The 56,418-nt window shown below is 65.4% G+C and carries 52 protein-coding genes (1 of these 52 cut by a window edge); 23 read left to right on the forward strand and 29 right to left on the reverse strand.

The features are described 5' to 3' along the window. Positions 1-171: 171 nt before the first annotated feature. From HGK27_RS14285 to coxB, 10 genes are all read right to left on the reverse strand, one after another. Positions 172-1,068: a class I SAM-dependent methyltransferase gene (locus HGK27_RS14285; RefSeq protein ID WP_206241380.1), complete on the reverse strand. Its 897-nt coding sequence runs from the start codon at positions 1,066-1,068 to the stop codon at positions 172-174. Continuing rightward, positions 1,068-2,468, reverse strand: coding sequence for a threonine synthase (gene thrC / locus HGK27_RS14290; RefSeq protein ID WP_206241381.1), 1,401 nt, complete (start codon positions 2,466-2,468; stop codon positions 1,068-1,070). The genes HGK27_RS14285 and thrC overlap by 1 nt, the downstream gene beginning before the upstream one ends. Before the next feature lie 306 nt (positions 2,469-2,774). Further along, entirely contained in the window at positions 2,775-3,350 is a 576-nt protein-coding gene (locus HGK27_RS14295) for an SURF1 family protein (RefSeq protein WP_206241383.1), read from the reverse strand. Beyond that, positions 3,347-3,703 carry a DUF983 domain-containing protein gene (locus HGK27_RS14300; protein ID WP_206241385.1) on the reverse strand — a complete coding sequence of 119 codons (357 nt, stop codon included), beginning with the start codon at positions 3,701-3,703 and terminating at the stop codon, positions 3,347-3,349. Before HGK27_RS14300 ends, HGK27_RS14295 begins: the two co-directional genes overlap by 4 nt. Then, positions 3,703-4,524 (reverse strand): cytochrome c oxidase subunit 3, encoded by an 822-nt coding sequence (locus HGK27_RS14305; RefSeq protein ID WP_206241387.1) that lies wholly within the window; start codon positions 4,522-4,524, stop codon positions 3,703-3,705. The genes HGK27_RS14300 and HGK27_RS14305 overlap by 1 nt, the downstream gene beginning before the upstream one ends. 125 nt (positions 4,525-4,649) lie before the next feature. Then, on the reverse strand, positions 4,650-5,210 hold the full coding sequence (locus tag HGK27_RS14310; protein ID WP_206241389.1) for a cytochrome c oxidase assembly protein: 561 nt from the start codon (positions 5,208-5,210) through the stop codon (positions 4,650-4,652). A gap of 4 nt (positions 5,211-5,214) precedes the next feature. Continuing rightward, a complete protein-coding gene (locus HGK27_RS14315; protein ID WP_206241390.1) occupies positions 5,215-5,355 on the reverse strand; it encodes a hypothetical protein in 141 nt (46 codons plus the stop codon). Beyond that, positions 5,352-6,278: a heme o synthase gene (locus tag HGK27_RS14320; protein WP_206241392.1), complete on the reverse strand. Its 927-nt coding sequence runs from the start codon at positions 6,276-6,278 to the stop codon at positions 5,352-5,354. The genes HGK27_RS14315 and HGK27_RS14320 overlap by 4 nt, the downstream gene beginning before the upstream one ends. Before the next feature lie 150 nt (positions 6,279-6,428). Beyond that, a complete protein-coding gene (ctaD, locus tag HGK27_RS14325; protein WP_206241393.1) occupies positions 6,429-8,117 on the reverse strand; it encodes a cytochrome c oxidase subunit I in 1,689 nt (562 codons plus the stop codon). Between the two features lie 22 nt (positions 8,118-8,139). Further along, entirely contained in the window at positions 8,140-9,096 is a 957-nt protein-coding gene (coxB, locus tag HGK27_RS14330) for a cytochrome c oxidase subunit II (protein WP_407674639.1), read from the reverse strand. Positions 9,097-9,363: 267 nt separating this feature from the next. On the opposite strand from coxB, the gene pyrE reads away from it, so the two are divergent. The 7 genes from pyrE to ruvX are packed head-to-tail and all read left to right on the forward strand — an operon-like array spanning position 9,364 to position 14,994. After that, the gene (pyrE, locus tag HGK27_RS14335; protein ID WP_206241397.1) at positions 9,364-9,948 is read left to right on the forward strand and encodes an orotate phosphoribosyltransferase; all 585 of its coding nucleotides are present in this window, start codon (positions 9,364-9,366) and stop codon (positions 9,946-9,948) included. Between the two features lie 31 nt (positions 9,949-9,979). Continuing rightward, complete coding sequence (locus tag HGK27_RS14340; RefSeq protein ID WP_068092509.1) at positions 9,980-10,735, forward strand: pyridoxine 5'-phosphate synthase; 756 nt, start codon at positions 9,980-9,982, stop codon at positions 10,733-10,735. A 22-nt stretch (positions 10,736-10,757) separates the two neighbouring features. Beyond that, on the forward strand, positions 10,758-11,198 hold the full coding sequence (gene acpS / locus HGK27_RS14345; RefSeq protein ID WP_206241398.1) for a holo-ACP synthase: 441 nt from the start codon (positions 10,758-10,760) through the stop codon (positions 11,196-11,198). 32 nt (positions 11,199-11,230) lie between these two features. After that, positions 11,231-12,169 carry a signal peptidase I gene (gene lepB, locus HGK27_RS14350; RefSeq protein ID WP_206241400.1) on the forward strand — a complete coding sequence of 313 codons (939 nt, stop codon included), beginning with the start codon at positions 11,231-11,233 and terminating at the stop codon, positions 12,167-12,169. A gap of 54 nt (positions 12,170-12,223) precedes the next feature. Continuing rightward, positions 12,224-13,357, forward strand: coding sequence for an AI-2E family transporter (locus HGK27_RS14355; protein WP_241127175.1), 1,134 nt, complete (start codon positions 12,224-12,226; stop codon positions 13,355-13,357). Positions 13,358-13,378: 21 nt separating this feature from the next. Further along, positions 13,379-14,518, forward strand: coding sequence for a DUF3089 domain-containing protein (locus HGK27_RS14360; protein WP_241127177.1), 1,140 nt, complete (start codon positions 13,379-13,381; stop codon positions 14,516-14,518). Then, positions 14,515-14,994 (forward strand): Holliday junction resolvase RuvX, encoded by a 480-nt coding sequence (ruvX, locus tag HGK27_RS14365; RefSeq protein ID WP_206241401.1) that lies wholly within the window; start codon positions 14,515-14,517, stop codon positions 14,992-14,994. Before HGK27_RS14360 ends, ruvX begins: the two co-directional genes overlap by 4 nt. A 266-nt stretch (positions 14,995-15,260) precedes the next feature. Here the strand turns inward: ruvX and HGK27_RS14370 are convergent, their stop codons facing one another. From HGK27_RS14370 to argH, 4 genes are all read right to left on the reverse strand, one after another. Then, complete coding sequence (locus HGK27_RS14370) at positions 15,261-16,043, reverse strand: precorrin-2 dehydrogenase/sirohydrochlorin ferrochelatase family protein (RefSeq protein ID WP_206241404.1); 783 nt, start codon at positions 16,041-16,043, stop codon at positions 15,261-15,263. Positions 16,044-16,296: 253 nt separating this feature from the next. Further along, positions 16,297-17,556: a diaminopimelate decarboxylase gene (lysA, locus tag HGK27_RS14375; RefSeq protein WP_206241406.1), complete on the reverse strand. Its 1,260-nt coding sequence runs from the start codon at positions 17,554-17,556 to the stop codon at positions 16,297-16,299. A 59-nt stretch (positions 17,557-17,615) separates the two neighbouring features. Beyond that, positions 17,616-17,885, reverse strand: a complete 270-nt coding sequence (locus HGK27_RS14380) for a hypothetical protein (protein ID WP_206241408.1) — start codon at positions 17,883-17,885, stop codon at positions 17,616-17,618. Between the two features lie 27 nt (positions 17,886-17,912). Beyond that, complete coding sequence (argH, locus tag HGK27_RS14385; RefSeq protein ID WP_206241410.1) at positions 17,913-19,283, reverse strand: argininosuccinate lyase; 1,371 nt, start codon at positions 19,281-19,283, stop codon at positions 17,913-17,915. A 58-nt stretch (positions 19,284-19,341) separates the two neighbouring features. Here argH and HGK27_RS14390 point away from each other — a divergent pair, with 58 nt between their 5' ends. From HGK27_RS14390 to HGK27_RS14410, 5 genes are all read left to right on the forward strand, one after another. Continuing rightward, positions 19,342-19,914: a TlpA family protein disulfide reductase gene (locus HGK27_RS14390; RefSeq protein WP_241127179.1), complete on the forward strand. Its 573-nt coding sequence runs from the start codon at positions 19,342-19,344 to the stop codon at positions 19,912-19,914. Positions 19,915-20,069: 155 nt separating this feature from the next. Next, on the forward strand, positions 20,070-21,500 hold the full coding sequence (locus HGK27_RS14395) for an RAD55 family ATPase (protein WP_206241414.1): 1,431 nt from the start codon (positions 20,070-20,072) through the stop codon (positions 21,498-21,500). 32 nt (positions 21,501-21,532) lie between these two features. Then, a complete protein-coding gene (locus HGK27_RS14400; RefSeq protein WP_206241416.1) occupies positions 21,533-21,898 on the forward strand; it encodes a response regulator in 366 nt (121 codons plus the stop codon). 203 nt (positions 21,899-22,101) lie between these two features. After that, positions 22,102-24,015 carry a CocE/NonD family hydrolase gene (locus HGK27_RS14405; protein WP_206241418.1) on the forward strand — a complete coding sequence of 638 codons (1,914 nt, stop codon included), beginning with the start codon at positions 22,102-22,104 and terminating at the stop codon, positions 24,013-24,015. Between the two features lie 148 nt (positions 24,016-24,163). Beyond that, the gene (locus HGK27_RS14410) at positions 24,164-24,340 is read left to right on the forward strand and encodes a hypothetical protein (protein ID WP_206241420.1); all 177 of its coding nucleotides are present in this window, start codon (positions 24,164-24,166) and stop codon (positions 24,338-24,340) included. A gap of 42 nt (positions 24,341-24,382) precedes the next feature. Here HGK27_RS14410 and HGK27_RS14415 read toward each other — a convergent pair whose 3' ends face one another. The 3 genes from HGK27_RS14415 to HGK27_RS14425 form a co-directional block, all read right to left on the reverse strand. Continuing rightward, positions 24,383-25,723 (reverse strand): methyl-accepting chemotaxis protein, encoded by a 1,341-nt coding sequence (locus HGK27_RS14415; RefSeq protein WP_206241421.1) that lies wholly within the window; start codon positions 25,721-25,723, stop codon positions 24,383-24,385. A gap of 121 nt (positions 25,724-25,844) precedes the next feature. After that, on the reverse strand, positions 25,845-26,240 hold the full coding sequence (locus HGK27_RS14420) for a Spy/CpxP family protein refolding chaperone (protein WP_206241423.1): 396 nt from the start codon (positions 26,238-26,240) through the stop codon (positions 25,845-25,847). 7 nt (positions 26,241-26,247) lie between these two features. Continuing rightward, positions 26,248-26,742: a hypothetical protein gene (locus HGK27_RS14425; protein WP_206241425.1), complete on the reverse strand. Its 495-nt coding sequence runs from the start codon at positions 26,740-26,742 to the stop codon at positions 26,248-26,250. A 614-nt stretch (positions 26,743-27,356) separates the two neighbouring features. Between HGK27_RS14425 and HGK27_RS14430 the strand changes: the two genes are divergently transcribed. The 9 genes from HGK27_RS14430 (at position 27,357) to HGK27_RS14470 (ending at position 38,695) form a co-directional block, all read left to right on the forward strand. Beyond that, a complete protein-coding gene (locus HGK27_RS14430) occupies positions 27,357-29,876 on the forward strand; it encodes a TonB-dependent receptor plug domain-containing protein (RefSeq protein ID WP_206241427.1) in 2,520 nt (839 codons plus the stop codon). 212 nt (positions 29,877-30,088) lie between these two features. Continuing rightward, positions 30,089-31,120 carry an MsnO8 family LLM class oxidoreductase gene (locus HGK27_RS14435; RefSeq protein ID WP_206241429.1) on the forward strand — a complete coding sequence of 344 codons (1,032 nt, stop codon included), beginning with the start codon at positions 30,089-30,091 and terminating at the stop codon, positions 31,118-31,120. Between the two features lie 35 nt (positions 31,121-31,155). After that, a complete protein-coding gene (locus HGK27_RS14440; RefSeq protein ID WP_206241430.1) occupies positions 31,156-32,499 on the forward strand; it encodes an LLM class flavin-dependent oxidoreductase in 1,344 nt (447 codons plus the stop codon). Next, the gene (locus tag HGK27_RS14445) at positions 32,496-33,683 is read left to right on the forward strand and encodes a M20 aminoacylase family protein (protein WP_206241431.1); all 1,188 of its coding nucleotides are present in this window, start codon (positions 32,496-32,498) and stop codon (positions 33,681-33,683) included. Before HGK27_RS14440 ends, HGK27_RS14445 begins: the two co-directional genes overlap by 4 nt. A 37-nt stretch (positions 33,684-33,720) precedes the next feature. Further along, positions 33,721-34,278: a GNAT family N-acetyltransferase gene (locus HGK27_RS14450; RefSeq protein ID WP_206241432.1), complete on the forward strand. Its 558-nt coding sequence runs from the start codon at positions 33,721-33,723 to the stop codon at positions 34,276-34,278. Then, on the forward strand, positions 34,275-36,047 hold the full coding sequence (locus HGK27_RS31515; protein WP_322099038.1) for an amino acid ABC transporter permease/ATP-binding protein: 1,773 nt from the start codon (positions 34,275-34,277) through the stop codon (positions 36,045-36,047). The genes HGK27_RS14450 and HGK27_RS31515 overlap by 4 nt, the downstream gene beginning before the upstream one ends. After that, positions 36,048-36,959 (forward strand): ABC transporter substrate-binding protein, encoded by a 912-nt coding sequence (locus HGK27_RS14460; RefSeq protein WP_206241433.1) that lies wholly within the window; start codon positions 36,048-36,050, stop codon positions 36,957-36,959. 66 nt (positions 36,960-37,025) lie between these two features. After that, positions 37,026-37,463: a MarR family winged helix-turn-helix transcriptional regulator gene (locus HGK27_RS14465; protein ID WP_206241434.1), complete on the forward strand. Its 438-nt coding sequence runs from the start codon at positions 37,026-37,028 to the stop codon at positions 37,461-37,463. Beyond that, entirely contained in the window at positions 37,460-38,695 is a 1,236-nt protein-coding gene (locus HGK27_RS14470; protein ID WP_241127181.1) for an MFS transporter, read from the forward strand. The genes HGK27_RS14465 and HGK27_RS14470 overlap by 4 nt, the downstream gene beginning before the upstream one ends. A gap of 54 nt (positions 38,696-38,749) precedes the next feature. On the opposite strand, the gene HGK27_RS14475 is transcribed toward HGK27_RS14470, so the two are convergent. The 4 genes from HGK27_RS14475 to HGK27_RS14490 form a co-directional block, all read right to left on the reverse strand. Continuing rightward, positions 38,750-40,210 (reverse strand): UdgX family uracil-DNA binding protein, encoded by a 1,461-nt coding sequence (locus HGK27_RS14475; RefSeq protein WP_206241436.1) that lies wholly within the window; start codon positions 40,208-40,210, stop codon positions 38,750-38,752. After that, positions 40,210-41,460 (reverse strand): putative DNA modification/repair radical SAM protein, encoded by a 1,251-nt coding sequence (locus HGK27_RS14480; RefSeq protein ID WP_206241438.1) that lies wholly within the window; start codon positions 41,458-41,460, stop codon positions 40,210-40,212. The genes HGK27_RS14475 and HGK27_RS14480 overlap by 1 nt, the downstream gene beginning before the upstream one ends. Before the next feature lie 176 nt (positions 41,461-41,636). Then, positions 41,637-41,912, reverse strand: coding sequence for an HU family DNA-binding protein (locus HGK27_RS14485; RefSeq protein ID WP_068091080.1), 276 nt, complete (start codon positions 41,910-41,912; stop codon positions 41,637-41,639). Between the two features lie 193 nt (positions 41,913-42,105). Next, positions 42,106-44,892 carry a putative bifunctional diguanylate cyclase/phosphodiesterase gene (locus HGK27_RS14490; protein WP_206241440.1) on the reverse strand — a complete coding sequence of 929 codons (2,787 nt, stop codon included), beginning with the start codon at positions 44,890-44,892 and terminating at the stop codon, positions 42,106-42,108. A 420-nt stretch (positions 44,893-45,312) separates the two neighbouring features. On the opposite strand from HGK27_RS14490, the gene HGK27_RS14495 reads away from it, so the two are divergent. Then, a complete protein-coding gene (locus HGK27_RS14495) occupies positions 45,313-45,612 on the forward strand; it encodes a hypothetical protein (RefSeq protein ID WP_206241442.1) in 300 nt (99 codons plus the stop codon). 2 nt (positions 45,613-45,614) lie between these two features. On the opposite strand, the gene HGK27_RS14500 is transcribed toward HGK27_RS14495, so the two are convergent. The 4 genes from HGK27_RS14500 to HGK27_RS14515 form a co-directional block, all read right to left on the reverse strand. After that, positions 45,615-46,238, reverse strand: a complete 624-nt coding sequence (locus tag HGK27_RS14500) for a hypothetical protein (protein WP_206241444.1) — start codon at positions 46,236-46,238, stop codon at positions 45,615-45,617. Positions 46,239-46,357: 119 nt separating this feature from the next. Continuing rightward, the gene (locus HGK27_RS14505; RefSeq protein WP_206243380.1) at positions 46,358-46,540 is read right to left on the reverse strand and encodes a hypothetical protein; all 183 of its coding nucleotides are present in this window, start codon (positions 46,538-46,540) and stop codon (positions 46,358-46,360) included. A 78-nt stretch (positions 46,541-46,618) separates the two neighbouring features. Continuing rightward, positions 46,619-47,896 (reverse strand): aminotransferase class V-fold PLP-dependent enzyme, encoded by a 1,278-nt coding sequence (locus tag HGK27_RS14510; RefSeq protein ID WP_206241446.1) that lies wholly within the window; start codon positions 47,894-47,896, stop codon positions 46,619-46,621. Between the two features lie 129 nt (positions 47,897-48,025). Then, a complete protein-coding gene (locus HGK27_RS14515; protein WP_206241447.1) occupies positions 48,026-48,577 on the reverse strand; it encodes a GNAT family N-acetyltransferase in 552 nt (183 codons plus the stop codon). 194 nt (positions 48,578-48,771) lie between these two features. On the opposite strand from HGK27_RS14515, the gene HGK27_RS14520 reads away from it, so the two are divergent. Then, positions 48,772-49,416: a LuxR C-terminal-related transcriptional regulator gene (locus HGK27_RS14520; RefSeq protein ID WP_206241448.1), complete on the forward strand. Its 645-nt coding sequence runs from the start codon at positions 48,772-48,774 to the stop codon at positions 49,414-49,416. A 59-nt stretch (positions 49,417-49,475) separates the two neighbouring features. Here HGK27_RS14520 and HGK27_RS14525 read toward each other — a convergent pair whose 3' ends face one another. The 4 genes from HGK27_RS14525 to HGK27_RS14540 all read right to left on the reverse strand — a co-directional run. Then, complete coding sequence (locus HGK27_RS14525; RefSeq protein ID WP_206241451.1) at positions 49,476-52,883, reverse strand: hybrid sensor histidine kinase/response regulator; 3,408 nt, start codon at positions 52,881-52,883, stop codon at positions 49,476-49,478. Positions 52,884-52,976: 93 nt separating this feature from the next. Beyond that, a complete protein-coding gene (locus tag HGK27_RS14530; RefSeq protein ID WP_206243229.1) occupies positions 52,977-54,050 on the reverse strand; it encodes a glycosyltransferase family 4 protein in 1,074 nt (357 codons plus the stop codon). A 68-nt stretch (positions 54,051-54,118) separates the two neighbouring features. Continuing rightward, positions 54,119-55,054, reverse strand: a complete 936-nt coding sequence (locus HGK27_RS14535) for a UDP-2,3-diacylglucosamine diphosphatase (RefSeq protein WP_206241453.1) — start codon at positions 55,052-55,054, stop codon at positions 54,119-54,121. A 109-nt stretch (positions 55,055-55,163) separates the two neighbouring features. Then, on the reverse strand, positions 55,164-56,418 hold the 3' portion of the coding sequence (locus tag HGK27_RS14540) for a Ppx/GppA family phosphatase (protein WP_206241455.1). It continues 314 nt past the right edge of the window; 1,255 of the gene's 1,569 nt are visible here — the last part of the coding sequence; its start codon lies off the right edge, out of view; the stop codon is at positions 55,164-55,166.

The raw sequence follows: 56,418 nt of genomic DNA on the forward strand, positions 1-56,418 counted from the left end.
AACCTCTCCACCTGCACCACCAAAGGCGCCGCAGGCCTGAAATCCGATAGCGCAGCCTTGGAAAAATTGCCTGCGGCGCAGCGACGTTGCTCTAAGGCCGAACCCGAAGCGCGACGTAGACATTAAAGGGAGCGCGAGGGCGATGGCCCTCGCATTCACCTTCTTAACCCCTTAATCCCGCCGCCACCGCGCAAAGATCGCCGTGGGCAACACCCGCCCGGCGTTATCCTCACGCACTGCCAGATCGCCATGCTCCACGAAGCCGGGGAGTTCAGCGAAAACCTCATCCAGCAGCCCGGCCAAAGCCAGCGACGACATGCGCACGGCATAGACCGTCAGGAACAGGAAACGGCTGTCGGCATCCAGCAGAGCGCGGGCATCCTTCACCAGACCGGGGAGATGCTCTTCAAGCCGCCAGACCTCGCCATCGGGGCCGCGACCGAATTTGGGCGGGTCCATGATGATGCCGTCATAGCGCTTGCCGCGACGGACCTCGCGCGCGGTGAACTTGGCGGCGTCATCGATGATCCAGCGAACGGGGCGCCCGTCCATGCCCGAAAGTGCCGCATTGGCACGCGCCTGCGCCACGGACTTCTTGCTGGCATCGACATGGGTGACCGAACCGAAACGGCTCAAAGCCAGCGAACCGACGCCGGTGTAGCCGAAGAGGTTCAGACAGGAGGCATCGGCCTTCCCATCCAGCATGCTGCCCATCCAGTCCCACACGGGGGCCATGTCGGGGAAGAAACCGAGATGGCGAAAGGGCGTGCATTGCGCGGTGAAGCGCACCTTTTCGTCACCGTTGGGCCAGCTCAGGGGCCAACCGTCGCTGGGCACGGATTTGGTGTAGGACCAGCGGCCGCCGCCATCCTCATCCGCGCCGGGCACGAATTCGCCATGGGCGTCCCAGTCTTCGGCGCGCGGCTGCCACAGGGCCTGCGGTTCGGGGCGGATGAAGCGCTGGGCACCATAGCGCTCCAGCTTGCGTCCGTTGCCCGAATCGACAAGGCCATAGTCGCCCCAGCCCTCGCCGAGGAGGAGCTGGGGTTGGAGGATCAGCTCAGCCATTATGCCTTGGGCGTGGCGTGCTGAGCCACATAGGCGGCCACGGCGTCATAGTCGCCGGGCAGGTCGGTGAGGCGCTCCTCGCGCTCGAACAGGTCACCCACGCGGGCGGGCAGACCGGGGCGGCGGCCCGTGGCGCGCTCCACGGCGTCGGGGAACTTGGCGGGGTGAGCGGTGGCCAGCGTCACCACCGGCACGTCCGCCGCAATGCCCGAGGTGCGGGCAGCATGCAGCGCGATGGCGGTGTGCGGATCGACCAGTTCGCCGGTCGCTTCCCAGCCCCAGCGGATGGCTTCGGCCATCTGGTCGGGGTCGACGCGGGCGCTGGTGAACAGGTCGGCGGCGCCTTCGCGCTGGGCGTTGGTGAGCTGCATTGCCTTGGTCGATTCGAAACCGGCCATCTGCTCGGACAGGGCGAGGCCATCGCGGCCACCCAGATCGAACAGCAGACGCTCGAAGTTGGAGGACACCTGAATGTCCATCGAGGGGGCGGCGGTCGGCGTCACTGTGCCAGCGGAATAGTCGCCGGTGGAGAGCGCGCGATGCAGAATGTCGTTCACATTGGTGGCGACGATCAGCTTTTCGATCGGCAGACCCATCTTGGCAGCGACGTAACCGGCGAAAACGTCACCGAAATTGCCGGTCGGCACGCTGAAGGCCACCTTGCGGTGCGGGGCGCCCAACTGAAGCGCGGCGGCGAAGTAATAGACCACCTGCGCCATCAGCCGCGCCCAGTTGATCGAGTTCACCGCGCCGATGTTGAACTGGCCGGTCACGTCCTTGTCGTTGAACATGCGCTTCACCATGGCCTGCGCATCGTCAAAGCTGCCGGTGATGGCGATGTTATGAACGTTGGGCGCCAGCACCGTGGTCATCTGGCGGCGCTGCACATCGGACACGCGGCCCTTGGGGTGCAGCATGAAGATGTCGACCTTGGCGCGGCCCGCCACGGCGTCGATCGCCGCGCTGCCGGTGTCGCCGCTGGTGGCGCCCACGATGGTGAGGTTCTGAGGCGTGCGGCCCAGGAATTCCTCGAAGAGCAGACCGAGAAGCTGCAGCGCCACATCCTTGAAGGCCAGCGTGGGGCCGTGGAACAGCTCCAGCAGCCACTGCTGCTCGTCAAACTGCTTGAGCGGCGTGACGGCCTTGTGTGCGAAGCGACCATAGGCGGCGGTAGTCAGTTCCAGCAGGCGTTCGGGGCTAAGGCAGTCGCCCACGAAGAGCTGCATAATGCGCTGAGCCAGCTGCGCATAGGGCAGGCCCGCCATCGCGGCGATCTCGGCCTTGCTGAATTCCGGCCATACGCGCGGCACATAAAGCCCGCCGTCGCTCGCCAGACCCGCCAGCGTGGCGCCCATGAAATCCAGCGCCGGAGCGCGACCGCGAGTGGAAATATAGTCCATAGCTTTACAGATTCCTGCCCTCTTGCGGGTGGGCGGTTAGCCGTGGTGGGCTCTGGAAGCAAGGAAGAAGGGGTTTGGAGGGGTAGAAGAGAAATAATGCGAGGGTGGAGTCTTTGGTTGGTCGCATGTCTCAAGAGACATGCTCCGGGCCCTCGCGCACGCTCACCCGCGCGACCTTGCGCAAGGTTGCAGCGCCGCAGGCATAAACTTTATCGACACAAATGGTGAGGCTGAGCGCTTGGGTTGGGTGCCACTGCCCTTTCGCCGGGAGACGTAAAGGGGGTGCAGGGGGCGATGGCCCCCTGCTTATTCCTTCTTCCCCCTCTTCCAAACCGCAATCCCGTAAATCACGAGCGCTGTCGCAGCGAAAAGGAACCACTGCATGGCGTAGGAGAAGTGATTGTTTGGCAGATCGCGCGGATCGGGCGTGGCGTTGGCCTCCAGCCGCCCGAGCGGTGGATCGGCGACGATACGCAGATCCTCGCCGTTTTCGCCGCCCAGCGCATGGCCAGTAACGATCGCGGGCGCCAAAGCGCGCGGCGCCAGATCGCGCGACCAGCCTGCCACCACCGTCACGCTGCCGCTCGGCGCCGAGCAGGTGGCCCAATGCGCCCAGCCTGACTGGCCCTGCGCATTGCGACCACCAACAAGATGCTCGCCATCGAAGCGGGTGCAGGTGAGGCTTACACGGCGGTAGTCGCCTTTCGCGCCGAGGGGCACGCCGTCGTGCCAGTCCAGCACGGGTTGATTCATCGCCGCCTGATAGCGGGCGATCAGACCTTCCTTCCAGCTCAGGCGGTGGAGTTGCCAGATGCCAAGGCCGATCATCAGCGCCACCGCCGCCAGCACCACCAGCGTGGCCACGATAGGGATGCGCTTCATGGCTCGATCCTGTGTTCGGCGGCTTTCCGGCGAAATTCGGCGCAGAGCAGCGCCGCCTTGCCCGCGCGCAGGCCCCAAAGGATCAGCGCCAGCGTGGCAGGGCCGAGCGTCACCACATAGACCCACCATGGCGGGTCGACAGTCAGCGCCATCCAGCCCGCGATCACGCAGGCCAGCGTGCCGATCAGCAAAGTGAGGAAGGCGGCGGGGCCATCGCCGACGTTGAAGCCGGCGAAATCCAGTTCGCAACTCGAACAGCGCGGAGCGAAGCTGGCCAGGCCGTCAAACAACGTGCGCTTGCCGCAGCGCGGGCACAGGCCCAGCGCCGCGGCTGACAGGAGAGAGGGTTCCATCAATCGACAGGGAAGCCCCAGTTGCCCCACACATAGATGCAAACGAAGAGGAACAGCCACACCACGTCCACGAAATGCCAGTACCACGCCGCCGCCTCGAAGCCGAAGTGCTGGCGGGGGGTAAAGTCACCATTGTAGGCGCGTTTCAGGCAGACCGCGAGGAAGATGGTGCCCACGATCACATGGAAGCCGTGGAAGCCCGTCGCCATGTAGAAGGCCGAGCCATAGGTGTTCTTGCCGAAGGCGAAGGGCGCGTGGAGATACTCATAGGCCTGCAGGCTGGTGAACAGCATGCCCAGCGCGATGGTGATCCACAGGCCCTTTTTCAGCCCGTCGCGGTCGCCATGGATCAGGCAGTGGTGCGCCCAGGTGACCGTGGTGCCCGAACACAGCAGGATCAGCGTGTTGAGCAGCGGCAGATCGAAGGGGTCCATCACCGCTTCCATCGATTTCAGCGGCCAATGCCCGCCGACAACCTTGGAAATCTCGGACGGGAACAGCGAGAAATCGAAGAAGGCCCAGAACCAGCCGACGAAGAACATCACCTCAGAGGCGATGAACAGGATCATGCCATAGCGCTGGTGAAGCTGCACGACCGGCGTGTGATCGCCCGCCTTGGCCTCATTCACGATCTTGGAAAACCAGGCGAACATCGAGGCCAGCAGGAGCGCCATGCCGGCCCAGGGCACGAATTTTCCGCCGGGCATCTCGTGCATGAACAGCACCATGCCGCTGGTGAAGGTGAAGGCACCGATTGTCGCAGCCAGCGGCACGATATCGGGCGGCAGGATATGATAGTCGTGCGTCTTGCCACTGGCCATGATGCATCCCACTCCTTGGGGCGGCGAGGCGTCTTTGGCCCCTTCCCGCTTGATTTATGTGAACTCTATCGCGCGTTTGTGTTGTGTTCAACGGCAATCGTGGCCGCCGGTTTCATGCTTTGGTGTCAGGCCGGCGGCGCAACGTGGAAGGTGTAGCTCAGCGTGATCTGGCGCACATCTTTCACATCCTTGTCGCCAAGGATCTTGGGATCGACGAAGAACACCACCGGCATGCGCACCTTTTCATGCGGACGCAGCGTCTGGCGGGTGAAGCAGAAACACTGCACCTTGTTGAAATAGCTGGCCGTTTCATCCGGAGAGATGTTGTAGCTGGCCGCCCCGGTGATGGTTTTGTCGGTGAGGTTCTCAGCCTCGAAAAAGGCCATGCTCCGCTCGCCGATGGTGACGGTCTGCGTGGTCTTTTCCGGGCTGAAGCGCCATTTCATGTTCGGATCGACATTGGCGTCGAAACGGATCGACATCATCTGCCCGGCCATCGCCTTCATGCCGCTGGCTTCCAGCTCACTGGCGCGGCGCGGTGTGCCGCCATAGCCGGTGGCCTGACAGAACATGCGGTAGAGCGGCACGGCGGCATAGCCCAGCATCAGCATGCCCGCCGCAAAAGCCAGCGCTGCCAGCCCCGTTTTCAACTTGCCATTCGCGGCGGAAGCGGGGGCAGTGCTCATCCGATCAGAGCTTCATCTTGACCATGGTGATGGCGAAAAACAGCACCACACAGGCCAGCAGGGTCAGCCCCAGCGCCTTGTTGCGCCCGGCGATGATGCGGCGGCGCTCGGCAGCGGGATCGAAAGGCTCAGGCTTATCCGTCAATGCAGAACTCCCGGCATCACCAGCCAGCGGTCGGCCACCAAGGCGCCGAACAGCGCGAAAAGATAGAAGACCGAAAAGGCGAACATCTGCTTTTCGGGGACCATGCGGTCCTCCTCGCCCTGCCGCTCACGCAGCCAGACGCGAATCGCGAAGATCAGGAAGGCGCCCGAAAGCAGCGCAGCAGCGATGCCATACAGCGCGCCCGTATCGCCCACCCACCAGGGCAGCAGAGTGATCGGCAGCAGCAGGATCGAGTAGACCAGCATCTGCCGCCGGGTCGAGCGCTCACCCGCCACCACCGGCATCATGGGGATGCCGACCTTGGCGTAATCGGTCTTCACGAAGAGGGCCAGCGCCCAGAAATGCGGCGGCGTCCACATGAAGATGATGGTGAAGAGCAGCACCGGCATCAGGCTGACATGGCCCGTCGCTGCGACCCAGCCGATCAACGGCGGAAAGGCACCCGCGCCACCGCCGATCACGATGTTCTGAGGCGTGCGCGGTTTCAGCCACACGGTGTAAACCACGGAATAATAAAAGATCGAGCCGAGCAGAATGGCGGCGCACAGCCAGCTCACCCCCAGCCCCATCACCATCACCGAGGCGGCGGACAGCATCACGCCGAAGTCCCGCGCGCTCTCCCGCTCCATCCGGCCCGAAGGCAAGGGGCGGTTGCGGGTGCGCTTCATCCCCGCATCGATGTCGGCTTCCCACCACTGGTTCAGAGCAGCGGCGCCCCCGGCGCCCACCGCAATGCACAGAATGGCGACAAAGCCGACGACCGGATTGATTCGCACCGGCGCCGCCAGCAATCCGCACAGGCCGGTGAAGATCACCAGAGTCATGACGCGCGGCTTGGTCAGCGCGAAAAAATCGCGCCAGCTGGCAGGCAAAGGCACAGCGTGAGATTGGGGGGTGCTCATGCCGAGCCCCATTCCTCCAAGCGCGCCAGCTTGTAAAGCACCAGTAGAGGGGGAGCCTAGGGCAAATTGACCCATGGGGGCACGCCTTCCCGTCAAAAATTGGCTCTGCGGCAGGAGCCCCACGCCCGAAGCGCGGGGCTCGCCTCACCATCAATGGTGATGATCGTCCTCGATCCGGGGCAGAGTTTCGAACTGGTGGAAGGGCGGCGGGCTGGAGAGGGTCCACTCCAGCGTCGTGGCGCCCTCACCCCAGTAGTTCCCGGCAGCCTTCTTCCCCGCGATGAAGGCATAGGCGATGTTGATCAGGAAGATCACGATCGACACGCTCATCACCATATAGCCCACGGTGGAGAGGTGATTCCACTTCTCAAAGGCCGGGGCATAGTCAGGGTAGCGGCGCGGCATGCCCTGCATCCCCAGAAAATGCATGGGGAAGAACACCATGTTCACGCCCGCAAAGAAGATCCAGAAGTGCAGATGCGCCAGGAACTCCGAATGCCAGCGCCCGCTCATCTTGGGGAACCAGTAGTAGAAACCGGCGAAGAGCGAGGTCACCGCGCCCAGCGACAGCACATAGTGGAAGTGGCCCACCACGTAATAGGTGTCCTGCAGATTGTCGTCGATGCCGCCATTGGCCAGCACCACGCCGGTGACGCCGCCCACGGTGAAGAGGAAGATGAAGCCCATCGCCCAGACCATGGGCGACTTGAAGCTGATCGACCCGCCCCACATGGTGGCGATCCACGAGAAGATCTTGATGCCGGTGGGCACCGCGATCACCATGGTGGCCGTGGTGAAGTACATCTTCACGTCTTCGGAGAGACCGGTGGTGTACATATGATGCGCCCAGACCACGAAGCCCACCACGCCGATCGCCACCATGGCATAGGCCATGCCCAGATAGCCGAAGACCGGCTTCTTGGAGAAGGTGGAGATGATCTGGCTGATCATGCCGAAGCCGGGCAGGATCATGATGTAGACCTCGGGGTGGCCGAAGAACCAGAACAGGTGCTGGAACAGGATCGGGTCACCGCCGCCGGCGGGGTCGAAGAAGGTGGTGTGGAAGTTGCGGTCGGTGATCAGCATGGTGATGGCGGCGGCCAGCACCGGCAGCGCCAGCAGCAGCAGGAAAGCGGTAACCAGCACCGACCATACGAACAGCGGCATCTTGTGCAGCGTCATGCCCGGCGCGCGCATATTGAAGATGGTGGTGATGAAGTTGATCGCCCCCATGATCGAGCCCGCGCCCGCCAGATGCAGCGAGAAGATCGCGAAATCGACCGCCGGGCCCTGCGAGCCGGTGGTGGAGAGCGGCGCATAGGCCGTCCAGCCGATGCCCGCGCCATTGCCCGTGCCGCCCGGCACGAAAGGCGAGATCATCAGCGAGCAGAAGCCCGCCACCGTCAGCCAGAAGCTGATGTTGTTCATGCGCGGAAAGGCCATGTCCGGCGCACCGATCATCAGCGGCACGAACCAGTTGCCAAAGCCGCCGATCATCGCGGGCATCACCATAAAGAACACCATGATCAGGCCATGCGCCGTGATCAGCACGTTCCAGAGATGCAACGTCTGGTCGAAGCTGGGGTTGCTCTCCCCAAAGATATGCGTCGCGAACCAGCCGAGATACTGGATGCCCGGATGCGCCAGCTCTGCGCGCATCATGCCGGAAATGGCGCCGCCGATGATCCCCGCGCAAACCGCGAAGATCAGATAGAGCGTGCCGATGTCCTTGTGGTTGGTCGACATGAACCAGCGGGCGAAAAAGCCCGGCTTGTGGTCATGATGCGCGTGATCCTCATGCTCGTGCGCGAGAAAATCATCGTGAGGGATCGTGGCCATACTGATCGATCCTTGAATAAAATCAGGCAGCAGAGCCCGAGGAAGAGGCGGCGTCGGCGGCCGAATCGGCAGCCGGAGCACTGGCGGCAGCGGGCGTCACGTCAGCGGCGGCAGGGGCCGCTTCAGGCGCGCCATCCACCTTGGCGCCCGCATGGGTCATCACCCAGGCGTTGTAATGCGGGCGGTCCAGCGCTTCCACCACGATGGGCATATAACCATGGCGCGCGCCGCACAGTTCGGAACACTGGCCGTAATAGACGCCCGGCTCCTTCACGAAGAGCACCTTTTCGTTGATGCGCCCCGGCACCGCGTCCAGCTTGAACCACAGCGAGGGCACCGCGAAAGAGTGGATCACATCCGCGCCGATGGTCTGCAGATGGATCGGCTCGCCGGCGGGCACGACCATGCGGTTGTCGGCGGCCAGCTGAGGCGGCTCGCCACGCTTCCTGGCTTCCTCGTCGGGCAGCATGTTGCTGATGACCTCGAAGCCGCCATTGTCGGGATAGGAATAGGACCAGTACCACTGGTTGCCCGTGGCCTTGATCGTCAGCGCATTGGCGGGCGGCGCCTTGTACTGACGGGCCAGCAGCTTCATCGAGGGCACGAAGACCACCAGCAGGATCAGGATCGGCAGGCCGGTCCACACCACTTCAAGCATGGTGTTGTGGCTGGTTTTGGAGGGCACCGGGTTCGCACGGCGGTCGTAGCGCACCACCACCCAGGCCAGCAGGCCCAGCACGAAGAGGCTGACGGCGATCACGATCGGCAGCAGAAAGGTGTCATGCATCCACAGCGCGTAATCGCCATTGGGCGAATATTGCTGCTGGAAGGTGATGCCGCCATCGACCGGCATGCCCTTGCCCGGCGTGGGCTTCATCGGCGTGTAGCCCCCGGGCGCAACGGCGAGTCGCCCCGCGCCTTCAGCATGGGCGATTGCGGCAAACGATAAGAGCGTCAGGCCAGATACAGCCCGGCGCATTCCACGCCGTGTGGCGCGGAAGAAGTCTCCCAATGTCATGGCCTCTGGTCTTCCGTTTTTCCGAGTGAGACGAAAAAAACGCCCCCTCTCCACATTCTTACACTGGCCTGGGGCTTTTGCCCCTTGGCCACAGGTCTACACACGCTTGCCCCCGACCTCAAGCACCTCTAGGGGCATTTTTTGATGGGACGTATGTTCCCGGAGTCTGAAAAGGCTCGAAAAGCCCCGCCCACGGGGCTCCTGTTTTGAGAAAAAGGCTTGATCGCGATGACCGAAGACGAAGTGCTGGCAGAATTCAGGGCATGCAACGCCCTGCTGGAAGGGCATTTTCTCCTCTCATCCGGGCGCCACAGCGCCCATTATCTGCAATGCGCCCGCGTGTTGATGGACCCGATGCGCGCCAGCCGTCTGGCCATGGCCATCGCGCAGAAGATCCCGCGCGAACTGCGCAAGGATATCAATTGCGTGGTCAGCCCGGCGATGGGCGGCGTGATCATCGGCCATGAGATGGGCCGTGCGCTGGGCGTCGAGGCGATGTTCGTCGAGCGTCCGACTGGTACTTTCGAACTACGCCGCGGCTTTGCGCTCAATCCGGGCGACAAGGTGCTGATCGTGGAAGATGTGGTCACCACCGGCCTCTCCAGCCGCGAGGCCATCGTGGCCATTGAGGAAGCGGGCGGTCAGGTGATCGCGGGTGCCGCTCTGGTGGACCGCAGCGCGGGTCAGGCGGATCTGGGCGTGCCCTTCTTCCCGCTGATCGAGCTGAATTTCCCCACCTGGGCGCCCGACGAGATTCCGCCCGAGCTGGCGACGATCCCCGCCATCAAGCCGGGCAGCCGCGCCAAGCCGTAATCCCTGCATCCCCCGCCTGAAGGGACATGCCATGAACCAGCCCGCCCATCCCCTTGCTCCTCACCGCCTGCGTCTGGGGGTGAACATCGATCATGTCGCCACCATCCGCAACGCGCGCGGCGGCGAGCATCCCGATCCCGTCCGCGCGGCGCAGATCGTGGCGGCGGTGGGCGGCGATGGCATCACGGCCCATCTGCGTGAGGACCGGCGCCATATCCGCGACGAGGATCTCTCGCGCATTCAGGCGGCCACCAACCTGCCGCTGAACCTCGAAATGGCCGCCACCGACGAGATGCTGGCCATCGCCCTGCGCCACAAGCCGCATGCCGCCTGCATCGTGCCCGAACGCCGCGAGGAACGCACCACCGAGGGCGGTCTGGATGCGGCGGGCCAGCACAACCGTCTGGCGCCCATCGTGGGGCGTCTGCTCGATGCTGGCATCCGCGTCAGCCTGTTCATCGCGCCCGAAGCGCGGCAGATCGAGGCCGCGATGCGTCTGGGCGCCCCGGTGGTGGAACTGCACACCGGCGAATATGCCCATGCCGAGGGTGAGGCCGTCGCGGTGGAGCTGCGCCGCCTGGCCGATATGGCCGCTCTCGCCGCGCGCAACGGCATCGAGCCGCATGCCGGGCACGGCCTGACGTATGACAATGTCCAGCCCATTGCCGCCATCCCGCAGATCGCCGAACTCAACATCGGCCATTATCTGATCGGCGAGGCCATCTTCACCGGGCTCGACCCGGCGGTGCGCCGCATGCGCGAGCTGATGGACGAGGCACGCGGCTAAGGCCGCTTTGGGGGATAGGAAAATGATCGTGGCCATCGGATCGGACCTGTGCAGCATCGAGCGGATCGAGGCCGCGCTGTCGCGCCATGGCGACCGCTTCGAAGCGCGCGTCTTCACCGAGACCGAGCGCGCCCATGCCAACACGCGCCCCTTCACCCGCGCGGGCACGCTGGCCAAGCGCTTCGCCGCCAAGGAGGCCTGCGCCAAGGCATTGGGCACCGGCTTTGCCGAGGGCGTGTTCATGAAGGACATCGGCGTGGTCAATGCCCCCAGCGGCGCCCCCACCCTGCGTCTGGTCGGCGGCGCGGCGGAGCGCCTGGCGGCGATCACGCCCGAAGGCCATGAGCCCTTCATCCATCTGACGCTGACCGACGATGCCCCCTTCGCCCAGGCCTTTGTGGTGATCGAGGCCCGCCCGGTCACATCCGTTTCTACCGCAGCCTCTCACGCCGTTACGGCATGACGGCCTCACCCGAAGAACCATCCGAACACCTTATGTCCACAACCCCAGCCAGTTCCTCCATCGACGCGCCCACCATCACGGAAACGCGACCCGATGCCCCGCAGCAGCCCGAACAGGCGCGCGAAAAATTCAACTGGCTGGCCGAGATTCGCGGGCTCGCCACCATGCTGCTGGCCGTGCTGGCCTTTCACAGCTTCGTGGCCAAGCCTTTCTACATCCCCTCGGGCTCGATGCTGCCGGGGCTGTGGGTGGGTGACCATCTGGTGGTCAACAAATTCGCCTATGGCTGGAACTGGTCCTCGCCCAGCTTCCATGTGCTGCCGCGCGGGCCGTGGCGCATCCTTGGCCGCACGCCCGAATATGGCGATGTGGTGATCGTGGTGCCGCGTGGCCGCACCGAGGATTACATCAAGCGCGTCGTCGCCCTGCCGGGCGACCGCATCGCCATCGTCAATGGCCAGATCGTGCTGAACGGCAAGCCGGTGCCTCAGGCCGTGCAGCCCCCGGTGGAGCTGCCGATCGACGCCATGCGCTCCTCGGAAGACCCCTTCCCCTGCGATGGCTGGGGTCTGGTGCGCAAACCCTCGGGCCAGCAGGTCTGCGAGATCCCTGCCCTGCGTGAGACCATGCCCAATGGCGCCAGCTACACCGTGCTGGATTACACCGACAAGGCCACCGACCATGTCGCGGAAATCAAGGTGCCCGAAGGCCATGTCTTCCTGATGGGCGACAACCGCGACAACTCGGCTGACAGCCGCGTGCCGCTGGAAGAAAACGGCCTTGGCGGCCCGGTACCGCTCTCCGACGTGGGCGGGCGCGCCGAATTCATCACCCATTCCTTCGACGGCACGCAATCGTGGAATCCGCTCAGCTGGATCCGGGGCCTGCGCAAGGGCCGCGCCTGGCACAGCCTGCGCCCTCCGATCGAACCCGCCGCAAGCCCGGCGGTGAACAAAGTGGCCACACGTTGATTCCCATAGTGTGACAGACTTCCCCCGCGCCTGCCCCCAAGGAACCGACGCCCCGTGACTGACCAAGCCCTCAGCGCCGACACTCCGATGGAGGAAGAGGCCCTCGCCGAAGAGGCCAAGACCCGCGATCACGCCCGCAAGCCGGGACCGACCGACATCGCCGACCCGCAGGTCCGCGCCGAGGCCCGCCGCGCCTTCATCTGGCTGGGCATCGCCGCACTGATGGCGCTCAGCGTGGTGCTGGCGCAGCCGCTGATCGTGGTCTTCGGCGGCATCGTCTTTGGCGCCATGATCGATGGCGGCGCGCGCCTGCTGGGCAAGGTGCTGCCGATCCCGCGCATCTGGCGCGTGGTGCTGGTGCTGCTGTTTGCCGTGGCCTTCCTGCTCTCCACCGTGGCCTATGCGGGCAGCCAGATCGCGGCGCAGGCCGCGGCTCTGCCCGCCACGCTGACGGCGCAGACCTTCAAGATCCTGCACTGGGCCGACATGCATGGCCTCTCGATCACCAACCGCATGCGCCAGACCCTGACCGAGCGCGCGCTGGGCGGCATCAACGAGCTGCCCGGGCTTTTGGGGGGCTTTATCGGCGGGGCGACCACGCTCTTCCTGATTCTGGTGCTGGGGATCTATTTCGCGGTCGATCCCGCGCCCTATCAGCGGGGCCTCGCCTGGATGCTGCCGCGTGAGAGCCGCCCGGCCTTCAACGCCATGTTCCAGGCAATGGGCCATACGCTGCGCCGCCTGCTGTTCGGGCGGATCATCGGCATGACGGTGGAAGGCGTGACCATCGGCCTTGCCCTGCAACTGGGCGGCGTGCCCATGGCCACCCTGCTCGGCCTGCTGTCGGGCATGCTGGCCTTCCTGCCCAACATCGGCGCGCCGATTTCGGGTCTGCTGATGGTGCTGGTGGGCTTTTCAGGCGGGCCCTCCATGGGTCTCTACTGCATCGCGGTCTATGTCGTGGTGCAGGGCATCGATGGCAACATCATCGTACCGATGGTCGCCAAGAAGACCGCCGATCTGGCCCCCGCTCTGGTGCTGGGCATGCAGCTGGTGATGGGCGCGCTCTTCGGCATCATCGGGCTGGCACTGGCCGATCCCATGCTGGCCATGATCAAGGTGCTGCTCGAAAAGCTGGCGGCGCGGCGCGAAGCCGGGCAGGATGAGGCGGCAACCGCAGGCGCCTGACCCGGCGCGGTCAGGTCCACCTTGATTCGAAAGTCCATCTATGTCGCGATCTTTGCAGGCCTGCTGGTGATCGCAGGGCTTTTCGGCATGCGCTATTGGGCGCAGGGGCTCTCGCAACTGGCCTTTGTGCCGCCCATGAGCTTCTCGCCCCCCGCCCCGGCCCGCGCGGACGACTATCACAACCCCGCCCGCTGGATTTCCCACGGCGACGGCACGCCCGACGATCCCGCACATTGGCTGCCCTCCGGCGTCGCCACCCCGCCCAACCGTCTGCCGGTGCTCGTCTTCTTCATCCACCCCACCAGCGAGTTCGACAAGCTGCGCTGGAACGCCGCGCTGGACGACACGCTGGCCAACGCCCGCGCCGACCTGTTCACACGCGGCCTCGCCAGCCCCTTCAACAGCGCCGCGCAAATCTGGGTGCCGCGCTATCGGCAGGCCACCTTCGGCGCCTTCCTCACCGACAAGCCCGAGGGCCAGCGCGCGCTCAACGCCGCCTATGGCGATGTGCTGGCCGCCTTCGATTCCTTCCTGATGCAGAGCAACCCGAAGCTGCCCATCGTGCTGGTCGGCCACAGTCAGGGCGCCTTCCACCTGATGCGCCTGATGAAGGAGCGCGTCGCGGGCCGCCCGCTGGCCCGGCGCATCGTGGCGGCCTATGTCGCCGGATGGCCTGTCAGCCTTGAGCATGACCTGCCGCAAATGGGCCTGCCCGCCTGCACCACGCCCGGGCAACCGGGCTGCATCCTGAGCTGGCAGAGCTTCGCCGAGCCCGCCGACACCAGCATGGTTCGCGCCGCCTATGCCCGCTTCCCCGGGCTGGACGGACAGGATCGCACCGGCACGCCCTTCCTCTGCACCAACCCGCTGACCGGGCGCCAAGCGACAGACGCCGCCCCCGCCAGCGCCAACCTCGGCACGCTGGTGCCCGATGCAACGTTGACGGGCGCCCGCCTGATCCCCGGCCTCGTTCCCGCCCGCTGCGGGCCTGACGGCTTCCTGATGATCGGCCCCGCGCCGCAAATGGGGCCCTTCGTGGCGCCCGGCAACAATTACCACGTCTATGACATCCCGCTGTTCTGGGCCAATCTGCGCGCCGATTTCATCGCCCGCACCGCCCAGTGGCACGCCCTCCACCCCAACCCGGAGCCTCGCCCATGAGCGCCCAGATTACCACCGGCGCCCTCGACATGCGCGACTGGCTGCCCGACGGCGGCGGCCTGATCGGCCTTGACCTCGGCACCCAGACCATCGGCACCGCCTTCTGCGATCCCGACTGGCGCATCGCCTCCCCCGGCAAGACCATCGCGCGCGGCAAATTCTCGGTCGACAAGGCGCTGATCACCGCGCTGATCATCGAGCGCGGCATCAAAGGCATCGTCATCGGCCTGCCACTGAACATGGACGGCTCCGAAGGCCCCCGCGCGCAATCGGCCCGCGCCTATGCGCGCAATCTGGCGGCGCTGGAGCTGCCCATCCTCCTATGGGACGAGCGCTGGTCCACCACCAGCGCCGAGCGCGGCCTGATCGAGCAGGACTTCAGCCGCGCCAAGCGCAAGGAGCGCATCGATTCGGCAGCAGCGGCGGTGATTTTGCAGGCGGCGTGTGATGCGCTGGCTGGCGGGATGCGGTGGTAATTTCGGGCTTAAGGTCGAGAAAGTGAAGATGCGAGGGGGTTACCCCCTCGCGCTCCCATTCCGTCTCCCGACATTTAGGTTGGTGGTATCCTGATCGCTGTGCAACCTTTCCACGGACACGAAAAAGGCGCCGCAGGCAGGAATGCCCCGGCGCCTTTTCTCGTTTCAAAGCCTGCGGCGCAGCGACGTTAGCCCTATCGCCGAACCCTTGGCGCCACGTAGACATTCATGGGAGCGCGAGGGTGTAACACCCTCGCATGTCTCCTTTAACGTCTTAAAACCAGCCACAGCCCGACACCGCCCTCAGGCACCGCCCCCGGCGAAACGAGCTGCCTCAACGCATCAGCGCGAGCCCGATCCAGCACCGCGAGCGGAACGCCCGGCTCATGGCAAACCACATCGGCACTGCCCAGCAGCCGCGCCTCACGCAGCGTCAGATCGTCCGGGTCATCCGAGCGCAGGCGGATTTCCACCACACCCGCCGCAACGCCCGAAGCCGGATCACCCAGCCAGCCCGCCACCGCCGAAGCATCCGCGCTCAACGGATCAAGCGGTCCGCCTGCCGAGAGTGCGGCATCCAGCGCCCTCCGCCGCTCGCCGACATCGGGGAACAGGGCGCGCAATCCGGCACGCGCCTCACCCAAAGCCCGCGCCAGAGCGCCCAGCCCCGGCGGCAGGATCTGCTCCAGACGCAGGCGCAGCGCCTTGGCCAGCCCCGCCGAGGCGCCGCCCGTGCCCACCGCCACCAGCACGGGGCTCCGGTCAAGGATCGAGGGCACGGTGAAATCGCAGAGGTCGGGCTGGTCCACCACATTGACCAAAACCCCGGCCTCTCGGAGCGTTTGGGCATCCTGCTCAGCCATTGTGCGGTCTGTGTGGGCGACGAAGGCAAGGCGCGCGCGCTGGTTCAGACCCTCGGCAATGGTGTCATGCACTACGCCGCCCGCGCGTTCGACAAGGCGGCGTTTGGGTTCGGCAGCATCGCCCTCGCCCAGCACGATGATGGGTTGGCCTGCGATGCGGTGGAAAAGGGGGAGGTTTTCGATCATCGGGATCGGAGTTTAAGGGAGGAAAGAAGACAATGCGAGGGCCATCGCCCTCGCGCTCCCTTTAATGTCTACGTAGCGCCAAGAGTTCGGCCAATGAGCAACGCCGCCGCGCCGCATGCAAGATTTCGATGCCTGCGGCGCCATAGGTGGCGCAGGTGGAGAGCCGAGGCGTACCAATTCGGCTCCCCTGCCCTCTCGTCGGAAGACGTTATGGGAGCGCGAGGGGGTAACCCCCTCGCATCTTCCTTTTAACTTACTTCAACCACTCCGGAACATCTTCAGCGGCCAGAATCGTTGCCGGATCGATGCGCTTGGCGACGATCGCCCACTTGTCTCCCTCGACCATCACCTCGGGCACCAGCGCGCGGCTGTTGTAGGTGTTAGCCATGGTGGCACCATAAGCGCCTGCCGTGCGGAACACAGCGAGGTCACCGGCCTGCACGGTGTCAATCTGGCGGCCCATGGCAAAGGTGTCCGAGGATTCGCAGATCGGCCCCACGATGTTGGCGGTAAAGGTGCCGCCATTGGGCTTCACGGCCAGAAAATCGTGCCATGCGCCATAGAGCGCCGGGCGGGCGAGGTCGTTCATGGCAGCGTCCACCACCACGAAGGGTGCGGCGACGCCTTCCTTCACGCGAACCACCCGGGTGATCAGCACGCCGGAATTGCCCGCGATGATGCGGCCCGGCTCGAACATCAGGGTCACGCCCCAATCGGCGGTGACGCGGGCGACCATGGCGCCGTACTGCTGCGGGCTGGGGAAGCTGTCGCCGGGCTTGTAGGGCACGCCAACGCCGCCGCCCAGATCCATATGGGTGATGGTGTCGCCCTGGGCACGGATGGCGCGCATCAGCTCGCCCATCTTGGTGAAGGCGTCTTCCAGCGGTTCGAGGCGCGAAAGCTGGCTGCCGATATGGACGGCAAGGCCGCGCATCTTCAGGCCCGGCAGGGCGGAGAGGCGGCCATAGATCGCGGCGGCGCGATCGTAAGCCACGCCAAACTTGTTCTCGGCCTTGCCGGTGGAGATCTTGGCGTGGGTTCCGGCGTCCACATCCGGGTTCACGCGCAGCGCGGCGCTGGCGGTGAGGCCCAGCGCGGCGGCGATCTGCGCCAGTTCCACGCCCTCTTCCTCGGATTCGAGGTTGAACTGGCCGATGCCGGCCTTGAGCGCGCGGGTCAGCTCGTCCGCCGTCTTGCCGACGCCGGAGAAGACCACATGGTCAGGCGCGATGCCCGCCTTCAGGGCGCGGTCCATCTCGCCGGCGGAGACCACGTCCGCGCCATAGCCCTCGCTGGCCAGCAGGCGCAGCACGGCGAGGTTGGGGTTGGCCTTCACGGCAAAGGCGATATGCACCGAGGGCAGCACCGAAAGCGCCTCGGCAAAAACGCGGGCGTGGCGGCGCAGCGTGGCGCTGGAATAGACGTAGCAGGGTGTGCCCACGGCCTCGGCCACATCGGAAAGGGCGACATCCTCGGCATGGAGAATGCCGGTCTGGTAGGAGAAATGGTCCATCGGTCAGGATTTCCTGAAAATTGGGAATATGGTTCAGCCGTGGCGCGCCGGACGGGCCCTTACTTCTTGCTCGCCTCTTCCTCGGGCGGCAGGTCGAAGGGATCGTCAGGGCGCGGCTGGCTGCGTGTGTACAGCTCGACGGCGCGGTTGGGGCGGTTTTGCGAGGTGTAGCCGAGCAGCTCATTCGCATTGGGCTTGTCGGCGCGGCCATAGGGCGCGACCGGCAGGTGATGCCCCTCGCGAGGTTTAAGCTCTGCCATCTGACCGCAGCCCGACAGGGCGGCAAGGCTTGCCACCAGCAGGATCGGGCGAAGGGCGGTCAGACGCATGGGCATTCCTTTCGCTTTTCGCGTAACTTACAGGCCGAGCGCCGCGCGGGCCTGTGCCACGCGCTTCTCTACCTCAACCGGCGCGGTTCCGCCATGGCTGGCGCGCGAGGCCACCGAAGCCTCGACAGACAGCGCCGGGAAGACGCCTTCATCGATACGCGCGTCGATGGCTTGCAGTTCCTCAAGGCTCAGCTGGTCGAGGGCGACGCCCTTCGTTTCGGCCAGCTTCACGGCGGCGCCGGTGATGTGATGGGCCTCGCGGAAGGGGATGTTGGCCTGACGCACCAGCCAGTCGGCCAGATCGGTGGCGGTGGCGTAGCCGAGTTCAGCGGCCTTGCGCATGCGGTCGGTGCGGAACTTGGTGCTTTCCACCATGCCGGTCATGGCGGCGAGGCACAGGGTGAGCAGGCCGGCGGCCTCGAAGACCGGCGGTTTGTCGTCCTGCATGTCCTTGGAATAGGCCAGCGGCAGGCCCTTCATGGTGATCATCAGGCTGGTGAGGCTGCCGATGATGCGCCCGCTGTGCCCGCGCACCAGCTCGGCGGCATCGGGGTTCTTCTTCTGCGGCATGATGCTGCTGCCGGTGGACAGCGAATCGGGCAGCGTGACGAAGCCAAAGGGCTGGCTGGCCCAGATGATGAACTCCTCGGCCAGACGCGAGAGGTGCAGCGCGGCCTGAGCCGCCGCCATCAGATAATCCAGCGCGAAATCGCGGTCAGACACCGAATCGAGGCTGTTGTCGGTGGGGCTGTCGAAGCCCAGCGCCGAAGCCGTGGCGAAACGGTCGATGGGGAAGCCTGTGCCCGCCAGCGCCGCGCTGCCCAAAGGCGAGCGGTTCATGCGCGCGCGCGCATCGGCAAAGCGCGACACGTCGCGGCTGGCCATCTCGTAATAGGCCATCAGATGGTGGCCCAGCGTGACGGGCTGCGCGGTCTGCAGATGGGTGAAGCCGGGCATGATCGAATGGGCATGCTCGCCGGCACGCGCCACCAGCGCCTTTTGCAGGGCGTTGAGGCCCACCAGAGCGCTGTCACAGGCATCGCGCACCCACAGGCGGAAATCCGTCGCCACCTGATCGTTGCGGCTGCGCGCGGTGTGCAGGCGCCCGGCCACCGGGCCGACCAGCTCGGCCAGGCGGCTTTCGGTGGTCATGTGGATGTCCTCGAGGTCCCAGTTTTCCGGGACGCCATTGGCCGCATATTCCTCGGCAACCTTGTCCAGACCCGCCGAAATCGTGGCGGCATCCTCAGCCGCAACAATGCCCTGCGCGCCCAGCATCGCGACATGCGCCTTGCTGGCGGCAATATCCTGCTTCCACAGGGCCTTGTCGAAAGGGATCGAGGCGTTAATCTCACGCATGATTGCAGCGGGCCCTTCGGCGAAGCGCCCGCCCCACATCTGGTTGGAGCCTGCCTTGCTGTCTTGCCCTTCACTCACGCGCGTCGTCCTCGGATCTATGCTGGCCTTGCCGGTGCTTGGGCCGTTACTTGGCGGCTGCGATAGGCAAAGCGACGCTGCGACGCAACAGGCGGAGTCGGTCTCTTCGGCCAATTCGGCAGAAGCGGCGCCCACTGCGGGCTTTGACCGCAGCCATCGCGGCAGCCCCATCCCCGATCTCACGGTCAGCGGGCTGGACGGCAAGCCGGTGGCGCTGGCCTCGCTCAAGGGCAAGCCGCTGCTGGTGAACCTCTGGGCGACATGGTGCGCGCCCTGCGTGGCCGAGCTGCCCACGCTGGACAAGCTTGCCGGGGCGCAGGCCGCCACCCTGCGCGTGGTGGAAATCTCTCAGGACAGCGGCGAGGACGGTTCCGCCGCCAAGAAGGTGAAAGCCTTCTGGGAAAGCAAGAACCTTGCCCATCTCTCGACGCTGATCGATCCCAAGGGGGAGGCTTCGGCGAAATATGCCGTCACCACCCTGCCCACCACCATCTATTACGATGCGCAGGGCCGCGAAGTGTGGCGCCTTGTCGGTGGTCATGACTGGGCCAGCAAGCAGACCGGGGAATTGCTGGCCGAAACAGCCGGCTGACGACGGCGCGACCATCTCCAGCACCCTGCCGGCCAACCGGCGGGCGGAGTGGCGCCACGCAATTGCTCTTTACGTCACCCGCCGCTGCTGTAGGACGGGCGGAGGATGATGGCCGTCAGGCGCCCCGCAGGCGCCTCTGTTAAGAAAGACCTCCGATGCACGATATGTCTCGCCTGACGACCGGGATCAGCGGGCTGGATCAGATTCTGGCGGGCGGCTTTATCGCGGGCGCGTCTTACATCATTCAGGGCCAGCCGGGCGCGGGCAAGACGATCCTGTCGAACCAGATCGCCTTCAGCCATCTGCGTGACGGCGGCAAGGTGCTGTATGTCACGCTTCTGGCCGAAAGCCATGAGCGATTGTTCCAGGCGCTCGACGTGCTGGACTTCTTCGACCGTTCCAAGCTGGGCAATGACATCACCTATGTCAGCGTCTTCCAGACCCTGCGTGACGAGGGGCTGGACGCGGTGGTCAAGCTGCTGCGCCGCGAGACCAAGCGGCAGGGCGCGACCTTGCTGGTCTTCGACGGGCTGCTCAACGCGCGTGACCGCGCCGAGACCGATTTCGACGTGAAGACCTTCGTCGCCGAAATTCAGGGCCAGGCCGCTTTCGTGGGGTGCAGCGTGCTGTTCCTCACCAGCTCCAGCGTGAAGGAGATCAGCCCCGAGCATACGATGGTCGATGGCGTGGTCGAACTGACCGATACGCTGGCCGGTGTGCGCTCGGTGCGGCAGATCCAGATCCGCAAGTCGCGTGGCAGCAAGGCGATCGGCGGGCTTCACGAATTCGAGATCAGCGATGGCGGCATCACCGTCTACCCCCGTCTGGAGGCGCTGGCCGATCCTGCCATCGCCGCGCTGGAACCCGCCACGGGCCGCGTCGGCTCGGGCCTTGCCGAGCTGGACGCGCTGCTGGGCGGCGGCATTCCGCGCGGCTCGGTCACGCTGATCGCCGGGCCCACCGGTGGCGGCAAGACCACGCTGGGGCTGCATTTCCTCTCGCAATCCAGCGCGGACGAGCCGGGGCTGCATTTCGGCTTCTTCGAGACCCCGCATCGCCTCTATGCCAAGGCCCGCTCGCTGGGCATCGCCCTGCCCGCCAGCGGCAGCCCGGAGCTGACGCTGCACTGGACCTCGCTGTCGGACAACATCCTCGACAAGCTGGGCGATCAGCTGCTGGGGCAGGTGCAAAAGCTGGGCATCAAGCGCTTGTTTATCGACGGCTTCGGCGGTTTCGAGCGGGCCGCGCATCACCGTCCGCGCCTGATCGAATTTTTCGCCAGCCTGGTGGATCGCTTGCGCGCCCTTAGCGTTACAACATTGGCGACCTGGGAAATCCGCGAGCTCGTGGGAACCGATGTCACCGCCCCGGCACGGGATCTGTCAGCCATTCTGGATAACATGATCCTTCTGCGCCAGGTCGAGGAGGACCATCGCCTTGTCAGGTCGATTTCAGTCCAGAAAGTCCGCGACGGCAACTTCGATTCCGCTGCTCACCTTATCGAGTTCGCGGAAGGGGGGCTGGCGATCGGTGCCTCGCTGCATCATGAGCTGGCTTCGCCCTCCGTTGATCCGATCGATGGCTGAAGCGCCATGAGCGGACCGGAGGTGCCCCTGACATGGCGCTGATCCTTGTCGCCGATGACGAGTATTTCCTCGCGGTCATGCTGGCCGATATGCTCGAGGACGAAGGGCATGAGGTGCAGACCGCGCCCAATGGGCAGGCTGCGCTTGCCCTGATGCGCGAGGCCAGGCCCGCCCTGCTGATCACCGATTTCATGATGCCGATCATGACCGGGCTGGAACTGGCCGAGGCGATGCATGCCGATGCCGCGCTGGCCGATATCCCGATCATTCTGGTGAGCGGCGCGCAGGGCGGCATCGCCCGCGAAAAGCCCGAGCTGTTTCAGGCCGTGTTCGACAAGCCCTATCAGCGCGACGGCCTGCTGGCCGAGGTGGAGCGCATGCTGAACGGCAAGGGTTAAAGGCAAAGTGGCGGAACCGGGCCCTGAACGCGCCGGGACCGGCTTGCGCTGAGGCCCGGAGCTTACAGCAGGGCAGGTTCGGATGATCGTCTGCCCCGGCACCATCAATGATACATTGTTACACGCCATCTTGTCACAAGGCTCAAGGCGTTCCATAGTGGTTCATCGTCCTTTTGCTCCCCCCTTTCAAAGGCGCTTCATTCATGCCGAAAATCACCGCGCGTCTCGCGCTGGCTGCCTGCTCCGTGCTGGCGCTGGGCCTCACTCCTTTTGCGGCGCAAGCCAAGCCCGCCAAGGCTGCCGCAGCCGATCAGGCCAGCGACATTCCCGCCAAATGGGAAGCCCCCCGCCCTGGCTTCGATTACGACCTGCGCGAGGTGATGATCCCCATGCGTGACGGTGTGAAGCTGCACACCATCATCGCCATCCCCAAAGGCGCCAAGGGCCTGCCCATGCTGATGGAGCGCACGCCTTACGACGCCGACAGCTTCCTCAAGCGCAACATCCCCCATCTGCGCGACGCCGTGTGGTCGGCCAATCGCGAATGGGTCGATGACGGTTACATCTTCGTCTATCAGGACATTCGCGGCAAATATGGCTCGCAGGGGCCCTACATCATGACCCGCCCCCCGCGCGGCCCCATGAATGACAGCAAGACCGACGACACCACCGATTCCTACGACACCGTCGACTGGCTGGTGAAGAATCTGCCTGAATCCAATGGCAAGGTCGGGCTGATCGGCTCCTCCTACGATGGCTGGACGGTGACCATGGCGCTGCTGGGGCCCCACCCCGCCGTGAAGGCAGCAGCTCCGGAAAGCCCGATGATCGACGGCTGGATGGGCGACGACTGGTTCCATTACGGCGCCTTCCGCCAGATCAACCTCGACTATTTCACCGAGCAGAGCAGCAAGACCGGCAAGGGCGAAGCCGTGCCGCGCAGCAGCTATGACGATTATCAGGCCTTCCTCGATGCCGGCACGGCGGGCGCCTGGGCCACCACCAACGGCTTCAAGCAGCTGCCCTGGTGGAACCGCCTCTCCAGCCATCCGGCCTATGACAGCTTCTGGCAGGATCAGGCGCTGGACAAGCAGGTGGTCGCCAAGCCCTCCACCGTGCCCACCCTCTGGCTGCAGGGCCTGTGGGATCAGGAGGATATGTATGGCGCCATCCACAGCTATGAGGCGCTGAAGGCGGCGGGCCATGACAACAACCATATCGTGATGGGCCCGTGGTATCACAGCCAGGTCAACCGCAGCGCGGAGAGCCTTGGCGCTCTGAAATGGCCGGGCGACACCGCTGCCGACTTCCGCCGCGACACGCTGATCCCCTTCTTCGACACCTATCTGAAGGACCGTGCGCCCGCCACGCCGCAGCCCTCGGCGATGATCTACAACCCGGCTGAAAAGCATTGGGACAGCTTCGCGCAATGGCCCGGCGTGCCCCAGAGCGGCCTCACGCCCTTCTATCTGCAAGCCAGCAACGGCCTTGCCACGCAGCCATCCTCGGGCGCTGACTCCTATGTCTCCGATCCCGCCAAGCCCGTGCCCTTCGAGCCCCTGCCCGCGCGCTTCGCCGATCATCCCAGCTGGGCGACATGGCTGGTGCAGGACCAGCGCTTCGTCTCGACGCGCCCCGATGTGCTCAGCTACCAGACCCCGGTGCTCGATCATGAAGTGCGGCTGGAGGGCGCGCCCTTCGCCGATCTCTTCGCCCGCACCACCGGCAGCGATGTCGATTTCGTGGTGAAGATCATCGACGTCTACCCGCCCACCTATGCCGAACAGCCCGAGCTGGGCGGCTATCAGCTGCCGATCAGCCTCGACATCTTCCGTGGCCGCTATCGCGGCGGTTTCGACAAGCCGGCGGCAGTGCCTGCGGGTCAGGTGCAGGAGTACAAGTTCCGCCTGCCCACGGTGAACTATACGGTGAAGCCGGGCCACCGGATCATGGTGCAGATCCAGTCCTCGCTGTTCCCGCTCTATGACCGCAACCCGCAGACCTATGTGCCCAACATCTTCTTCGCCAAGCCCGAGGATTTCCAGAAGGCCACCATCACGCTGGAACACGGGCCCGATGGCCAGAGCGCGGTGCTGCTGCCGGTGGTGAAGCCGTGATCCGAAGCAGGCACCCCGTGCGGAAGCTTCGGCGGGGTGCCTGCCGGTGATGGAAACATCATAAGCGCTCAACAGTTTGCTTAAGAGGATAGGGCTCGCACGCTGGCAGCAGCGCGCGAGCCCTATCCTTTTCCACAAGGAGGCAAAGATGCTGCGCAAACTGACTCTGGGCGCCATGCTGCTGGCCATCGGCACGCTGGCGGCCTGTGACGATGATGGCCACCACCCCCGCTGGGACCGCGGCGGCGGCTATGACCATGGCCGCGACCATCGCGGCGATCATGACCACGATCACGATGATGACCATCACTGGGCCCCGCATTGATCACGGGACAGGAACGGGCGCCGGACTTGCGCCCTGACGCGGTCAGGCCACCCGCCTGATCCGCCCGAAGCGCGTGCCGCCCTGTGTGGCGATATCGCCCGCACGGAACCGCGCCAGCTCCTGCATCAGCGCATCGGACTGCGCGGCCAGCCCGCGCGCCGCCGCGCTGGTCTCTTCCGAGGCGGCGGCATTGCTCTGGGTGATCTGATGCATCTCGCTGACGGTGCCATTGGCCTCGCGCAGGCGCCCGGCCTGATCGTTGGTATCGCGGGCGATGCGGTTCATCACCTCGCTGATCTGGGCCACGCCCTCCGCGATGCGCAGCAGGGCCTCGCCGGTCTGGGTCACCAGAGTCACGCCCTGTGACACCTGCGAGGCCGATCCGGCGATCCGCCCCTTGATGTCACGCGCGGCATCGGCGCTGCGCTGGGCCAAAGCGCGCACCTCATTGGCGACCACGGCAAAGCCGCGCCCCGCCTCACCCGCGCGGGCCGCTTCCACGCCTGCGTTCAAGGCCAGCAAATTGGTCTGGAAGGCGATGCCGTCGATCACGCTGACGATCGCCGCGATCTCGCCCGAGGAATGTTCGATGGCGGCCATGGCCTCCACCGTGCTGGACATCACCGCGCTGGATTCCTCGGCCTGACGGCGGGTTTCGCTCACCAGCGCATTGGCCTGCGTGGCGGCATCGGCGGATTGGGCGATGGCGGTGCCGATCTGGCCCAGTGCCTGCACCGTCGCCTCGGCCTTCACCGATTGAACGGCGGCCCGGCTGGACGCATCCTGCGCCGCCTGCTGGATATCCTCGGCGCTGCGGGCCACCAGATCGGCGGTCTGCTGCACCTTGCCCATCGAAGCCGCAAAGGCATCGGCGGTGCTGTTGAAGCTCTCGCGCAGGCCCTCGTAATCGGAGCGGAAGGGGCGATCGAGGTGGCAGGTGAGGTTCCCGCGTGACAATTCGCCAAGGCCCTGACGCAGATCATCGATCACGGCAGAGGTTTCGGCCAGATTCTGGATCATCACCAGAATGGATTCCACCCCATCGAGCCATGCCGGGATCAGCGTCACCAGAATCCGCACCGGATTGCCGTGCGGATCGAGGTTGAGCCATTCGAAGCGCGAGAGGCCTTTCTCACGCGCCTCGATCTGCCGTTCGGGAACATGAACAGGGGAAGGACGGCCATCACTCTGGATAGGGGCGGAAAAATCCTCCGGCGCGCGGCCCAGAATCTCTTCGACAGTATAGCCATAGATGCTGGCGCAGGCCTGATTGCAGGCGACAAAGACACCATGCTGGATCAGCAGCAGTCCATCGGGCGACAGATCGAAGAGCGCCCTGGCCAGGCTGGTTTCGAGGGAAGGCTTTTCCTTGCGCCAGAACATGCTCGCGATCACCCGGTTGCAGACGTTGCAGACAGGGCCTGATTCTAGAACAGTCTGGTAAAGGCGAGCGCATGCCACGCCCCGGGAGAATCCATAGGGATTTGGCCAGAGGGCGCCCCGGTCAGGGCGCCTTGGCAGGCTGCGCGGGCGGCAGGGTCTGGGTGTCGAAGACCTTCTGCTGCTCGGGGCTGAGCGTGGTGTAGAAGGTCTTGAGCGCCTGCGCCTGCTTGTGCAGATCGGCCTGCTCCTGCCTCATCTCCGCTTCCATCAGATCCATGCGCTGGGGGGCGGAAATGTTGGGGAACAGGGCCGCCGCGCTGCGCCGGCGCTCCTGCGTGCGGTTGGGCGCGGAGGCCTGAGCGCGATAGGCCTCCCAGCCCAGCTCCTGCTGAGGCGTCAGATGCAGATAGTCATGCAGCTTCTGCTCGGGCGTCAGCCCGACGGTCTGGCTCCAGCCCGGGGCGGCGCTCAGCACAGCCGCCCCCAAAGCCAGAGCGATGGCACCGTTTTTGATCATCAGGCGCTTACTGGCAGGCATTGTTGGTGACCCAGTGATACTGCTTGTCCTCACCCCATTGCCAATAGCCGCAGGCCGTCGAGGGCGGTGTGGCCGGGGCCGCATTGGGTGCATAGCTATCGACCGACCCCTGAGGCACCGGCGGCGCCTGTTCCGGCGCGGGATCGTAATAATAGCCAGGATAGTCGCCATAATAGCCCGGCCAGCCCCAGAGCCAGGGATCGCTGTAGAGGCCCCAGCCCCAACCCCAGCCGGGATAGCCGCCCCAGCCATAGCCGCCGCGATAGACCACGCCGCCACGGTAGAAGCCGCCGCCGTGATAGCCACCGCCACGGTAGCCGCCGCCACCGCGAAAACCGCCACCACCGCCGACATGGCCGCCGCCGCCGAAGTGACCGCCACCGCCATGGCCACCGCCACGCTGCGCCTGAGCCGCGACCGGCGCGCAAACCAGCGCCAGCGCCGCCACCATTCCCGCGACATGACCCGCCAGAATCTTCATGGGTTCTTCCTTTCCTCAGGGCGCTGGCGGCGAGTGTCCTTGCAGAGGGTCGTCGGCGACGCTTGTTCTTTTGAAGTGTGTGTTCGGAGCCTGGGCCAACCGCCCGGTCGAGGAGAATCGACAGCGCGGCAAGAGCCAGCCCTCAGTGTTGCAAACCGAGTGTTAACCTTGGCTGACTCGGGCCCGTAAAGCGATGTAAAATCGTCTCTTCTCGGCCTTTATACGGCCAGTCGCCCACGGTGGCGGGGGGCAGGAAAAGCGGCCATGCTTAATTCCTATTTTATAACTAGGATATAAACAATTTCTACGAAGCGGGAAAGGCGCGAAGGCTCGCATAAGCAGCGCCAATATCGCATTCCCGGAGAGGAAGGCAGGGATGCCTATATGGCGCAGCATAGGGCAGCAGACCAAAAGCCTGCAAAATCCGGACCTATTGCTGAAAAAGATCTTCAAGATAGAAAATCTATCGCGTGATATCGCTGCAACAGAACGCGTGATCCACAGAAAATATCCCGACATCAACTTATGACATTCGATCATTATAAATTATAATCGGTTGGAGATCGGTCATTTCCTCCGCCTTCTCGTGCCGGAAAGCACACATGGAGGGCACGATGACCGCACATATCAGGATCAGCGCAAAACATCTCTCATCCTTGAGCACAACAGCCCTGATGCTGATGGCGCACACCGCCCTCGCAACCCCGGCTCCCGCCCCCTCGGCCCCCGCTGCCGCGCCTGCCGAAAGTGACGACACGGGATCGGCCATCATCGTCACCGGCACCCGCGCGCGCGGCATCACCCAGGCCGAAAGCCCCACCCCGATCAAGGTGCTGGACAGCAGCGCGCTGACAAAGGTCGGCCAGCCCAGCGTCACGCAGGAACTGGCGCAGCTGATCCCCTCCTTCAGCGCGCAGACCTTCGGCGGCGATGCCTCCAATCTGACGCTGAGCGCGCGGTTGCGCGGGCTCAGCCCCAATCACACGCTGGTGCTGGTCAATGGCAAGCGACGCCACGGCACCGCCAATTTCAGCATCAGCGGCGGCGCCTATGCCGGTGGCGCCGCCCCCGATCTCGACCTGATCAGCCCGGAATCGATCGACCATATCGAGGTGCTGGAACAGGGCGCCGCCGCGCAATACGGGTCCGATGCCATCGGCGGCGTGATCAACATCATCCTGAAGAACAAGAGCGAGGGCGGCACGCTGGATGGCACCGGCGGCTCCTATTACAACACCGGCGGGCTGACCGGGGCGGTGGGGCTCAATCTGGGCACCAAACTGGGCGAGAATGGCTTTCTCAACATCACCGCCTTCCACCGCTATCACGATTACAGCGTGACCAGCGGGCTGGACAAGCGCGTGGTCGATGCCAACGGCACTCTGCTCTCCTCGCTCAGCACGGCGCAAAAGGCGCTCTATGGTTCGCTGCCGGGCTATCCCAATGTCAATCCGATCACCGGTGACGCGCGGACCCATCTCACCAATCTGCAGTACAATGCCGGTTACGATCTGGGCGATGTGCAGCTTTACAGCTTCGGCAGCTATTCGCGCAAAGTGGCCAATTCGCAGCAGAATGTGCGCCTGCCCGATCGCATCATCGCCTCCTCCACGCTGGGCGTGGCGGGCACGCTGGGGTCATCCGATGCCCTGCTCTATTCCAGCACCGGCTTTATCCCGCTGATCGGCATCAAGGAGGATGACTTCTCCTTCACCGGCGGCGCCAAGGGCCAGCTTGCAGGCTTCAACTTCGATCTGAGCGGCACCTGGGGCCAGGATCACGACGATGTCTACACCCTCAATTCGGCCAATGCGCAGCTTTTCATCAACACCCACACCACGCCATCGAACTTCCATGACGGTTCGTGGCGCGCGGTGGAATGGACGCTGAATGCCGACTTCAACCGCGACATCGATCTGGGTCTGGCCAAGCCGCTGACCTTCGCTTTCGGCGCGGAGTATCGCAAGAACATCTATGCCATCACCGCGGGCGATCCGGCCTCTTACCAGCTGGGCGGCGCGCAGGCCTATCCCGGCTTCACCCCCACCGATGCGGGCGATCACAACCGCCACAACATCGCGCTCTATGCCGATATCACCGCCCATCCCACCGCGAAGTGGCTGATCGAACCGGCAGTCCGCTGGGAGCATTATTCCGACTTTGGCGACACCACCACCTGGAAGGTCACCAGCCGTTACGATGTCAGCCCGGCCTTCGGCCTGCGCGGCACGGTCAACACCGGCTTCCGCGCGCCGTCGCTGCTTGAGGAATATTACTCGGCCACCAACCTCTCGCCCACCACGGCAACGGTGGTGCTGCCCGCCAATTCGGCGGCGGCCAAATTTCTCGGCTTCCAGAATCTGAAGCCGGAGAAATCGACCAATTACAGCCTTGGGCTGGTGCTGCGCCCCGCCCCGCGCCTGACCTTCACGCTGGACGTCTATCAGATCAAGATCCGCGACCGCATCCTTGGCACCAGCACGCTGTATGGCACGGGCGGCTCGGTGAACTATCCGCTGGTCACGCAGGCGATCGCGCTCAACGGCAATCTGCTCGACCCCACGGTCAGCGTGACCGGCGTCTCCACCTACACCAATGCCGCCGACACGCGCACGCGCGGCGTGGATGTGGTGGCCAGCTACGCCAGCGATTTTCACAGTCTGGGCCATGTGACCTGGACTCTGGCGGGCACCTACAACAAGACCAGAGCGACCAAGATCTACAGCGCCAGTTCGGTGATCCCGGTCAGCAGCACCTTCAGCGCCACCGCGCAGTCGACGCTGGAAAGCAGCACCCCCACGCTCAAGGTGATCACCGGGGCCGACTGGACGCTGGGCAAGCTGGATCTCAACCTGCGCGGCACCTATTATTCGGCCACGCGCACCTATGTGACACCGGGCACCGGCCTCTATCTCCAGCGTGTGCCCAATGCCTATATCGTCGATCTGGACCTGGGCTATCAGCTGTTCAAGGGGCTGCGTCTGGCCATTGGCGCCAACAATCTCTTCAACATCAAGCCGCCCTATTCGGACCCGAACCAGACCGGCGGCAGCATCTGGCGCACGCCGATCACCACCGCGCCCTATGGCATCAACGGCGGCTATTACTACGGCAAGGTGACCGTCAACTTCTGAGCCCGCCTGCCCCAACACCTTCTGCCGATGCCGGGGGGCTTTGGCAGACTTTCGCCGGCCGGATGGCGCTCTGGAAGGCCTCCGGTCGGCGAAAGATTATCTTGAGGGGCCAAGGCCAAATCTAATTTCCTATTTAATTGATAGGAAATTAGGATATACATCACAGCCCCGGTCCCACAGGATCGGCGCTGACCGCAGGAGACAAGCCGGCCATGACCTATCGCCTGAGCATCCTGGACAAGGCCCTGATCCCCGAGGGGCTGAGCGCCCCCGCCTCTCTGGCGCAGACCGTGGAGCTGGCGGTGCTGGCCGAGAGGCTGGGCTTCCACCGCTACTGGTTTGCCGAGCATCACGGCATGGCCAATCTCGCCAGCTCCGCGCCGGAGCTGCTGGCCGCCCATGTGCTGGCCCGCACGCAGCATATCCGCGTCGGCACGGGCGGAGTGATGCTGCAGCATTACGCGCCTTTCAAGGTGGCGGAGAGCTTCAACCTGCTGGCCGCTCTGGCGCCGGGGCGCGTCGATCTGGGCGTCGGCAAGGCGCCGGGCGGGTTGCCGCATGCCACAGGCGCCCTGCGCCCCGAGCAGACCACTCCGGCTGATTTCGATGCCAGGCTGCGTGATCTCGATGGCTTCCTGACCGGCAGCCTGCCCGAGAGCCACCCCTATGCCGGCGCCATCGCCGCCCCTCAGCCGACCGAACCCGCCCGCCGCATCCTGCTGGGCGCCAGCACGCAAAGCGCCGCTCTGGCCGCCGAGCTGGACTGGGATTTCTGCTACGCCGGTCACTTCGACGGCGATCCCCAGCGCATGAAGCAGGCCTTCGACCTCTATCGCGCCGCCACAGGCCGCAGCCCGCTGCTGGCGCTGGTGGCCTTCGCCGCGCCCAGCGAGGAGGAGGCCAAGCGCCTTGTCGGCCTCTATCGCTTCCTGCGCCTGCACCTCTCGACCGGGCAGCGGGTCAATGTGCCCAATGAGGCGGTGGCGGCAGAATTCGCCCGGCAGGCGGGCGTCACCGATTACACCACGCAGGAGATCGAGCCCAACATCCTCACCGGCACCGGCGACCAGCTGCGCGCCGCGCTGGACGATCTGAGCGCGACGCTGGGCGTGGAGGACTTCGTGATCGACGCCCCCGTGGCAGACCATGCCGCGCGCCGCACCTCGCTGCAGGAGCTGGCCCGCGCGATCCTCTCCCCGGCCCAAGGACCGGAGGCACAGAGCAAAACCCTGCAACCGGCCTGACCCCATCCCCAGCTGCCAGAATGAAAGGTACGCGCATGAGCGAGAACCCCATCCCCTTCGGCATCATGCTTCACGGCCCCGGCGGGCATATGCATGCCTGGAAGCACCCCAGCAATCCCGCCGATGCCAGCGTCAACCTGCCCTTCCTCACCGGGCAGGCCCTCAAGGCCGAAGCGAACGGTATCACCTTCGCCTTCGTAGCCGACGGGCTCTACATCAATGACAAGTCGATCCCGCATTTCCTCAACCGCTTCGAGCCGATCACCGTGCTTTCGGCCCTGGCCAGCGTAACAACAAAGATCGGTCTGGCGGGCACCCTCTCCACCTCCTACAGCGATCCCTTCACGGTGGCGCGCCAGTTTGCCTCGCTGGATCTGATCAGCGGCGGGCGCGCGGGCTGGAATGTGGTGACCTCGCCGCTGGAGGGCTCGGGCCGCAATTACGGGCGGGCCCATCCCGAACACGCCCAGCGCTATCAGATCGCCGACGAATATCTCACCGTCACGCAGGGCCTTTGGGACAGCTGGGATGAAGACGCCTTCCCCCGCAACCGCGAGACCGGCGAATTCGTCGACAAGAGCCGCTTCCGCCCGATCAACCACAAGGGGCCGTTCTTTCAGGTGGAAGGGCCGCTCAACATCGGGCGTTCCCCTCAAGGCCAGCCGGTGATCTTTCAGGCGGGGTCCTCCGAAGCCGGGATCGGCCTTGCGGGCAAATTCGCCGATGCGGTCTTCACCGGCCCGGCCACCTTCGAGGAAGCCACGGCATTTCGCGCACAAGTGCGAGCCAGCGCGGTGGTGCAGGGCCGCCCGGCGGACCATGTGAAGATCTTCCCCGGCATCGCCATCGTCACCGGCGCCAGTGATGAAGAGGCCGAGCGCAAATATGACGCCATCGCCAATCTGCTGACCATCGATGATGCGCTGGACTATCTGGGCCGCTTCTTCGACCATCACGATTTCCGCGCCTATCCGCTCGATGGGCCCTTCCCCGAACTGGGGGACATCGGCGCCAACAGCTTCCGCTCCACCACCGACCGGATCAAGCAGGATGCCGCCGAAAACCAGCTGACCTTGCGTGAGGCGGCACTGAAAGCCGCCACCCCCAAGCCGCATTTTCTGGGCAGCGGCGCCAAGGTTGCCGAAGAGCTGATCCGCTGGATCGACGGCGGCGCGGCGGATGGCTTTATCCTTGGTTTCCCGGTGGCCGCACAGGGCCTGGACGACTTTATCGATTTCGTGATCCCCGAACTGGAAAAGCGCGGCCGCTATGATCGTGTGCTGCATGGCGCCACCCTGCGCGATCACCTCGGCCTGCCCTTCAAGGAGAGCCGCCACAAGGCTCCCGCCGCCACGGCCCCGGAAAGGCAATCGGCATGAGCGCCCTGCTGGACCGCCCCCGCCACACGGCGCCCGCCATCGCCGGCATCGAAGCCTTTCTCGATGACGCCATCGCCATCCGCCACGATCTGCATCACCATCCCGAACTCTCGCGGCAGGAGCATCGCACCGCCGCTCTGGTGGCGGACCGCCTGCGCGACTGGGGCTATGCCGTCACCACCGGCATCGGCGGCAATGGCGTGGTCGGCACCCTGCGCCGGGGGGATGGCGAGCGGGCGCTGGGCATCCGCGCCGATATGGACGCCCTGCCCATCACCGAAGCCTCGCAGCTCGATTTTGCCAGCAGCGCGCCCGGCGTGATGCATGCCTGCGGGCATGACGGCCACACCGCCATCCTGCTGGCCGCCGCGCGCTATCTGGCCGAAAAGGTTGATTTTTCAGGCACGCTTCACCTCATCTTCCAGCCCGCCGAGGAAATCGGCCAAGGCGCCAAGGCGATGATCGAGGATGGCCTGTTCGAACGCTTCCCTGTCGATGCGGTTTACGGATTGCACAATTGGCCGGGCCTGCCCACCGGGCGTTTCGGCTTTGTCGATGGGCCCGCCATGGCCTCGGTCGACTGGTTCGGCATCAGCATCAAGGGCAAGGGCGGGCATGGCGCCGCGCCTCAGGAAACCGTCGATCCGGTGCTGGTTGCGGCCCATCTGGTCACCGCCCTGCAGAGCATCGTGGCGCGCAATGTGGCACCGCTCGATTCCGCCGTGGTGACGGTCGGCTCGATCCATGGCGGCGATGCGGCCAATGTCATCCCCGATGCGGTGGAGCTGAAACTCACCGCCCGCTCCTTCCGGCCCGAGGTGCGCGAGGCGCTGCAACAGCGCATCCAGCATCTGGCCCACAGCATCGCCGAAAGCTTCGGCGCCACCGCGCAGGTCGAACTGCGGCGCGGCTTCCCCAGCGTGATCAACCATAAGGCCGAAACCGACTTCGCCCGCGCGGTGGCGCGCGATCTGCTGGGCGAGGAGGGCATCATCGCAGATTTCCAGCCCCGCACCGCCAGCGAGGATTTCTCCTTCATGCTTCAGGAGCGCCCCGGCGCCTTCCTCTTCGTGGGCACCGGCGAAGGCGAGCCACTGCATAGCCCGCGCTATCGCTTCAACGATGATGTCATCGCTCCGGCGGCGGCGCTCTGGGCGCGGCTGGCCGAAAGCTGGCTCGTCTGAACCGCTAACCGCCCTTCCAACCTCAAGGAGACCGGCCATGAACGCTCGCACCGCGATCATTCAGGACAATCAGCCCGATGGCGACCGGATCATCACCTCCAGCCCGCGCGATCCGCTGGCCAAACCGCTGCTGGAGGCTTTGGTGGGCGAATACACCACGCGCTATCACGATGTGATCGGGCGCGAGCCCGATGCGGCCACCCATGAGGTCTATCACCGCTATCCGCCCGAGGCCTTCGAGGCGCCGCATGGCGGCTTTATCCTGCTGCTGCGCAAGGGCGTGCCGGTGGCGGGCGGCGCCTTCATGGCCCATGCCGATCCGCAGACCACCGAGTTCAAGCGCATCTGGACCCATGCCGATCACCGCCGTCAGGGGCTGGCCAGGCGCGTGGTCGAAGCATTGGAGCAGCGCGCCGCCGCTCTGGGTTATGCGCGGGTCTATCTCACCACCGGCTTCCGCCAGCCCGAGGCCGAGGCGCTCTACAAGGGCCTTGGCTACACCGCGCTGTATGATCCGCTGGCCGACCGCGAGGCGCAATTCACCCTGCCCTTCGAAAAAGCCATCGCCGCGCGACGGGAGGCGCAATCCGCATGACCACCCTGCTGGCCGACACCGCCCCGCCCGAACTGCACATCCCGGCGGCGGCGCCGCCCCTGCCCCCTGCCAAAACCGCTCAGACACCGCCCGCGACGCAGGACTGGACCCAGCGCCGCATCATCCCCGCCCGCTATCCGGGGCGCACCGCCGCCACGGTGCTGGGAGCGCTGATCATCGTTGCCGTGGGCGTTTCGGTCTTCGGCAATCCGCGCTGGGGCTGGCCGGTCTTCGCGCAATGGTTCTTCACCGAGCCGGTGCTGGTGGGCCTTGGCCGCACGCTGTTGCTGACGGCGGTCGGCACGCTGCTGGGATCGCTGCTGGGCACGGTGCTGGCGCTGGCGCGTGTTTCGGGATCGAAGCTGCTGGCGGGCGTGTCATGGAGCTACATCTGGCTGTTCCGCTCGGTGCCGCTGATCGTGCTGCTGCTGCTGCTCAACAATCTGGGCTATCTCTATGAGACGATCAGCCTTGGCGTGCCGCTGACCAACATCAGCTTCGCCTCATGGTCCACCACCACGCTGATCGGGCCTTTTGCCGCCGCCGTGATCGGGCTCAGCCTCAATCAGGCGGCCTTTTCCTCCGAGATCATCCGGGGCGGCATCCTCTCGGTCGATCACGGTCAGCGTGAGGCCGCCGCCGCGCTGGGCCTGCCCCGCCGCCGACAGGTCTTCAACATCATCCTGCCGCAAGCGATGCGCAGCATCCTGCCCGCCGCCTTCAACGAGATCATCAACCTCGCGAAGAACACCTCGGTGGTCTATATTCTGGCTCTGCCCGAGCTGTTCTACACCGTGCAGGTGATCTATCGCCGCAATCTGGATGTGGTGCCGCTGCTGATGGTGGCGACCGTCTGGTATCTGATCATTCTGACGGCCCTGTCGGCGGTGCAGCAGCGGGTCGAGCGGCGTTTCGCGCGCGGCGCCGGTGCCGAAGGCAAGAGCCGTTCGCGCAGCATTGTGCAGCATGCCAAGGCCAGCGCCGCGCCCCTGTCATGGCCCTTCGCGCGCGGTGGCGCGGTCGACATCGAGCATGTCTCGAAAAGCTTTGGCGAGGTGCAGGTGCTGCATGATGTCTCGCTCAGCCTGCCCTCGGGCAGTGTGACAGCGATCATCGGCCAGTCGGGCTCGGGCAAGAGCACCTTGCTGCGGCTGATCAACCATCTCGAACGCGTCGATGGTGGCCTCATCACCATCGATGGCGATCTGATCGGCTATCGCGCGCAGGGCGATCTTCTGCATGAGTTAAAGGAACCCGATGTGCTGCGCCGCCGCACCGGCGTGGGCATGGTGTTCCAGAGCTTCAACCTGTTCAAACATCTGACCGTGCTGGAGAACATCGCCGCTGCCCCGGTCTGGGTGCGCGGCATCCCCCGCGCGCAGGCCGAGGCGCAGGCGCGCGAGCTGCTCGCCCGCGTCGGCCTCTCGGACAAGGCCGAGGCCTATCCGCGCCAGCTTTCCGGCGGGCAACAGCAGCGCGTGGCGATTGCCCGCGCTCTGGCCCTGCGGCCCAAGGTGCTGCTCTTCGATGAGCCAACCTCCGCCCTCGATCCCGAACTGGTGGGCGAGGTGCTGGATGTCATCAAGGAGCTGGCGCGTTCGGGGACCACGCTGCTGATCGTCACCCATGAGATGGGCTTTGCCCGCGAGGTGGCCGATACGGTGGTCTTCATGGATCAGGGCCGCATCGTCGAGGCCGGCCCGCCCGAGCAGATCTTCACCCATCCCCGTCAGCCGCGCACGGCCGAATTCCTCTCCAAGGTGCTTTGAATGAAACCTCGCTTTGCCGCGCTGCTGCTATCACTGTCGCTTGCCGCCTGTTCGCCGCCCAAGGAGAAGGCGGGGCCGGAAACCCTGCCCCGCATCCGCACCGAAAAGGTGGAGGCCGCGGCAAAACTGTTGCCCGGGGATCTGCATCTGGCGCAGCCCGGCACGCTCTCCATTGCCATGACGGTGCAGACCCTGCCTCTGGCCGATTACGCCCATGACAATGAACGCGAGGTCGTCGGGCTGGAGCCCAGCATCGCGCAACTGATCGCTGACAGTCTGGGGCTGAAGCTGAAGATCGTGCCCATTGCCTGGGCGGACTGGCCGCTGGGGCTGAGTTCGGGGAAGTATGATGCCGTCATGTCCAATGTGACGGTGACCGAAGAGCGCAAGGCGAAGTATGATTTCTCGACCTATCGCGATGACAAGCTGGGCATCTACACCCGCAGCGAAGGCCCGATCAAAAGCGTGACCAGGCCCGAAGACATCGCCGGGCTGAAGGTGGCGGTGGGGGCCAGCACCAACCAGTCACAGATCCTCGACCGCTGGAATGCGCAGAATGTCAAAGCCGGACGTAAAGCGGCCACCCCGCTCTATTTCGATGATAGCGGGATTTCGCGGCTGGCGGTGCTGTCGGGGCAGGCCGATGTGTCCTTCGGGCCCAACGCCATCTCGGCCTATGAGGCGCGCGACGGCAAGACCCGCAAGGTGGGCGAATTCGCCGGGGGCTGGCCGCTGACGGCCTATATCGCGGTGACCACGCGCAAGGGATCGGGGCTGGCTCAGGCGATCACCAGCGCGCTCAACGCCCAGATCGACAATGGCCATTACGGCGAGCTGCTGGCCCGCTGGAACCTCAGTTCCGAAGCCATCAAGCGGTCTGAAACCAACCCGCCGGGCCTGCCCAGAAGCTGAGCGGAGTCCTTCGAAACTCTTCAGGTAAACTTTACAGTTTACCTGAAGATATGCTATGGCGCGGGCATGAGTTCCGATACGCCCCCCTTTGCCTCCGCTCTGGCCCATGATCTGCGCGCCAATTTTCGCGCGCTGAAACGCCGCTTTCGCGAGCAGGCGCCTGCGGGCGAACTGACCCCGGCGCAGATCGCCGTCGTCAACCGACTCGAAAGCGGCCCCAGCACCGCATCGGCCCTCGCCCGGGCCGAGGGGATGCGCCCGCAATCGATGGGGCCAATCATCGCCGCGCTCGATGCCGCCGGGGTCATTCAGGGCCAGCCCGACCCCGCCGATGGGCGCCAGACCCTGCTTTCGCTGACCCTGACCTATCGCGAACAGCTCAACGCCAGACGCGAGGCAAGGCAGGACTGGCTGGAACGCACCATCGCCACCCGCCTCACCCCCGAAGAGCAGCAGGTGCTGGCCCGGGCCAACGCCCTGCTACGCCGGATCGTCGAGCCATGAGCACGCTGGCGGCCCCGTCAGGCGGACTGTTCCGCTCGCTGCGCAACGGCAATTACCGGCTGTGGACGATGGGCGCCTTTGTCTCGAACATCGGCACATGGGTGCAGCGCACCGCGCAGGACTGGCTGGTGCTGACCATGCTCACGCATCACAGCGCCTCGGCGGTGGGCATTGTGATGGCGCTGCAGTTCGGCCCCCAGATGCTGCTGCTGCCATGGACAGGCGTGGCCGCCGACCGTTTCGACCAGCGCCGCCTGCTGATGGTGACTCAGGCCATCAGCGGCGCGCTGGCGCTGGGCCTTGGCGTGCTGACGCTGACCGGGCTGGTCAGCCTGTGGCAGGTCTATGTCTTTGCTTTCCTGTTCGGCTGCGCCTCGGCCTTTGACGCGCCGGTGCGCCAGACCTTCGTGGGCCAGCTGGTGGGCGATGCGGATCTGCCCAATGCGGTGGCGCTCAACTCCACCAGCTTCAACAGCGCGCGGATGATCGGCCCGGCGGTGGCAGGGCTGATCATCGCGGCGGCGGGCATCGGCTGGTCCTTCGTGATCAACGGCATCTCCTTCTTCGCGGTGATGCTGGCCATGCTGGCGATGAACAGGAAGGAATTGCGCAACCCGCCCCGCTCCAGACGCGGCACGGGCGGCTTTGTGGAAGGGCTGCGCTATGTCCGCGCCCGGCCCGATCTGATCGCGATCCTGGCCATGCTGTTCCTGATCGGCACCTTCGGGCTGAACTTTCCGATCTTCATCTCGACCATGGCCGTCGGCGTGTTCCATGCCGATGCGCGCGCCTATGGCCTGCTCTCCTCGATGATGGCGGTGGGCACGGTGACGGGGGCACTGTTCAACGCGCAGCAGGACAAGCCGCGCTTCAAGATGCTGATCGCCAGCAGCGCGCTGTTCGGTCTGGGCTGCACGCTGGCCGCGCTGGCGCCGAGCTATTGGTGGTTTGGCGCGGCGCTGCTGGTCACGGGCATCGCCTCGCTGACCTTTACCAATGCCACCAACAGCCTGATGCAGATCTCCACAGAGCCTGCGATGCGCGGGCGGGTGATGGCGCTGCGCGTGGGCATCGCGCTGGGCGGCACGCCGCTGGGCGCACCCGTGGTGGGCTTTGTGGCCGACCACGCCGGGCCGCGCTGGGCGCTGGGCGTGGCGGCGGCGGCGGGTGTCGCCTCGGTGCTGGTGGGCTGGCGGGCGCTGAAGTGGATCGCACCGGGCGCACGGGGTTAGCGGCCTGCTCTTTGTTGCGGCACAGGGCTGCAGCATGGCCGCCTTTGGGATCGTTCAGCTCATGCCCTGCAGATGGTCTGTTGCGGCCTCAAGACCCTCCGCAGAATCCTGATCCAACCCGACCAGAGCGCCGCGCAAATCCTCGACATAGCGTTTAAATCCCTGTTCCGCCTCGGCCTGAGAGGGCAGGCGCAGCAGGTGACTGGGGTGGACCGTCAACCGGCAGGGCGTGCCATCGGCCAGCATCAGCCCCTGTCCCGCCTCCTGCCCAATGGAGATGTTTTGGCCGGTCAGGGCGCGCAGGGCCGTCTTGCCCATGGCGAGGACCAGACGGGGGCGCAGAATCGCCCGCTCCTGATCGAGCCACCAGCGACAGGCATCGATCTCACCGACATTGGGCCGGGCATGCAGGCGGTGCTTGCCGCGCTGCTCGAATTTGAAATGCTTGACCGCATTGGTGACATAAAGCCTGTCGCGCGGCACCCCCGCCTGCGCCAGAGCGCGATCGAACAGCGCCCCCGCCGGGCCGATGAAGGGCCGCCCCGCAAGGTCCTCCTGATCGCCCGGCTGTTCGCCCACCACCATGATGGCGGCATCCTCCGGGCCTTCGCCAAAGACGGTCTGGGTGGCCTGGCTGCACAAGCCGCAGCGCTGGCATTCGGCAGCTTCCTCACGCAGCAGGCGCAGCGCCGCCCCGCGATCCTGAGGCGGAGCATGACGCGTCACGCGTGGCACTTGCGGGGCCTGAGCGATCATCGCCAGTTCGCGCCTTCGCGCGTCAGCAATCAGCCCGGGCACCAGCGCGGTTTCGGGCATGTTCTTCCAGTATTTGCGCGGCATTTCCTTCAGCATCGCCCCGGTCATCAGCCGCGCGGGATTGAAGATGGCGCTGTAATAGGTCTGCCATGCCGCCTCGACCGGATCGCCTTTGGGCGCCTCCTCGCGCCGGGCGGGCGGGCCTTCGGTGAGGGTCTCGCCATCCCAGTGCAGCGTGCCTTGCGGGGTCAGGATCGACCAGCGCATGGCGGCGAAACGGTCCACAAAGAAACCGGCGTTGGCGCGCAGGATATGATGCTCCGGCTCATACCAGGCGATGAAGCGGGGCTGGCCGCCCTCCTCCACCTCGCGGAAGCGCAGGAAGGCATGCATCTTGTGGATATCGCGCCGCACGGTGCTAGCCATCGTTTCCACGCGGCGCAGCAGGGGATCGGCGCGGTCGCCCAGCAGCGCGGGGTTGGCCGCCACCTTCAGCAGCAGCGCATAGAGCAGCGCGAAACGCTGCGGATCGCTGTGCAGCAAAGCCTGCTCGGCCAGCGTGACAAAGGGTTTGGGTACGGTGAACGGTCTGCCCCGAGCGGGCGGCAGAGCCTGAGCCTCAACCCCGAACAAATCGCCGGGAGCATCGCCCACCTGCCAGACCACCGCCTCGGGCGGCACGCCCGCCTGCGCCAGTCGCCGCGCCTGCGTGCGCCAGCCCTCAAAATCATCGGGCGCGTCGAGGCAGACGCGATGCATCAGGCGGCGAAGAGTTCAAGCTGAGCGGGCTTGGGCGCCAGCATGCTGCGCAGATCGCTGCGGTCGGTCAGCGCCACGGGCCGCCAGTCCGCGGTGACGATAAAAGGCCGCAGCTTGCGCAGCGAGACCGTCATCCGCGCCACATCCTCCAGCCGCAATTGCCGCAACCGCCGCGCCGAGAGGATGGCGTCCACCGCCCTCACCCCCAGTCCGGGAATGCGCAGCAGCAACTCACGCGGGGCGCGGTTGAGGTCGACCGGGAAGCTCTCGCGGAAGCGCAGCGCCCAAGCCAGCTTGGGATCGATATCCAGCGGCAGCATCCCCGTCGCCGGATCGGCGGCAGCACCCACCTCCTGCGGCGAGAAGCCATAATAACGCAGCAGCCAGTCGGACTGATAAAGCCGATGCTCACGCATCAGCGGCGGGCGGCGCAAGGGCAGCACCGCGCTGGCATCGGGGATCGGGCTGAAGGCGGAATAATAGACGCGGCGCAGATCGAACCGCTCATAAAGCGTGGAGGCGCGTGCCACGATCTCGCGGTCGGTGGCGGCATCAGCGCCCACGATCATCTGCGTCGATTGCCCGGCGGGTGCGAAATCGGGCGCCGAGCGATAGCGCCGCCGCGCATCATGGCCATCGGCGATGGCCCCGCGCATCGCCCCCATCGCGCCCTCGATGCGGTCCTGCGACTTGTCCGGCGCGAGGCGGCGCAGCCCGCTCACCGTGGGCAATTCGACATTGATCGAGACGCGGTCGGCATGGCGCCCCGCCGCCTCGATCAGCGCGGGATCGGCGTCAGGAATGGTTTTGAGGTGAATATAGCCGCGAAAATCATGGTCTTCCCGCAAGGCACGGGCCACCTCGACGATCTGCTCCATCGTGTAATCGGGCGAATGGATGATGCCGGAGGAGAGAAACAGCCCCTCGATGCAATTGCGGCGATAGAAGTCCAGCGTCAGCTTCACCACCTCCGCCGCCGTGAAGCGCGCGCGGCGCACATTGGAGGAGGCGCGGTTGATGCAGTAATGGCAGTCGAAGATGCAGCTGTTGGTCAGCAGCAGCTTGAGCAGGCTGATGCAGCGCCCATCCGGCGCATAGGCGTGGCAGATGCCCATCCCGCCCGAGGTCGATCCCAACCCCTTGCCATCGCGCGAATCCCGCTTCTTGCCGCCTGACGACGCGCAGGAGGCATCATATTTCGCGGCATCGGCCAGAATGGCCAGCTTATCGGTGAGGGAGAGTGAGGACATGAGGCCTGATCCGGGCGCTCAACCAGCGGCGCCGTCAGACTCTAAAATGGCGCGAAGGCCATTCCCTGTCCATCAAAATGTTCTTGATACGTTCTTATTGTGCGTCGCGCTGATTGTTCAGCCCCGTGACGCAAGCATCACGCCCCGCCCCGTGAAGGGCGAGGCGTGAAGAAGGATCAGCCGTTCAGCTTGTCCTTCACGGCCTTGGCAGGCGTGAAGGTCAGCTTCTTGGCAGCCGCGATGGTCATGGCAGCGCCCGTGGCGGGGTTGCGGCCTTCGCGCTCGGCGGTTTCCTTGACCTTGAACTTGCCGAAGCCGTTCAGGCTGATTTCCTCACCGGCAGCGGCAGCGTCGGCAATGGCAGCGAAAACCGAGTCCACCAGCTTGCGGGCGTCGGCCTTGGTCGTGCCGTGGTCGGCGGCCAGCTTGTCGGCGAGATCACTGTTGTTCATGCATCGTCTCCTTGGGACGGTTGAAAAGCGCGACCGGATTAGCGCCCAGAATCAGGCTCGTCATCCCCTGATCGCGCAAAACTCCCCATTTTAGCGTGATTTCATGGCGTCAGATCGCCTTGACAGTGGGTAATTCGCCCTCGCCTGCCTTTTATGAACGGTTTTTAGGGATTTCCCGGGCCCGCATGGCCCGTCAGGCGAATCTATCCTGATGGGTACTTCGCACCGCTTCGGCCCAGTCCGCCGAGGCGCACAGCGTGGCCACGCGGGTCATATCCCAATGGGTCAGCGCCTCCACCACCTGAGGCGCCGCCATGGGCCGCCCCAGCAAAAACCCCTGCCCGATGTCGCAGCCCTTGGCCGCCAGATGGGAGAGCTGTTCGGCGGTTTCGATCCCCTCGGCCACGGTACGGATGCCCAGATTGCGACCCAGATCGATCACCGCGCCGACGATGGCGGCATCCTCGGTTTCCACCATGCCCAGCCGCTCCACGAAGGAGCGGTCGATCTTGAGCGAGTCCACCGGGAACTGCTTCAGATGCGTCAGCGAGGCATAACCCGTCCCGAAATCATCGAGCGCAATCGACACGCCCGCGCGTGACAAGGTGCCCAGCGCCGAACTGACATTCTCCACCAGCTGGCCGAGGAAGACCGTTTCGGTCACCTCCAGCTCGATGCTTGAGGGCGGCAGGCCCGCGCGGCGCAGGCGGCCCAGAATGCGCTCGGCGAAATCGCCGCGCATGAAATCACCCGCCGAGCCGTTCACCGCCACGCTGTGAAAGGCGATGCCTCGGCGCTGCCAGCTGGCCATATCGGCCACCACGCGGTCCAGCATGCGGTCGGTCAGCTGCACCGCAAGGCCCGGATCGTCAAAAGCGGCCTGAATGCCGCCGGGCGATTGCAGCCCCCGCGCATGCCAGCGCAGCAAGGCCTCGAAGCCGACACAGGCGCCGGTGCTCAGGCTGACCTTGGGCTGGTAGAACGGCACGATGCCATCCTCGCGCAGGGTGGTGCGCGCATCGGCCAGCATCTGGCTGCGGCGCGCGGCGGCCTTGCGCAAGGTGCCGCTGAACAGGCGCAGCTGCCCCAGCCCCTCGTTCTTGGCGGCATAGAGGGCCAGATCGGCGCTCTTGTGCAGCTCCTCGGGGGACTCGCCATCATCGAAGGCCACCGCCGAGCCGATGCTCAGGCTCACATCGATCTGCCGCCCCTCATAGACCATCGGCCCGGCCACCCGCGCCGCCAGCCTTTCGGCAATGCGGGTGCGCGCCTCGGGGCTGGGCAGATCGGGCAGGATGATGGCGAATTCATCGCCCCCCAGCCGCGCCACCGTGGCCGAAAAAGGCGCATAGCGCGTCAGCCGCGCCGCCACCTCGCGCAGCAGACCGTCGCCCGCATCATGGCCCAGACTGTCATTCACCGCCTTGAAGCGGTCGACATCCAGCACGATCAGCCCGACATGTCGCCGGTTGAGCCGTGCCTCGGCCAGCGCCCTGTCCAGACTTTCGGCGAAAAGCACGCGGTTGGGCAATTGGGTCAGCGGATCGTGATGGGCGGCCCAGCGCAGCCGGTCCTCATCGCGCTTGCGCGCGGTCACATCCTGAAGCGTGCCGATCAGGCGGATGGCATCGCCCAGCCTGTCACGCACCACATGCCCGCGCGCGATCAGATTGAGATAGGTGCGGTCGGCAGCCTGAAAGCGGAACTCCTGCCGCCAGTGCAACAGCGCTTCCTCACTGGGCACGGGATGCGAGATGCGGCGCAGTCGGGCCAGCACCATCGGGCGGTCATCCGGGTGGATGCGCTTGATCCACCAGCGGCGCGAGGTGCCGCCCACGATCACATCATGGCCGAAGATCGTCGCGGTGGCGCCGCCCCAGTCGATATGGTCGCGGTCGAGCGCGATATCCATGATGATGTCATTGGAGGCCAACGAGGCGAGGCGATAGCGTTCCTCACTGTCCTGCAGGGCCTTTTCGGCCAGCACCTGCTCCTCGATATCGTCAAGGCTGCCGTACCAGCAGAGAATCCTGCCCGAGGAATCATGGCGGGGGAAAGCACGCGCGCGATACCAGCGCCAGCCGCCATCCCATTGGCGCAGGCGATAGCGCACATCGGCGTGGCTGCCGTCACCCGAGGTCAGAGCATGGGTCCACACCTGCTGGACGGCGGGCAGATCCTCGGGATGGAGCGCGCTGGCCCAGCCGATGCCCAGCGCATCCTGAACCGGCATGCCGGTGATCGCCGACCAGCGCGGGCTCAGTTCGGTAAGGCGCCCCTCGGGGTCGGCCAGCCAGGGGATCTGCGGGTTGAGATCGACCGAATGGCGATAATGCTCCTGGCTCTGTTCCAGCGCGACGATCAGCGAGCCCATCTCGGTTCGCGACTGCAGCAGCTCCTTGAAGGCGGAATAGCTGTTCGCCAGCGTCTTGAGCAGGATGCCGGCGGCCAGAATGAAGGTCCAGCCGATGCCCATGGCGTACCAGTCATGCGAGAGCAGCAGGCGGATGGTGATCGGCAAGGCGCCGCACAGCAGCACCAGCCAGCCCGCCAGCGGCAGGGCCTGAAGACAATAGCAGGCGCAGATGGCCCCCACGAAGACGTAGAGCGCAATGGCCGTGCTGCGCACCGCGGGTGCCTCTTGCAGCAGCAGCAGGCCCCAGCCGCCGAAGGCCGCGCTGAGCGCCGCCCCTGCCACGGTGGTGCTATAAAGATAGCGGCGGATCTGCGCCGGGCCGGGCTGCCTGCGCCGACGCGCCAGCCAGACGCCGATGCGCGCCAGAATGACCGTGCAGAGCAGCGCGGGCACGCCAAGGCCGGACAGCTTGGGCACCTCGCCATAGGTGGCCGCCGCCAGAAAGCAGGCATTGACCAGCATCAGCACATACATCAACGGAATCTGGGCGCGCAGATGGGCGTATTGCTCCTTGAGCATCGCATCCGGGCTTCTGGAAATCTGCTGAAACAGGCTGGCAAGCATCGGCAATCATCGCGGCAAGATCCTGCGATGATCCATGGCCGTTCGCGGTTAAGATCGCCTTGCGGGCAACTAGGCGGTTTAAGGGAATTGCGCGAGGGTCATTCTTGATCAAGGTTAACCAAGCCAGAGTTTTTCTCTCAAAAACAACGCCTTTTTATAAAAGGCCAATCATGGAAAAATACAGCGCATCGCCTGTTGTTTTCGTGTTTTTCCGGAAGGCCCCCTGAGCCGGCTCCCAAGGGCAGGCCTATGCCCCTTGCGATGATTCTGGCCCATGCGATCTTGCACAAAGAGCCACTTCGCGCCCATGAGCACGAAATTCAGGCTGAATGGCCGATGGAACGGCAGCGCAATGGCATGCTCTGCCCTATGACACAGATGTTTCCGCGCAGAGCATGCGCCAAGGCTGGAGCCCCCTTGATGACCGACGATCTGAGCGACATTCCCCGCCACTTCATCGAGGAGTTCAAGAAGGTCGGCCCGGAATATATGGCCTGGCAGATGCGCACCGGCGGCGTGACCGGCCCACGCCTGACCTATGCCGGGCGCTGGCTGGCCCATCTGGAAGTGACCGCCAAGCAGGCGCGCAAACGCCATGAAAGCCGGATGTTTGCTCTGGCTGTGGCCACGGCCATTCTGGCGCTGATCGCCGCGCTGGAAGGCGGGGTGCAACTGGCCATGACTCTGGGCGAAACCCCCGCGGCACACGCCCCGCGCTGATCCTATTTCCCCGGCATCGCCTTCATCTGCATCGCCGTCATCTGCATGACCATGGCATCGGCCTGCGCCGCGCCGGCCAGAAAGTCCTTCCGGCTGACCTGCAGAGCATTGCAGCCCGCGAACAATGTGGTGTTGGCCTCATCCTGCGCGGGCTGGCCATGCGCCAGCGCCATCATCGCTCGATCGGTATCGGCAAAGACACCCAGCATCGGCCCCCGCTCGGGATCGAGGAAACGGGCGTATTGTTCGGTCGCCTTGACCGGCACGCGCTCCATCTTCTGTTGCCGGACCAGAGCCAGCGCCTGAGCGCGCGGCAGTTCGATCACCAGCCAGTTGTCCATCAGCGAGATCGTATCGATGCTGGTGCCAAAGACGGTGACCGGATGCTCAAGGCGATAGGTCCACAGGCCCGCCATGCCTTCATGGCCATTGTGCCGCACCAGTGTCGCCCAGAAAGGGGGATGATCGACGAACAGCGCCTCGGCATAGGCGGCGGCATCCTCGGGCGAGGCGCGGCATTCGATCGCCTGCCCCAGCCCTTCCGGCGTGAGCGGTCCGGCCTGCACCGTCGCCAGCAGCGGGCCGCCCGCTCCCAGAGCGCAAGCGGTGATCAAGCCTGCCGTCATCCATCGCGCCAAACGCCGCACCCTGCTTCTCCCGCTGCCGGATCAGAGAGCGACCCTAGGCCTTCGCGCCGCGCCAGGCCACCGGCTTCATCGCGAAATTCGCTTGTTTTCCATAGCTATCAATGGCGCGAGGCGCGCGAGGCCTTCACCAGCGCATAGACACTGCCACCGCCAATCACCGAGGCCAGCGCAAAGCCGATCACCGCCCCCCAGATGGCCCAGACCAGCCCATGCAGGACCCCGCCGATAAACATGCCGATCAAGGGCAGGACGATAAAAAACAGGCAACCGATCGCGAACACGGGACGTCTCCACTTGCCCCCAACGCCCTTTACGCCAATGCCCCGCCGATCGGAATATCCACCTAAGGCCTAGGCGCTTCAGGCGATGCCCTTCATCTTGCGAAAGGCATCGAAACGGTCGAGAAAACGGTCGATATCGGCCTTCTCCAGATAATAGGGCGTGGAGAGGCGAATGCGGCTGGGCGCCCCGCCGCGCACACGGATGCGATGGTTGGCCCACATCCAGTCCATCAGCTCATGCATCTGCACCGGCGCCATATCCACCGTGGCGATGGCACAGCGCATGGCGGGATCGGGCGAGGTCAGATCCTTCGATCCGCGTTTCATCATCTCGCTATGCAGGTAATCGGCGAGGACGCGATGGCGCTTCTCGATGCGCTCGATGCCGATGGAGTTGGCCAGCTTGATGGCGGCGAGCAGCCCCATCATCGCCGGAATGTTCGAGGAGCCGATCTGCGAATAACGGTCCACATCGCGCGCCGGAGCATCCCAGCCGCCGGTCACGGTGGTGGGCCACAACCGCTCCATCACGCCCTTGTCGCGCACGAAGAGAAAGCCCGTGCCCTTGGTGGCGAACAGCCATTTATGCATCGATCCGGTGTAGATATCGCAGCCGATCTCATTGAGATCGACCTTGAGCATCCCCGCCGCATGCGCCCCGTCGAACGCCGAGATGATCCCCTTGGAGCGCGCCAGCGCAGCGATCTCCTTGGCCGGCAGGATCAGCCCGCTGTTGGTGGAGATATGGCTGACGAAGATGATCCGCGTCTTGGGCGTGATGGCGTCATTGATGCGATTGAGAATATCGGCAGGCGTCAGCGCGGGCTTGGGCAGATTGAACTTTTTCACGACGATGCCATAGCGCTTGGCGCGCAGCATCCAGGGCTGCTCGCCGCTGCCATGCTCTTCGTCGGAGATCAGCACCTCATCGCCCGGCTTCATGTCAAAACCGCCTGCCACCACATTGTTCGCCTCTGTGGCATTGCGCAAAACCGCCATCTGATCGACCCGCGCGCCCATCAGTTGCGCGAAGGGGGCGCGGAATTCGGTCCATGGGCCATAGCCCCAGATCGGATAGCCCTCGGGCTCGGGCTGCATCATCTGCTCGGTCAGTTCGTAGGAGTCATAGATCGCCTTCAACACCGGGCGCGGCGAGGATCCCACCGTGCCATTGTTGAGATTGACCACGCCTGCCGGAATCAGGAACTGCTTGCGCAGCGTGGCCCAATAGGCGTCCTCATTGCGGGCATAGAGGTCATCCCCCGGCAGCGGCACCTCGGCCAAGGCGGCGGCGGGCAAAGCCGAGGCAGCCCCGGCAAACAGGCTGTTGGCAAGCATCGAACGGCGATCGAACATGAACACCTCTCTGGCACGGGGAAGGCTGAAGCCACGGCGAGACGCGCCGTGAACCCCAGCGCTGCCCCGGCCCGAGTTGGAACCATCGCGCGCACGCCGTAAATTGGTGAAATGACGAAGGCCGGTCGGTTACCGATAGGTCTTCGCCAGGATCACCAGCGTCGGATCGCCCTCGAAGGGATAGGGGGTGAAGCCCTTCTCGCGCTCCAGCTCGATAGCGGCGCGGTTCTCGCGGCTTTCGATCGAGATCACCCGGCGCACGCCCCGGCGTTGCGCCTCCTGCGCCAGCAGATCGACCAGCGCCCAGCCGATGCCATGCGCCCGGTAATCCTCGCGCACCGAAACGGCGATCTCGGCAGTGTCCAGCGCCCCGTCGCAGGCCAGCAGCGCCGAGGCGATCAGATCGCCATAGGTTGGCTCGAAGACCAGAAAGCTTTCGGTGCGGAAATGGTCGGGATGCAGCAGCAGATCGAGCTGATCACGGCTGACCTGCGAGCAGGCGGCCAGAAAGCGGAAACGGCGATCCTCTTCGCTGACTTGCGCGAAGAATTGCGCCAGCGCCGGGCCGTCATGCTCGGTGGCGGGCACCACCTCCAGCCGCAAGCCGCAGCGCGTGGTGAGAATGCGAGTCGTCTCGCCAGCGAGACGATCAGCAGGGGCGAGGATGGCGGTGTCAGTCATGATGCGGACTCCTTATCGGCAGGCCCGCTATGCGCCGAGTCCCCGCCGAACTCCTTGATCCCGGGCAAATTGGCGCCCCTTCGACCAAAGTCTGTGCGACGTCATCAGGACCACACAGCGCTTGCCCGCCACGGGGGGAAGGTCCATCTTGGCACTCTGGCGAAAGTGCCTGCCCGAAGCCGGAGCAAATTCCTGTGACGATGACGATCCTGATTGCCGACGACCATCCGCTGTTCCGCCAGGCGCTGACGCTGGCGGCCAGCCGCGTGGTGCCCGGCGCGCGCATCGTCGAGGCCGGGACGCTGGCCGCCGCCGCCCGCGCGGCGCAAGAGGCACAGGATCTGAAACTCATCATGCTGGACCTGAAAATGCCCGGCGCGGTGGGCTATTCGGGCATCGCCCTGCTCCATGCCGAAAGGCCCGAGGTGCCGATCCTGGTGATCTCCAGCGCGGAAGGGCAAGCCGCCGCCGATGAGGCGCGGGCCTTTGGCGCCATGGCTTTCCTGTCGAAGCACGCCGATCTCGATCAGATCGAAAGCACCATCACCCGCATTCTGGGCGGCCAGACCGTACCAACCGCCGCGCGTTCCGGCGAAAGTATGCCTGCCGGCGATATCGAGAACATCCGTCGCGAGGTCGCCGGCCTCACCCCCACGCAGCTCAAGGTGCTGCTGGCGGTGCTGGATGGCCAGCTCAATAAGCAGATCGCCTTTCAGCTGGGCATCACCGAAAGCACGGTGAAAGCGCATATGACCGCGATCATGCGCAAGCTGGATGTGCGCAACCGCACGCAGGCGGCGCTGGTGGCGCGTTCGCTAGGGCTCGATCTCGCTCACTGATCGAGCAGCCTGCGAAAAAGTGGGCACCGGTTTTTCGCAAAAACGGTGCGACACCACATTCAGGAATCGAGAGCGGGCAAGGTCCAGACTGCCCCCACCTGCCCCAGAAACTGCTCGATCACCTCGGGCGCGATGGGCTTGGCATGCATTTCCACGCCCATGCCCGCCGCCAGCTCGCTGATCCATGCGCCGCTTTCCGCTGTAATCAGCATGGCGGGCAGATCAGGCTGAATGGCGCGCAGACGCTTGACGACGCTGAGCCCATCCTCGCCATGCTCCAGCCGGTAATCGACCAGCACAGCATCCACCTGCGCGGCATGCGGCAAGGCCTCGGCGCCATTGGCCGCACCGATGGGGCGGTGCCCCATACTCAGCAGCAACGCCACACTAGCCTCCACCGTGCGGGCATCATCATCCACCACCAGCACGCGCAACCGGCGCTGACGCAGATCGGGGGCCACCGCACCCGCCGTCACCGCAACAGGCGCCGCCACCGGAGCCGCGCCATCTCCCGCCGCCAGCCACAGGCTGAAACGACTGCCCCGCCCGGGCCGTGATGACACCTCGATCCGCGCATCCAGCAGACGCGCAATACGCTCGGAAAGCGAGAGCCCCAGCCCCAGCCCCTCGGCCTCGACATCGCCCAGCCGGGTGAATTCACCAAAAATCGAGTCCACCTTGTCAGCCGGAATGCCCACGCCGGTGTCCACCACATCGACGCGCAGCCACGCCCGGCCATCCTCGGCCCGGCGGCGGCGCACGCCGATCACCACCCCGCCCCGCTCGGTGTAACGCACGGCATTGGCGAGGAAATTCTGGAGCAGCGAACGCAGCAGGCCCGGATCGCTCACCACATCGAGGCCCTCTGCCGCCAGCGGGGCCAGCCGCAAGGTCAGCCCCTTGCCCTCGGCCATGGGGCGGAAGCCGTCGACCAGCCCGGCAAGGAAGGGTTGCAGCGCCAAGGGTTCCGGGCTGGGCGTCACCCCGCCCGCATCCAGCTTGCTGATGTCCAGCAGGGCGCGCAGCAGCACCTCCGCCGCCGTGATCGCGGAATCGACCCGCCCTACAAGCAGCTTGGCATGATCATCCACATCGCGCGCCAGGGCCGCCGTGAACAGCCGCGCGGCATGCAAAGGCTGCAACAGATCATGGCTGGCGGCAGCCAGAAAGCGCGTCTTGTCCGCCGTGGCGCGGGCCAGTTGCCGGTTGGCCTGCGAGAGTTCCTCGGTGCGGGCGCTCACCCGGCTTTCCATCTGGGCCAGCGCCTGACGCAATTCGGCTCGCGCATTGGCCTCGCCGGTGATGTCGGTGAAGCTGGTGACATAGCCGCCGCCCGGCATCGGCCCACCCGCGATCTTGAGCACACGCCCGTCGCGACGATAGCGCTCGCCCTCATAGAAGCCGCTCTGCTTCATCTGGGCGATGCGGCGGGCGACCTGCTCCTCCGGATTGCCCGGGCCAAGCTCGCCGCGATTGACGTTGTAGCGGATCAGCTTTTCCACCGGCGTGCCGACCTGCAGCATGCCCGGCGGATAGTTGAAGAAGCTCTCATACCGCGAATTCCACGCGATGAGGTTGAGATCCTCATCGACCACCCGGATACCCGCATCGATGTTCTCGAAGGTGGCGGTCAGCAGCGGACGGGTGAAGCCCAGCGCATGGCCGCGCTCATCGAGCAGATGCGTGACCTCGCCCAAAGTCATCCGCCCACCCGCCAGCGCAGAAGCCACCAGCGAACGCGCCGCCGATGTGCCCACCACCGCGCCGATCAGCTGCCGCGCACGCTGGGCAGAACGGCGGTCGATGGGGTCGCCATGATAGGGCTCGGGGAATTCGCGCAGGGCCTTTTCCTGCCCGACAAAGCTGGCGACCAGATCTTTCAGCTGCCCCAGATCGGCAATGCTGTCATGCCAGCGCATCAGCGCGGGCAGCGGCGCGCTGCGCACCTTGCGCGCGGCGATCACCGCATAGGTCAGCAGGTTGAGGCCAAGGCTCCACACCACGCCATGCACCAGCGGGCTGGCATGGCCAAGGCCCAGCAGGCGCAGCGGATCGAATGGCCCGGTGGCCAGCGCCTGACGCCAGCCTTCGGGCAGGATCGGCGGCAGCGCCAGCGTGTAGAGCCAGAGCAGCAGGCCCACGCTCAGGCTGGCGCGGGCGGCCAACGGGTCGCGCCGACGCCCGGTGGCGGCCATCGCCAGATGCGGCGTGAATTGCGCCATGGCGGCAAAGGCCACCAGCCCGATGGAGGCCAGCGAATCCTGAGGCCGCACCAGCAGCGCCCAGGCCAGCGCCAGCATCACCACACCAAAGATCGACAGGCGCCGCACCAGCAGCATGCGCCGCCCCAGGGCTCCGGCGGCCAGCGGCGTGGCCTGAGCGCCACCTGCCGCACGGGCCACGCTGGGGAAGACCAGATCGTTGGAAACCATGGTGGCCAAGGCTGTGGCATCGGTGATCACCATTGCCGCCGCCGCGCCGATGCCGCCCAGCAGTTCCACCGCCATGATGCTGGTATGGCCCGCCTGCTGCGGCAGGGTCAGCACGAAATAATCGGGCATGGTGCCTTGTGGCAGCACGCTGAGCCCCGCCAAAGCAATCGGGAAGACCGAGGCGGCCATCAGCGTGAGATAGGCGGCAAAGCCGAAGCGGGCGCGGGGCAGATCCTCCACCTCGCGCGCCTCGGCCAGACCCATATAGAACTGGCGGGGCAGGCTGAAGATCGTCAGCCCGGCCAGCAGGGCGATCACCACCGTATCGGCGGACAGATCACGCAGGGCGAAATGCTGGTGCAACTGCGCCCAGCCCTTTGCCACCTGCATGGGGGCCGCGTTGACCAGCAGCGACACCGCCAGCCCGGCCATCAGCAGCATGGCGATCAGCTTGGCCAGCGATTCCAGCCCCATGGCATAGATCAGCCCCTCGGAGCGCCCGGTGAGTTCAAAGCGCCGCGCGCCGAACAGCATGGCGAACAGCGCCAGCAGAGCCGCGCCGATGATCATGGTCGGCACCATCACCGCCTCACCCGTGACGATGGAAAAGCCGATGCCGATGGAGATGAATTGCAGCGCCATATAGGGCACCGTGCCCGCCAGAGCGATCAGCGTGACCAGCCGCGCCACCACCGGATCATGACCAAAACGCGCGGCGATAAAGTCTGAAAGGGTGACGGCCTGCTCCTCGGCCACGGCGCGGGCGATGCGGCGCAGGAAGCCGGGCGCGGCCAGCAGCAGCAGGATCGGCGCGAGATAGATCGGCAGATAGTCCCAGCCGGTGCGCACCGCGCTGCCCACCGCGCCATAGATCGTCCAGCTGGAGCAATAGACGCCCAGCGCCAGCGTATAGGCGCCGCGCCGGCCCTTCATATGGCCGCCGGTGCGCCGCGCATGCCTTTGGGTCAGCGCGGCAATCAGAAACAACAGGCCGATCCAGGCCATCGCCAAAAGCGCCGCAGAACCGACACGCATGCGCTTCACTCCACTGGCCGCCCCGCCTCGGCGGGATCGGCTTAGCGGAGGTGGTCCCCTTTAAGCAAGGGGGCCTTCAGTGGGCAAACGCCATCAGACCAGTTCGGGAACGGCCTGTGCCTTGTGGTCATGCGCGGCCTGAGCGACAGCCGCCAGGAACTGATCCGTGGCGCGCGGCCAGGTGTAGCGCCGGGCGAAGATGCCCGCCGCCTGCCGGTCGAGCCGCAATGCGCGGGCGACGGCCACTTCCAGATCATCGTCCAGAGCGGCGACGGTGGCGGGGAAATCATGATCCACACCGCGCCCCTGCTCGCCCAGAATGTCGAGCGGGCCGGGCACCGGATAGGCCGCCACGGGCAGGCCGCAAGCCAGAGCCTCGATGATGACCAAACCGAAGGTGTCAGTGCGACTGGGGAAGACGAAAGCGTCGGCGCTGCGATAGGCAGCGGCCAGCTTTTCGCCCGCCAGCGCGCCGAGGAACACCACATGCGGGTAAAGGCGGCGCATCTCGGCCAGAGCCGGGCCATCGCCGACGACAACCTTGGTGCCCTCGCTCTTCAAATCGAGGAAGGCTTCGAGGTTCTTTTCAGGCGCCACCCGGCCCACATTGAGCAGGATCGGGCGCGGCAGATCGGCCAGTTCGGGCAGCGTCTCGCCCACAGGCGTGAACAACTCCTGATCGATGCCCCGGCTCCATGGGCGCGTCGGGCCGATGCCGCGCGCTTCCAACTCGCGGGCAAGGCTGGGCGTTGCGACCATCACGCCTTTGCTCGGCGCATGGAAGCGCTGCATGATCGGCCAGAAACGCTCGGCGCTGATGCCGGTGCGGACCGAGAGATATTCCGGGAAGCGGGTGTGGAACGCCGTGGTGAAGGGCACACCGCGCGCCTGACACCAGCCGCGCGCGCTCCAGCCGATGGGGCCTTCGGTGGCGATATGCACCAGATCGGGGCCGAAACCATCGAGCATGCGCCGCGCCGAAAAACGCGGGGAAATCGCCACGCGGATCTGGCTGTAGCCCGGCAGCGCCACGGTGAGAAAGCGCTCGGGCGTGATCAGCTCCACCTCATGGCCGCGCTTGTGCAGCTCGGCGACAGTGGCGGCCAAAGTGCGCACCACGCCGTTCACCTGCGGGAACCAGGCATCGGTGACGATGGCAATCTTCATGGGAGCGTTGGTTTGGGGGAACATGGTTCTTGCCTCCTCGCTCTGGAATGTAGTCTCGGCCGTTGGGCTTAGGCTGTCTGGGCTTCGGCAGAGGCGGTCAGGCCCGCCAGTTCGCGGGCGCGCACCTCGGCACCGTAATCCACGATGCTCATCGCGCCGGTGAAGTCTTCCACCAGAGCGGTGCAGCTTTCGACCCAGTCACCGTCATTGTAATAGGTGACGCCGCCGATCTCGCGGATTTCCGCCGAATGGATATGGCCGCAAACGATGCCGTCCAGCCCGCGCGCCACTGCCTCATGCGCCACCGCTTCCTCGAAGGAGCAGATGTAGGAGACGGCGTTCTTCACGCGCTTTTTCAGATAAGCCGACAGCGACCAATAGGGCAGCTTCAGCCCCCGGCGGATGGCGTTGAAGGCGACATTCACCCTCATCATCATCTCGTAGGCCTGGTCCCCCAGGAAGGCGAGCCACTTGTGATACAGCACCACCGCATCGAAGCTGTCGCCATGGATGACGAGCAGGCGGCGACGGTCAGCGGTGAGGTGGATCGCCTCATTCAGCAGTTCAACACCGCCGAAGGTCATGCCGCAATAGGGGCGCAGCATCTCGTCATGGTTGCCGCAGATGAAGACCACGCGGGTGCCGCGATGCGCCATTTTCAGGATGCGGCGCAGCACTTCATTGTGCGCATCGGGCCAGTACCAGCCCTTTTTCAGCCGCCAGCCATCGATGATGTCACCCACCAGATAGAGCGTCTCGCACTCCACCGAGCGCAGGAATTCCACCAGCAGCCCGGCGTTGCAGCCGCGCGTGCCCAGATGGACGTCGCTGATCCAGACGGTGCGATATTTGGTCTTGGGGCGGAAGCCCTTGGGCTCGGGCAGGTCCAGCCATTCGGGAAGACGGCGTCCGGTGCCCCCAGCGCCTGTGCCACCAAGGCTGGCGGCAACGAAATCCCGCGCCTGATCGACGGCGGGGTGTTGGCCAAACTCGTCGCGCAACATGGTGCGTCCTCATGCTTCTTTCCGTGTCCTCTCCACATAAGTCAGGGAGGTTGCACGGGCATGACCGCGTTGCGTCAGTTCGGTGACAAAGACGCCGATGGCCGCCGTTTCAGGGCAGATCGGCGCCTTCCGCCAGAATATCGAGCCGGGGCGTCAGGCCAAGGCATTCGGCCAGCACGCGCAGATCCTTGTCCACCATCTCGGAACAGAGCGGCGCCAGAGCGGGCTTCACCGCCAGCACCAGAGAAGCGCCCTCGATCCGCAGCGAGGTGCCTGCCAGCGCCGCCACCGCGCCGCCGCCGATGCGCCGGGCCAGACGCGTCGCCAGACCCCATGCCACCGCATCGCGCAAGGCCGAGATCGGCGCCAGACGCGGCAGCTGCGGCGGCACGGCGGTGCGCCCGCTGTTGGCCAGCACGGCCAGCGTGATCATCGCCCTGCCCCGCGCCGTCAGGCCGATCCAGCGCTTGCGCAGCGCCCAGTTGACGGCTTGTTCGGTGCGCAGATTGGGCTCGGTGTCCAGCGAAACCAGCGCCAGCATGGTGGCGCCCAGCCGCAGGCGTTCGATGCGGGGCGCGTCTTCCTGCACGGTTTCGGGCAGAGCGCGGGCCGTCCAGCGCACCATTTCGGCGGCCAGCGCGGGCAGTTCCGCGCTATGGGTCGCGGTGAAAGCGGCGATGCCTTCCAGCATGGGGTCGGCGGCGCGGGTGGCGTCGTCGAAGCCCTCGGCCAGCAGACCCTCGCGCAGGCCCCAGCTGGAGAAGATCAGGCGCTGGGGCTTCAATTCGCGCACCAGCACCGCCAGCAGTGCCGCCGCATCGGGCAGGCTACCCAGACGCGCGGTGGAGACGCCGGGCACGGTCAGGCGCGGCAGGGCCGCCTTGCCCGAAGCGGGTTTCGCGCCCGTCAGCTGTGCAACCAGCTTGGGCGTGTTAACTTGCCGGGCCAGCCGCAGCGCATCCTCGGGGCTCAGTTCGAAGCCATGGGGATCGTCGATGGGCCAGTCCATCTGCTCCATGGCAAAGCGGGCCAAAGCGCGCCACGATCCGCCCACAAGGTACAACGGCTGGTCATGCGCGGTGGACCATTGCGCCGAACGCAGCATCTTGGCGATCTTGCGGGTGAACTTGGCCCCGCCTTCCTCACGCAAGGCAGGCAGGCGCAAAGTGCCCAGCGGCAGGCTGGTGCCATGGGTGCAGCGATCATCGGCAATGTCGATCAGCTCAAGGCTGCCCCCGCCCAGATCGCCCACGATGCCATGCGCGCCGGGAAAGGCCGAGAGCACGCCATGAGCGCTGCCCACCGCCTCTTCCTCGCCCGAGAGCAGGCGGGGCGATAGGCCAAGCTCCCGCACACGCTCCAGA

Origin of the sequence: Novosphingobium terrae, from assembly GCF_017163935.1 — a bacterium.
GTDB lineage: Bacteria > Pseudomonadota > Alphaproteobacteria > Sphingomonadales > Sphingomonadaceae > Novosphingobium > Novosphingobium terrae.

What these genes read in the sequence shown, in the direction of transcription:
- HGK27_RS14285 (WP_206241380.1), bottom strand. Translation starts at nt 1,068, where the DNA reads ATGGCTGAGCTGATCCTCCAACCCCAGCTCCTCCTCGGCGAGGGCTGG.
- thrC (WP_206241381.1), bottom strand. Translation starts at nt 2,468, where the DNA reads ATGGACTATATTTCCACTCGCGGTCGCGCTCCGGCGCTGGATTTCATG.
- HGK27_RS14295 (WP_206241383.1), bottom strand. Translation starts at nt 3,350, where the DNA reads ATGAAGCGCATCCCTATCGTGGCCACGCTGGTGGTGCTGGCGGCGGTG.
- HGK27_RS14300 (WP_206241385.1), bottom strand. Translation starts at nt 3,703, where the DNA reads ATGGAACCCTCTCTCCTGTCAGCCGCGGCGCTGGGCCTGTGCCCGCGC.
- HGK27_RS14305 (WP_206241387.1), bottom strand. Translation starts at nt 4,524, where the DNA reads ATGGCCAGTGGCAAGACGCACGACTATCATATCCTGCCGCCCGATATC.
- HGK27_RS14310 (WP_206241389.1), bottom strand. Translation starts at nt 5,210, where the DNA reads ATGAGCACTGCCCCCGCTTCCGCCGCGAATGGCAAGTTGAAAACGGGG.
- HGK27_RS14320 (WP_206241392.1), bottom strand. Translation starts at nt 6,278, where the DNA reads ATGAGCACCCCCCAATCTCACGCTGTGCCTTTGCCTGCCAGCTGGCGC.
- ctaD (WP_206241393.1), bottom strand. Translation starts at nt 8,117, where the DNA reads ATGGCCACGATCCCTCACGATGATTTTCTCGCGCACGAGCATGAGGAT.
- coxB (WP_407674639.1), bottom strand. Translation starts at nt 9,096, where the DNA reads ATGCGCCGGGCTGTATCTGGCCTGACGCTCTTATCGTTTGCCGCAATC.
- pyrE (WP_206241397.1), top strand. Translation starts at nt 9,364, where the DNA reads ATGACCGAAGACGAAGTGCTGGCAGAATTCAGGGCATGCAACGCCCTG.
- HGK27_RS14340 (WP_068092509.1), top strand. Translation starts at nt 9,980, where the DNA reads ATGAACCAGCCCGCCCATCCCCTTGCTCCTCACCGCCTGCGTCTGGGG.
- acpS (WP_206241398.1), top strand. Translation starts at nt 10,758, where the DNA reads ATGATCGTGGCCATCGGATCGGACCTGTGCAGCATCGAGCGGATCGAG.
- lepB (WP_206241400.1), top strand. Translation starts at nt 11,231, where the DNA reads ATGTCCACAACCCCAGCCAGTTCCTCCATCGACGCGCCCACCATCACG.
- ruvX (WP_206241401.1), top strand. Translation starts at nt 14,515, where the DNA reads ATGAGCGCCCAGATTACCACCGGCGCCCTCGACATGCGCGACTGGCTG.
- HGK27_RS14370 (WP_206241404.1), bottom strand. Translation starts at nt 16,043, where the DNA reads ATGATCGAAAACCTCCCCCTTTTCCACCGCATCGCAGGCCAACCCATC.
- lysA (WP_206241406.1), bottom strand. Translation starts at nt 17,556, where the DNA reads ATGGACCATTTCTCCTACCAGACCGGCATTCTCCATGCCGAGGATGTC.
- HGK27_RS14380 (WP_206241408.1), bottom strand. Translation starts at nt 17,885, where the DNA reads ATGCGTCTGACCGCCCTTCGCCCGATCCTGCTGGTGGCAAGCCTTGCC.
- argH (WP_206241410.1), bottom strand. Translation starts at nt 19,283, where the DNA reads ATGTGGGGCGGGCGCTTCGCCGAAGGGCCCGCTGCAATCATGCGTGAG.
- HGK27_RS14390 (WP_241127179.1), top strand. Translation starts at nt 19,342, where the DNA reads ATGCTGGCCTTGCCGGTGCTTGGGCCGTTACTTGGCGGCTGCGATAGG.
- HGK27_RS14395 (WP_206241414.1), top strand. Translation starts at nt 20,070, where the DNA reads ATGCACGATATGTCTCGCCTGACGACCGGGATCAGCGGGCTGGATCAG.
- HGK27_RS14400 (WP_206241416.1), top strand. Translation starts at nt 21,533, where the DNA reads ATGGCGCTGATCCTTGTCGCCGATGACGAGTATTTCCTCGCGGTCATG.
- HGK27_RS14405 (WP_206241418.1), top strand. Translation starts at nt 22,102, where the DNA reads ATGCCGAAAATCACCGCGCGTCTCGCGCTGGCTGCCTGCTCCGTGCTG.
- HGK27_RS14410 (WP_206241420.1), top strand. Translation starts at nt 24,164, where the DNA reads ATGCTGCGCAAACTGACTCTGGGCGCCATGCTGCTGGCCATCGGCACG.
- HGK27_RS14415 (WP_206241421.1), bottom strand. Translation starts at nt 25,723, where the DNA reads ATGTTCTGGCGCAAGGAAAAGCCTTCCCTCGAAACCAGCCTGGCCAGG.
- HGK27_RS14420 (WP_206241423.1), bottom strand. Translation starts at nt 26,240, where the DNA reads ATGATCAAAAACGGTGCCATCGCTCTGGCTTTGGGGGCGGCTGTGCTG.
- HGK27_RS14425 (WP_206241425.1), bottom strand. Translation starts at nt 26,742, where the DNA reads ATGAAGATTCTGGCGGGTCATGTCGCGGGAATGGTGGCGGCGCTGGCG.
- HGK27_RS14430 (WP_206241427.1), top strand. Translation starts at nt 27,357, where the DNA reads ATGACCGCACATATCAGGATCAGCGCAAAACATCTCTCATCCTTGAGC.
- HGK27_RS14435 (WP_206241429.1), top strand. Translation starts at nt 30,089, where the DNA reads ATGACCTATCGCCTGAGCATCCTGGACAAGGCCCTGATCCCCGAGGGG.
- HGK27_RS14440 (WP_206241430.1), top strand. Translation starts at nt 31,156, where the DNA reads ATGAGCGAGAACCCCATCCCCTTCGGCATCATGCTTCACGGCCCCGGC.
- HGK27_RS14445 (WP_206241431.1), top strand. Translation starts at nt 32,496, where the DNA reads ATGAGCGCCCTGCTGGACCGCCCCCGCCACACGGCGCCCGCCATCGCC.
- HGK27_RS14450 (WP_206241432.1), top strand. Translation starts at nt 33,721, where the DNA reads ATGAACGCTCGCACCGCGATCATTCAGGACAATCAGCCCGATGGCGAC.
- HGK27_RS31515 (WP_322099038.1), top strand. Translation starts at nt 34,275, where the DNA reads ATGACCACCCTGCTGGCCGACACCGCCCCGCCCGAACTGCACATCCCG.
- HGK27_RS14460 (WP_206241433.1), top strand. Translation starts at nt 36,048, where the DNA reads ATGAAACCTCGCTTTGCCGCGCTGCTGCTATCACTGTCGCTTGCCGCC.
- HGK27_RS14465 (WP_206241434.1), top strand. Translation starts at nt 37,026, where the DNA reads ATGAGTTCCGATACGCCCCCCTTTGCCTCCGCTCTGGCCCATGATCTG.
- HGK27_RS14470 (WP_241127181.1), top strand. Translation starts at nt 37,460, where the DNA reads ATGAGCACGCTGGCGGCCCCGTCAGGCGGACTGTTCCGCTCGCTGCGC.
- HGK27_RS14475 (WP_206241436.1), bottom strand. Translation starts at nt 40,210, where the DNA reads ATGCATCGCGTCTGCCTCGACGCGCCCGATGATTTTGAGGGCTGGCGC.
- HGK27_RS14480 (WP_206241438.1), bottom strand. Translation starts at nt 41,460, where the DNA reads ATGTCCTCACTCTCCCTCACCGATAAGCTGGCCATTCTGGCCGATGCC.
- HGK27_RS14485 (WP_068091080.1), bottom strand. Translation starts at nt 41,912, where the DNA reads ATGAACAACAGTGATCTCGCCGACAAGCTGGCCGCCGACCACGGCACG.
- HGK27_RS14490 (WP_206241440.1), bottom strand. Translation starts at nt 44,892, where the DNA reads ATGCTTGCCAGCCTGTTTCAGCAGATTTCCAGAAGCCCGGATGCGATG.
- HGK27_RS14495 (WP_206241442.1), top strand. Translation starts at nt 45,313, where the DNA reads ATGACCGACGATCTGAGCGACATTCCCCGCCACTTCATCGAGGAGTTC.
- HGK27_RS14500 (WP_206241444.1), bottom strand. Translation starts at nt 46,238, where the DNA reads ATGACGGCAGGCTTGATCACCGCTTGCGCTCTGGGAGCGGGCGGCCCG.
- HGK27_RS14510 (WP_206241446.1), bottom strand. Translation starts at nt 47,896, where the DNA reads ATGTTCGATCGCCGTTCGATGCTTGCCAACAGCCTGTTTGCCGGGGCT.
- HGK27_RS14515 (WP_206241447.1), bottom strand. Translation starts at nt 48,577, where the DNA reads ATGACTGACACCGCCATCCTCGCCCCTGCTGATCGTCTCGCTGGCGAG.
- HGK27_RS14525 (WP_206241451.1), bottom strand. Translation starts at nt 52,883, where the DNA reads ATGCGTGTCGGTTCTGCGGCGCTTTTGGCGATGGCCTGGATCGGCCTG.
- HGK27_RS14530 (WP_206243229.1), bottom strand. Translation starts at nt 54,050, where the DNA reads ATGAAGATTGCCATCGTCACCGATGCCTGGTTCCCGCAGGTGAACGGC.
- HGK27_RS14535 (WP_206241453.1), bottom strand. Translation starts at nt 55,054, where the DNA reads ATGTTGCGCGACGAGTTTGGCCAACACCCCGCCGTCGATCAGGCGCGG.